The 57,671-nt window shown below is 71.0% G+C and carries 48 protein-coding genes and 1 pseudogene (2 of these 49 cut by a window edge); 22 read left to right on the plus strand and 27 right to left on the minus strand.

The window, feature by feature from the left end; all coding sequences use genetic code 11:
* Both cmdF and E1211_RS01095 read right to left on the minus strand, forming a co-directional pair.
* Positions 1 to 912, minus strand: partial view of a tyrosine 2,3-aminomutase gene (gene cmdF, locus E1211_RS01090; protein ID WP_132344403.1) — the 5' portion only. Its footprint begins 699 nt before the window's first position; only the first 912 of its 1,611 coding nucleotides appear in the window; the start codon lies at positions 910 to 912; its stop codon lies off the left edge, out of view.
* The gene (locus E1211_RS01095; protein WP_165947128.1) at positions 905 to 4,111 is read right to left on the minus strand and encodes an AMP-binding protein; all 3,207 of its coding nucleotides are present in this window, start codon (positions 4,109 to 4,111) and stop codon (positions 905 to 907) included. The genes cmdF and E1211_RS01095 overlap by 8 nt, the downstream gene beginning before the upstream one ends.
* Before the next feature lie 185 nt (positions 4,112 to 4,296).
* Here E1211_RS01095 and E1211_RS01100 point away from each other — a divergent pair, with 185 nt between their 5' ends.
* The 3 genes from E1211_RS01100 to E1211_RS01110 all read left to right on the plus strand — a co-directional run bounded on the left by E1211_RS01100 (position 4,297) and on the right by E1211_RS01110 (position 6,285).
* A complete protein-coding gene (locus E1211_RS01100; protein WP_132344532.1) occupies positions 4,297 to 4,575 on the plus strand; it encodes an acyl carrier protein in 279 nt (92 codons plus the stop codon).
* Between the two features lie 143 nt (positions 4,576 to 4,718).
* Complete coding sequence (locus E1211_RS01105; RefSeq protein ID WP_132344407.1) at positions 4,719 to 4,922, plus strand: hypothetical protein; 204 nt, start codon at positions 4,719 to 4,721, stop codon at positions 4,920 to 4,922.
* A gap of 310 nt (positions 4,923 to 5,232) precedes the next feature.
* Positions 5,233 to 6,285 carry an alpha/beta fold hydrolase gene (locus E1211_RS01110; RefSeq protein ID WP_132344409.1) on the plus strand — a complete coding sequence of 351 codons (1,053 nt, stop codon included), beginning with the start codon at positions 5,233 to 5,235 and terminating at the stop codon, positions 6,283 to 6,285.
* Positions 6,286 to 6,419: 134 nt separating this feature from the next.
* Here the strand turns inward: E1211_RS01110 and E1211_RS01115 are convergent, their stop codons facing one another.
* Entirely contained in the window at positions 6,420 to 8,021 is a 1,602-nt protein-coding gene (locus tag E1211_RS01115) for an FAD-dependent monooxygenase (protein WP_165947129.1), read from the minus strand.
* A gap of 468 nt (positions 8,022 to 8,489) precedes the next feature.
* Between E1211_RS01115 and E1211_RS01120 the strand changes: the two genes are divergently transcribed.
* The 6 genes from E1211_RS01120 (at position 8,490) to E1211_RS01145 (ending at position 19,849) form a co-directional block, all read left to right on the plus strand.
* Positions 8,490 to 9,536 carry a methyltransferase gene (locus E1211_RS01120; protein ID WP_132344413.1) on the plus strand — a complete coding sequence of 349 codons (1,047 nt, stop codon included), beginning with the start codon at positions 8,490 to 8,492 and terminating at the stop codon, positions 9,534 to 9,536.
* 69 nt (positions 9,537 to 9,605) lie between these two features.
* Entirely contained in the window at positions 9,606 to 14,792 is a 5,187-nt protein-coding gene (locus tag E1211_RS01125) for a type I polyketide synthase (RefSeq protein ID WP_132344415.1), read from the plus strand.
* Positions 14,792 to 16,435, plus strand: coding sequence for a (2,3-dihydroxybenzoyl)adenylate synthase (locus E1211_RS01130; RefSeq protein ID WP_132344534.1), 1,644 nt, complete (start codon positions 14,792 to 14,794; stop codon positions 16,433 to 16,435). Before E1211_RS01125 ends, E1211_RS01130 begins: the two co-directional genes overlap by 1 nt.
* A 596-nt stretch (positions 16,436 to 17,031) precedes the next feature.
* The gene (locus E1211_RS01135) at positions 17,032 to 17,490 is read left to right on the plus strand and encodes an enediyne antibiotic chromoprotein (RefSeq protein WP_207915139.1); all 459 of its coding nucleotides are present in this window, start codon (positions 17,032 to 17,034) and stop codon (positions 17,488 to 17,490) included.
* 490 nt (positions 17,491 to 17,980) lie between these two features.
* On the plus strand, positions 17,981 to 18,877 hold the full coding sequence (locus tag E1211_RS01140; protein ID WP_132344417.1) for an alpha/beta fold hydrolase: 897 nt from the start codon (positions 17,981 to 17,983) through the stop codon (positions 18,875 to 18,877).
* Positions 18,878 to 19,087: 210 nt separating this feature from the next.
* Positions 19,088 to 19,849, plus strand: coding sequence for a hypothetical protein (locus E1211_RS01145; RefSeq protein ID WP_132344419.1), 762 nt, complete (start codon positions 19,088 to 19,090; stop codon positions 19,847 to 19,849).
* A 107-nt stretch (positions 19,850 to 19,956) separates the two neighbouring features.
* Here the strand turns inward: E1211_RS01145 and E1211_RS01150 are convergent, their stop codons facing one another.
* Positions 19,957 to 20,358 (minus strand): DUF6069 family protein, encoded by a 402-nt coding sequence (locus E1211_RS01150; protein WP_132344421.1) that lies wholly within the window; start codon positions 20,356 to 20,358, stop codon positions 19,957 to 19,959.
* Between the two features lie 539 nt (positions 20,359 to 20,897).
* Here E1211_RS01150 and E1211_RS01155 point away from each other — a divergent pair.
* On the plus strand, positions 20,898 to 22,109 hold the full coding sequence (locus E1211_RS01155; protein WP_132344423.1) for a cytochrome P450: 1,212 nt from the start codon (positions 20,898 to 20,900) through the stop codon (positions 22,107 to 22,109).
* A gap of 171 nt (positions 22,110 to 22,280) precedes the next feature.
* On the opposite strand, the gene E1211_RS01160 is transcribed toward E1211_RS01155, so the two are convergent.
* Positions 22,281 to 23,417 carry an abortive infection protein gene (locus tag E1211_RS01160; protein WP_243709267.1) on the minus strand — a complete coding sequence of 379 codons (1,137 nt, stop codon included), beginning with the start codon at positions 23,415 to 23,417 and terminating at the stop codon, positions 22,281 to 22,283.
* 253 nt (positions 23,418 to 23,670) lie between these two features.
* Between E1211_RS01160 and E1211_RS01165 the strand changes: the two genes are divergently transcribed.
* Positions 23,671 to 24,423, plus strand: coding sequence for an SDR family NAD(P)-dependent oxidoreductase (locus E1211_RS01165; RefSeq protein ID WP_132344425.1), 753 nt, complete (start codon positions 23,671 to 23,673; stop codon positions 24,421 to 24,423).
* Between the two features lie 155 nt (positions 24,424 to 24,578).
* Here E1211_RS01165 and E1211_RS01170 read toward each other — a convergent pair whose 3' ends face one another.
* Both E1211_RS01170 and E1211_RS01175 read right to left on the minus strand, forming a co-directional pair.
* Complete coding sequence (locus E1211_RS01170) at positions 24,579 to 25,070, minus strand: DUF1579 family protein (protein ID WP_132344427.1); 492 nt, start codon at positions 25,068 to 25,070, stop codon at positions 24,579 to 24,581.
* A gap of 383 nt (positions 25,071 to 25,453) precedes the next feature.
* On the minus strand, positions 25,454 to 26,281 hold the full coding sequence (locus E1211_RS01175; RefSeq protein ID WP_132344429.1) for a cyclopropane-fatty-acyl-phospholipid synthase family protein: 828 nt from the start codon (positions 26,279 to 26,281) through the stop codon (positions 25,454 to 25,456).
* 188 nt (positions 26,282 to 26,469) lie between these two features.
* Between E1211_RS01175 and E1211_RS01180 the strand changes: the two genes are divergently transcribed.
* Positions 26,470 to 27,519 (plus strand): sigma-70 family RNA polymerase sigma factor, encoded by a 1,050-nt coding sequence (locus E1211_RS01180; RefSeq protein ID WP_132344431.1) that lies wholly within the window; start codon positions 26,470 to 26,472, stop codon positions 27,517 to 27,519.
* 48 nt (positions 27,520 to 27,567) lie between these two features.
* On the opposite strand, the gene E1211_RS01185 is transcribed toward E1211_RS01180, so the two are convergent.
* Entirely contained in the window at positions 27,568 to 28,260 is a 693-nt protein-coding gene (locus tag E1211_RS01185; protein ID WP_132344433.1) for an O-methyltransferase, read from the minus strand.
* Positions 28,261 to 28,487: 227 nt separating this feature from the next.
* On the opposite strand from E1211_RS01185, the gene E1211_RS01190 reads away from it, so the two are divergent.
* Positions 28,488 to 29,261: a Ku protein gene (locus E1211_RS01190; RefSeq protein WP_165947130.1), complete on the plus strand. Its 774-nt coding sequence runs from the start codon at positions 28,488 to 28,490 to the stop codon at positions 29,259 to 29,261.
* 72 nt (positions 29,262 to 29,333) lie between these two features.
* Here the strand turns inward: E1211_RS01190 and E1211_RS01195 are convergent, their stop codons facing one another.
* Together E1211_RS01195 and E1211_RS32285 are read right to left on the minus strand one after the other, a co-directional pair.
* Positions 29,334 to 29,876, minus strand: a complete 543-nt coding sequence (locus E1211_RS01195; protein ID WP_132344540.1) for a carboxymuconolactone decarboxylase family protein — start codon at positions 29,874 to 29,876, stop codon at positions 29,334 to 29,336.
* 188 nt (positions 29,877 to 30,064) lie between these two features.
* The gene (locus tag E1211_RS32285; RefSeq protein ID WP_165947131.1) at positions 30,065 to 30,211 is read right to left on the minus strand and encodes a hypothetical protein; all 147 of its coding nucleotides are present in this window, start codon (positions 30,209 to 30,211) and stop codon (positions 30,065 to 30,067) included.
* Between the two features lie 263 nt (positions 30,212 to 30,474).
* On the opposite strand from E1211_RS32285, the gene E1211_RS01200 reads away from it, so the two are divergent.
* Positions 30,475 to 30,885, plus strand: coding sequence for a YciI family protein (locus tag E1211_RS01200; RefSeq protein ID WP_132344437.1), 411 nt, complete (start codon positions 30,475 to 30,477; stop codon positions 30,883 to 30,885).
* A 695-nt stretch (positions 30,886 to 31,580) separates the two neighbouring features.
* Entirely contained in the window at positions 31,581 to 31,730 is a 150-nt protein-coding gene (locus tag E1211_RS33145; protein WP_243709280.1) for a hypothetical protein, read from the plus strand.
* A gap of 102 nt (positions 31,731 to 31,832) precedes the next feature.
* On the opposite strand, the pseudogene E1211_RS33150 reads toward E1211_RS33145, so the two are convergent.
* From E1211_RS33150 to E1211_RS01235, 4 genes and pseudogenes are all read right to left on the minus strand, one after another.
* Positions 31,833 to 32,066: pseudogene (locus E1211_RS33150) on the minus strand (aldo/keto reductase); the annotation flags it as partial.
* A gap of 553 nt (positions 32,067 to 32,619) precedes the next feature.
* Positions 32,620 to 33,207, minus strand: a complete 588-nt coding sequence (locus E1211_RS01225; protein ID WP_132344439.1) for an ABATE domain-containing protein — start codon at positions 33,205 to 33,207, stop codon at positions 32,620 to 32,622.
* Positions 33,208 to 33,564: 357 nt separating this feature from the next.
* Complete coding sequence (locus E1211_RS01230; RefSeq protein WP_132344441.1) at positions 33,565 to 33,927, minus strand: hypothetical protein; 363 nt, start codon at positions 33,925 to 33,927, stop codon at positions 33,565 to 33,567.
* A 255-nt stretch (positions 33,928 to 34,182) separates the two neighbouring features.
* Positions 34,183 to 35,097, minus strand: coding sequence for a LysR family transcriptional regulator (locus tag E1211_RS01235; protein WP_132344443.1), 915 nt, complete (start codon positions 35,095 to 35,097; stop codon positions 34,183 to 34,185).
* A gap of 120 nt (positions 35,098 to 35,217) precedes the next feature.
* Here E1211_RS01235 and E1211_RS01240 point away from each other — a divergent pair, with 120 nt between their 5' ends.
* Positions 35,218 to 36,483, plus strand: coding sequence for an MFS transporter (locus E1211_RS01240; RefSeq protein WP_132344445.1), 1,266 nt, complete (start codon positions 35,218 to 35,220; stop codon positions 36,481 to 36,483).
* 168 nt (positions 36,484 to 36,651) lie between these two features.
* Here the strand turns inward: E1211_RS01240 and E1211_RS01245 are convergent, their stop codons facing one another.
* Both E1211_RS01245 and tnpB read right to left on the minus strand, forming a co-directional pair.
* Positions 36,652 to 37,320, minus strand: a complete 669-nt coding sequence (locus E1211_RS01245) for a maleylpyruvate isomerase N-terminal domain-containing protein (protein WP_243709270.1) — start codon at positions 37,318 to 37,320, stop codon at positions 36,652 to 36,654.
* Between the two features lie 26 nt (positions 37,321 to 37,346).
* A complete protein-coding gene (gene tnpB / locus E1211_RS01250; RefSeq protein WP_207915140.1) occupies positions 37,347 to 38,843 on the minus strand; it encodes an IS607 family element RNA-guided endonuclease TnpB in 1,497 nt (498 codons plus the stop codon).
* Positions 38,844 to 39,045: 202 nt separating this feature from the next.
* On the opposite strand from tnpB, the gene E1211_RS01255 reads away from it, so the two are divergent.
* Positions 39,046 to 39,417 carry a VOC family protein gene (locus E1211_RS01255; protein WP_132344449.1) on the plus strand — a complete coding sequence of 124 codons (372 nt, stop codon included), beginning with the start codon at positions 39,046 to 39,048 and terminating at the stop codon, positions 39,415 to 39,417.
* 41 nt (positions 39,418 to 39,458) lie between these two features.
* Here E1211_RS01255 and E1211_RS01260 read toward each other — a convergent pair whose 3' ends face one another.
* Positions 39,459 to 40,340 carry a phosphatase PAP2 family protein gene (locus E1211_RS01260; RefSeq protein WP_132344451.1) on the minus strand — a complete coding sequence of 294 codons (882 nt, stop codon included), beginning with the start codon at positions 40,338 to 40,340 and terminating at the stop codon, positions 39,459 to 39,461.
* An 89-nt stretch (positions 40,341 to 40,429) separates the two neighbouring features.
* On the opposite strand from E1211_RS01260, the gene E1211_RS01265 reads away from it, so the two are divergent.
* Both E1211_RS01265 and E1211_RS01270 read left to right on the plus strand, forming a co-directional pair.
* The gene (locus E1211_RS01265) at positions 40,430 to 41,146 is read left to right on the plus strand and encodes a DUF3159 domain-containing protein (protein WP_371686105.1); all 717 of its coding nucleotides are present in this window, start codon (positions 40,430 to 40,432) and stop codon (positions 41,144 to 41,146) included.
* Positions 41,147 to 41,387: 241 nt separating this feature from the next.
* Complete coding sequence (locus E1211_RS01270) at positions 41,388 to 42,728, plus strand: GH1 family beta-glucosidase (RefSeq protein WP_132344453.1); 1,341 nt, start codon at positions 41,388 to 41,390, stop codon at positions 42,726 to 42,728.
* Between the two features lie 85 nt (positions 42,729 to 42,813).
* Here the strand turns inward: E1211_RS01270 and E1211_RS01275 are convergent, their stop codons facing one another.
* From E1211_RS01275 to E1211_RS01285, 3 genes are all read right to left on the minus strand, one after another.
* On the minus strand, positions 42,814 to 43,227 hold the full coding sequence (locus tag E1211_RS01275) for a roadblock/LC7 domain-containing protein (RefSeq protein ID WP_207915143.1): 414 nt from the start codon (positions 43,225 to 43,227) through the stop codon (positions 42,814 to 42,816).
* Between the two features lie 5 nt (positions 43,228 to 43,232).
* Positions 43,233 to 45,725 carry a nitrate- and nitrite sensing domain-containing protein gene (locus tag E1211_RS01280; protein ID WP_243709271.1) on the minus strand — a complete coding sequence of 831 codons (2,493 nt, stop codon included), beginning with the start codon at positions 45,723 to 45,725 and terminating at the stop codon, positions 43,233 to 43,235.
* A 97-nt stretch (positions 45,726 to 45,822) separates the two neighbouring features.
* Positions 45,823 to 47,235: an FGGY family carbohydrate kinase gene (locus tag E1211_RS01285; protein WP_132344456.1), complete on the minus strand. Its 1,413-nt coding sequence runs from the start codon at positions 47,233 to 47,235 to the stop codon at positions 45,823 to 45,825.
* Between the two features lie 253 nt (positions 47,236 to 47,488).
* On the opposite strand from E1211_RS01285, the gene E1211_RS01290 reads away from it, so the two are divergent.
* Positions 47,489 to 49,423, plus strand: a complete 1,935-nt coding sequence (locus E1211_RS01290) for an anthranilate synthase family protein (protein ID WP_132344458.1) — start codon at positions 47,489 to 47,491, stop codon at positions 49,421 to 49,423.
* A 63-nt stretch (positions 49,424 to 49,486) separates the two neighbouring features.
* Here E1211_RS01290 and wrbA read toward each other — a convergent pair whose 3' ends face one another.
* A complete protein-coding gene (gene wrbA / locus E1211_RS01295; RefSeq protein ID WP_132344460.1) occupies positions 49,487 to 50,104 on the minus strand; it encodes an NAD(P)H:quinone oxidoreductase in 618 nt (205 codons plus the stop codon).
* A gap of 238 nt (positions 50,105 to 50,342) precedes the next feature.
* Positions 50,343 to 50,726 (minus strand): hypothetical protein, encoded by a 384-nt coding sequence (locus E1211_RS01300; RefSeq protein ID WP_132344462.1) that lies wholly within the window; start codon positions 50,724 to 50,726, stop codon positions 50,343 to 50,345.
* 141 nt (positions 50,727 to 50,867) lie between these two features.
* On the opposite strand from E1211_RS01300, the gene E1211_RS01305 reads away from it, so the two are divergent.
* A complete protein-coding gene (locus E1211_RS01305; protein ID WP_132344464.1) occupies positions 50,868 to 51,962 on the plus strand; it encodes a winged helix DNA-binding domain-containing protein in 1,095 nt (364 codons plus the stop codon).
* Positions 51,963 to 52,140: 178 nt separating this feature from the next.
* Here the strand turns inward: E1211_RS01305 and E1211_RS01310 are convergent, their stop codons facing one another.
* From E1211_RS01310 to E1211_RS01330, 5 genes are all read right to left on the minus strand, one after another.
* Positions 52,141 to 53,349 carry an ABC transporter ATP-binding protein gene (locus E1211_RS01310; protein ID WP_132344466.1) on the minus strand — a complete coding sequence of 403 codons (1,209 nt, stop codon included), beginning with the start codon at positions 53,347 to 53,349 and terminating at the stop codon, positions 52,141 to 52,143.
* Between the two features lie 9 nt (positions 53,350 to 53,358).
* Positions 53,359 to 54,195 carry a carbohydrate ABC transporter permease gene (locus E1211_RS01315; protein WP_132344468.1) on the minus strand — a complete coding sequence of 279 codons (837 nt, stop codon included), beginning with the start codon at positions 54,193 to 54,195 and terminating at the stop codon, positions 53,359 to 53,361.
* A gap of 1 nt (position 54,196) precedes the next feature.
* The gene (locus E1211_RS01320) at positions 54,197 to 55,159 is read right to left on the minus strand and encodes a carbohydrate ABC transporter permease (RefSeq protein WP_132344470.1); all 963 of its coding nucleotides are present in this window, start codon (positions 55,157 to 55,159) and stop codon (positions 54,197 to 54,199) included.
* 147 nt (positions 55,160 to 55,306) lie between these two features.
* Positions 55,307 to 56,593 (minus strand): ABC transporter substrate-binding protein, encoded by a 1,287-nt coding sequence (locus E1211_RS01325; RefSeq protein ID WP_132344472.1) that lies wholly within the window; start codon positions 56,591 to 56,593, stop codon positions 55,307 to 55,309.
* Positions 56,594 to 56,929: 336 nt separating this feature from the next.
* Positions 56,930 to 57,334 (minus strand): RidA family protein, encoded by a 405-nt coding sequence (locus E1211_RS01330; RefSeq protein WP_132344474.1) that lies wholly within the window; start codon positions 57,332 to 57,334, stop codon positions 56,930 to 56,932.
* Positions 57,335 to 57,442: 108 nt separating this feature from the next.
* On the opposite strand from E1211_RS01330, the gene E1211_RS01335 reads away from it, so the two are divergent.
* On the plus strand, positions 57,443 to 57,671 hold the 5' portion of the coding sequence (locus E1211_RS01335; protein WP_132344477.1) for a VOC family protein. It continues 476 nt past the right edge of the window; only the first 229 of its 705 coding nucleotides appear in the window; the start codon lies at positions 57,443 to 57,445; its stop codon lies beyond the right edge, outside the window.

Below are 57,671 nucleotides of genomic sequence, written 5' to 3' on the forward strand. Positions count from 1 at the left end.
CTTCTGCATGTAGATGTTGGTCCGCTGCACCGCCTCGTCGTGCTGCCACTCGTCGGCGAGCTGTTGACGCAAGGTGGAGTGGGTGACGGTGAGCCCGCTGCCGTCGAGCAACGCCCGCATGTTCGCGGCGGAATCGATCTGGCCCGGGTGTGGCCGCGCCAGGTCGTGGCCCTCCACGAGGAACGGACCGGTCGACCCCTGCAGGGTCTCAATCACCAGCGCGGCCACGATCTCGGCCTGGCGGACCTGCTCGTTCGCCCGACTGAGCACCAGCGCGCCGAGCCCGGTCATCGCGGAGGTGCCGTTGATGAGGGCTAGTCCCTCCTTGAACCGCAGCTCCATCGGCTCAATGTCGTGGTCCCACAGAACCTCCCGCGTCGGCACCGGCCGCTCGTCGCGCAGCACGTACCCCTCACCGAGCACGGTGCTAGCGATATGCGACAGGGGCGCCAGGTCGCCGCTGGCGCCGAGCGAACCGATCTCGGGGATGGCCGGGGTGATTCCGCGGTTCAGGTACGTCTCCAGCCGGGTGATCAGCTCGGGACGGACGGCGGAATATCCCTTGGCCAGGGCGTTGAGCCGGGTGGCGAGAACCGCTCGCGCCTCCACCTCGGAGAAGTACGGCCCGACACCGGCGCTGTGGCTGCGGACCAGGTTGGTCTGGAGTTCCACCTCCTTGGACTGGTCCACCAGCATGTAGATCATCTCGCCGTACCCGGTCGTGACCCCGTACACCGGGATGCCTCGCCGGACGATCTCCTCGAACCGCTGGCGGCTGCCAGCCGCCCGAGCCAGGGACTTCGCCGGCACCACACAGGGTGTGCCTCGTTCGGCCACCTGCCGGACCCCGTCGATCGTGAGGCCGGTGCCGTCCAGGACCACCGGTGTCGCCCCGCTATCGATGTCAGCCATGCTCGTCTTCCCATCGTCGTGGTTGACCGGCGGCGCCGGAAACGCCGTCGGCGGTCGGATCGCCGTTCTCGGCGGTCGCCACCCGCACCACCGCCGCCATGCCGGCCACCGTCGGCGCGGCCATGAGGTCCCCCAGCGATACGTCGATACCGAAGCGTTCCGCGAGGCGGTGAGCGAGTCGGACAAGTAGCAGCGAGTGGCCCCCCGCCGCGAAGAAGTCGCACCACCCATCTATCCGGGCGGCCGGAAGCAGCTCAGACCAGATACGACCCACCGCATCCTCGATCAGGCCGTGACCGGCACCTCCAACGCCGTCGATGACGGCACGGGGGTCGGGCAGTCGAGCCCGGTCCACCTTGCCGCCGACGTTGCGCGGAATCCGGTCGAGCAGTGCGAAGGCGGTGCGGTGGCTCACCGGCCCATAGCGTCGGCGCAGGTGTGCCCGCAGCGACGCCACGAGGGCCGGCCAGTCTGCGCCGTCGCGGGGCACCACGAAGGCGACCAACCAGCTCACCAGGCCGTCCGGGTCGATCACCGGCGACACGGCACAGTCGGCGACGAGACCGTGCTCGGCGAGCGCCGCCTCCACCGCCGCGAGTTCGAGCCGGTGTCCGGCGAGCTTGACCTGGTGGTCCCGGCGGCCCACGTGTTCCAGTTCACCGTCGAACCGCCGCCGACCAAGGTCACCCGTGCGGTAGCAGCCAACGCTCGGCGCGGCAGCCGGCGGCAGACCCCGCAGCGGCCGGAACGGCGCATCGTCCGACCGACGGCCGGCCGCGCCGGTCAGGTAGCGCGGCACGGCGTACGGGCTGCGAACGACGATCTCGCCGGTCACGCCGGCGGGGCAGAGACGGTCCCGCCCGTCTACGACCAGGACCTGCCGGCCCGGTATCGACCGGCCAATCGGGACGCGTTCGCCGGACACCGGGCCCACGATCTCGTACGCGCTGGCCGCGACCGTCTCGGTCGGGCCGTACAGGTTCCACAATCGGCTACCGGTGAGCGCACGGTGCAGCCGGTTCGCGAGGTCGGCAGCGAGGGACTCGCCCATCAGGAACAGGTGAGTCAGCCGCGCGGGGACGTCGCCGTCCTGTTCGAGCACCGTCGCCAGCTCGCGGGCGAAGCTGGGTACCGTCTGCAGCATCGTGACACGCTCCCGGTCGAGCCACCTGAGGAAGCGCTCCGGGTGGACACGGACGCGGGACGGCACCGGGACGAGCGTCGCGCCGGAGACAAGGGCCGCGAAGACTTCACACAGGGCAGGGTCGTGCTCGACCGCGGCCCACTGCGCGACGCGGGCCCCGGGACGCAGGTCGCCGGTGTGGGCCAGCCACGTGGCGAACTGCGTAAGCGCCGCGTGGGTCTGCACGATGCCTTTCGGTCTACCCGTGGAGCCCGAGGTGAACGCGACGTAGGCCGCTGTCCCTGCGGCCGGCTCGGGCGGGAGCGGGGCCGGGGCCACCGGCCGCGCGACCGTGTCCACGCTGAGAACCAGACCGCACTGGTCGGAGCGATACCACCTGGCCATCTGATCCTCGGCCCGGTCGTCGGCGATCAGCAGGGCGGCGGGACGCAGGTCGGCCAGCACCGTCCGGGCCCGGTCCCCCACGTCGCCGGGGCTCAGCCAGCTGACGTGACCCCCGGCGCGCAGGACGGCCAGGGACGCAACCACCAACGCCGGCCCCATGGGCAGGCGCAAGGCGACGGCACGGCCAGCGACCGGAATCCGGGCCGCCAGCCACGCCGCCAGGTCCGATGCCCTGGCGACCAGGTCGGCGTACGTGAGACTCTCCTCTTCCCCGCGGACGGCGATCGCCTCCGGGAAGCGCCTTGCACAGTCGCCGATCAGCGCGGTCACCGCTCGGTCGGGCGGCGGCGCGACGGTCGTGGCGTCCGCGGCGCGCACCGCCACGGCCAACTGCCGCGGAGCCTCCAGCGGCAGATCGGCGAGCGCGAGGTCGGGGTCGCGGACGGCTGCGTTCAGCAGGGTACGCAAGTGGGCGAGGACGCCCTCGGCACCTCGGCGCGCCATCCGGTCGGCGCGGACCGCGAGCGTGCCGGCGAGGGTCGTGGTGATCGGTGCAAGCGTGAGCAGCAGGTCGACGGGGAGCACCCAGACGCGGGACGGTAACTCCCGGACGGTCGCGCCGGCCAGCCGGAGCGGCGCGGGCTGGCCGTCGGTGGCGAGCACCGCGTCGCACAGGGGAAGCCTGTCGGGGGGACGGGGCGGGTTGACGGCGCGGACGACCCGTGGGAAGGGCAGGTGTCGCTCAGCGTCCCGCCGGCAGCGGGCCACCCGTCGCAGATGCGCCCGGAACGTCGCGTCGTCGGTCAACCGACCGCCGACCGGTAAAAGGGTGGAGAGCGGGCCGACGGCGCGCTCGCGGCCTGGCCCGCGCAGGTCGTGCGGTAGGGCGACGATCACCTCGTCGTCGCCGCTGTGGCGGGCCAACACGACCTGGAACGCTGCCAGCACAATCGTCGTCACGGCGACGCCCTCCGCCCGGGCGAGGGCCTGGACGGCCGACTGGGTCTGCGGCCCCCAGTCGAAGATCACCTCCTCGGCCGTCATCGACGATTGGGTGGGTGGCGGGTCGGCCGGGATTACGCCGTCGTAGGGTGCCCCGCCGCTAGCGGCGGGGCACGGGGCGGTCGACGCGACATGGAGGGCGGTATCAGAGAACGGGTCGCAGCGGGACAGCAACGGCGCCGTGGCGGCGCTCCGGATGGCGTCGGAGTACGCCGTCGAAAGTTCGGCGGCCACGACCGACATCGAGGCGGGGTCCGCGACAGCCTGGTGGGCGGTGAGCACGACGCGGTGATGTCGGGGGGTGACCCGCAGCACCGTCAGCCGGGCGAGCGGGCCGACGTCGAGGTCGCCGGACGGCGCCGGTGCCGGCACGGCGCGGATGTCAAGCACCGCGAAGGCGTCGGCGCGGGCGGGACCAATCCGTCGGGTGGGCAGGCCGTCCACGGTGGGCATCGTCGTCCGCAGCGCCGCGTGGCGGCCGAGCACGGCGTACCAGGCGGCGCGCAGGGCGTCGGCGTCGAGATCGCCGTCGACCCAGTACGACCGGCGCAGGGTTAACGGCCGCGCGTCCGGGTGCAGCTGGTCGAGGAACCAGACGCCGTCCTGCACCGCTGCGACGTCCGGGGTCAGCTCGGGCGTCGGCGGTGGCGGTGGGGCGTCGGTCGTCACGCAGCAAGTCTCGGCGGGCGCAGGTGGGCGGGCATCTCTCGACGTGCGCGGTGGCAGCCGGCCAGCGCGGGCACCCGGCGGCGGCCGCGGCCAACCTCTCGGAATGGCATCCGCAGAGATGCGGGCCGTTGCCCGCAGCGCCCAGGATGACCGCAGAGCCGAGCGCAAGTTGAGAGAGAGTGACTATGAACGAGGCCTTCGGGACCGTCCCTACCCCGCAGGACCCGCCCGCGCTGGCGTTGCGGATCAGCGCCATCTGGCGGGATGTGCTCCGACTCGGGGGCGACGCGCCCCCGGACGCCACCTTCCTCGAGCTACAGGGGCAGTCGATCTCTGCCGTCCGCATCGCCGGACGGATCGAGGAGGAACTCGGCATCGAGGTCGACGCCGCCGTCCTGTTCGAGGACCCGGATCTGCCGACCTTCATCAATCTGGTGATGACACGCGCCCGGTCCGGGCACTGACCGACCGCCGGGGTCCGGACGTCTCCCGGGCCCCGACGGCCGCGCGGCTGGCATGGCTGCGGCCGCCGGGGACAGTCTCCGCGCCCCGCCGCACGGCGATCAGCTGCTCGGGCGGGCGCCTCGACCGGAGGAGGTTGAACGAGGTGCTGGTCATCAGGCTCTACGACATCGAGACCGGCCATGTCCAGACGCTCACCGAGGTGGCGGACGTGGCGAGCGCCGACCGGTGGTTGGAGCAGTTCGCCGGCGGCGGAATCGGCACCAACGACGTGGTGTACGTGGTGGAGGATGCACCGCGAGTGGCCGCACTCCACCTGCGGGAACCGGAAGCCGGCATGGCGGTGTGAGTAGGCCGCCTCCGCAGCCATTCCACTTCAGACCAGATGACACCCGCGCAGACGTGGCGGCCCACCGAAAGTCATCGGTGGGCCGCTCTTTTCGTTCCCCTGATCACGACTTCGATCCGGTGTGCCACCGCCCGAGGTCCGGTTGGATCATTGACGGCCATCTGGGTCTTACATAGAATCGGCGATATCGGTAAAACTTGTCACATAAGTGGCATTCTGCATATTCGAGTTCCTGCTCCTCTGCAGCGGAGTCAGCAGTGCCACCAGGATCAGCGCGCGCACAGCCCTCAACGATCAGCGAAAGGTAACCATGACACTGTCCGTATTGCGCCATGGGCGGCGGCGGATCGACAGCGGCCCGCCCCGGCGGACGCGCTCGTTCATGCGCAAGGCGATCGCCTCTGTCGCGGCGGCCGCGGCGGTGCTCTTCGTCGGAGCCTCCTCGTCCGCGGCCGCAGACCCGTACGCCGAGCCGCTCGCCGGCAAGGCCAACTTCAGCTCGTCCTTCCAGCACGGCATGGTGCGCGTCGACGGCGGCCAGCTCCACTACGTCAAGGGCGGCTCCGGGCCGGCGCTGGTGCTGCTGCACGGCTGGCCGCAGACCTGGTGGGCATGGCACGACGTCATGCCAGCCCTCGCCCGCAACCACACGGTCATCGCGTTCGACCTGCCGGGCCTCGGCGACTCCAGCTCGTTCGCGACCGGATACGACAAGGTCACCACCGCGCAGCGGATTCGCCAGGCGGTGCACGCCCTCGGACACGAACAGGTGTCGATCCTGGCGCACGACGTCGGGGTACTGGTTGCCTACCCGTACGCGCGGGAGTTCCCGAACGAGGTCACCCGGATCGCGGTGCTCGACTCCACACTGTCGGGGTTCGGGCTTGAGGACGCCTACACCCTGAGCTTCCACTTCCTGTTCAACGCCGCGCCCGCGCCCATCCCCGAGCGGATCCTCGACAACGAGGACGTGCCGACCTACCTCGGAATGATCTTCGACTTCAGCGTCAACCCAGCCGCCATCGACCGCGAGGTCTACTACCGCTTCTACCGGGACCCGGCCGACCGGACCGCAGGCTACAACTACTACCGCGCCTACGCCGGGGACGCAGAGAACAACCGGGCGAACGCTTCGAGCCGGCTGACGATGCCGGTCCTGGCAATGGGCTCGGCGGCGACGTTCGGGCCGGCGGTGGCGGGGTCGTTCCGACAGGTCGCCGACGACGTACGCGAGGTTGTGGTGACCAACTCGGGCCACTTCATCCCAGAGGAAAACCCGGAGTTCCTGATCTCCTGCCTAAACCTCTTCACCGGCGTAACGGCCGCCCCGCCATCCGCGGAGCTCGCCAACTGCGCCGCCTGATCACGCCGCAGCGGAAGGTTTCACCGGCGGGACCCAACCCGGCCGCCACGCGCCAGCCGCGCGTGGCGGCCGTTCGCGTACCCACGCCTTCACAGCACACGCCTACCACCCGGCCGCGCTGTGGCTCACGCCGGTCACCCGGCATCGTCCGGCCGGCCGGGCGGCGCCAGATCCGCCGCCCGACGCGGCCACTGCGCCACTAGGTCCAGGCGGGCCGAGATGAGCGCCAGGTGCAGCCGCGCCGACCAGGCGTCGACGGCTGGATCACGGCACCTGCCGGTCGACCAGTCCATCGGCACGCAGCCGGCCACCACCAGGCCGACCTCCGTCCGTACTCGACCGCCGAACTCGACGAGACGGTCCCACCACCCTGCGGGACCGGGAAGCAGCAGCACACCGTCGATGCCACGGCGGCGCAGCGCAACCACCTCGCGCAGCGCGTCGTCCTCGCCCGCCGGATCCGGCGCCGTCAGGGCCACGAACTGCAGCGCGTGCAGTCCCGGGGCCAGCAACTGCCCCTGCACGCCCGCCACCCAACCGCTGCCGGCCCGCCCGGCGCCGTCCGGCAGCGGTTCAAGCCACGCGCCCGGCACAAGACGTGGTACGACCGCGTCGGAGCCGGGCGGGTCGGACGCTGGTGCGCCGACGCCGACCAGCCGGTGCGGCAAACGCGACCCGCGCGCGGTGAAGGGCTCAGCAACGGCGTGGCGGGCGGGAGCGTCCGGGGCGACGCCTGCGGCCTGCCGGTACGCCGCTTCGGCCTCCGCGACCCGCAGCGGGCAGCGCTGCCGCAAGCTTGGGTAGCTGACCGCCGTCGTGCGGGTGATGAAGTGCATACCGAACTGCGCCGGCGCCAGGTGCATCCGTCGCCCGTACGTCTCCCACCACCGCATGCTCGGCCCAGCCAGGCGTTGCACCCGCGCAACAGCCGGCCGCCGCTCCCGCTCGTAAGCGTCGAACGCGGCGGTGAGGGTGTCGCGCTTGCGCAGCTCGTCCGCCAGGGCCATCGCGTCGGCGAGCGCCATCGTCGTGCCGGACGCCACGGTGAAGTGTGCGGTGTGCGCGGCGTCGCCGATCAGCACCCGGTTGCCTTCCGACCAGCGCCGATTCGTCACAACGTCGAACCGGGACCAACGGCTCCGGTTGCTGACCAGGGTAGCGCCGACGTGGCCGGCGAAGACCTCGTTGAGCAGCGCCAGCTCGGCGTCGCCTATCTCCCCCGGCGTTCCGTCGGCGCGCTGGGGCACGTCGAATCCGGCCCGGCGCCACGTGCCGTTGTCGAGTTCGACCACGACGGTGCTCAGGCCGCCGCCGCAGGAGTACGCGTGGGCGGCCATCGGTCCATGCTCGGTGGGAACGAAGAACATCGTGGCGGCGTCGCCGAGCTCGGCGGCAGTGCCGAGCCAGATGTAGCGGGCGACGCCCGTGGACACGGTAGTGCCGAACGCCGCCGCCCGGGCCGTACGGTGGACCGAGCGCGCGCCGTCCGCGAGGACCACCAGGTCCGCGTCCAGCTCGTCGGCGCGGGCGTCGCATCCGTGGTGGATACGTGCACCGACTGCGCGCGCCTCCTCGGTCAGGACGGCGAGCACGGCACCACGGGAAACGGTCACGACCGGAAAGCCGTCGTAGCGCAGCCGCCCGCCGGGCATCCGCAGTTCGACACCGGACAAGGGCCGGGCGACGCGGCCAATCCGGTCGGCGACGAGGGGGTCGAGGGCGGCCACCTGTCGCATCGTCCGGTCCGACAGCGCGATGCCGAAGCCACTCGCGTCGCCGGGGCCGCTACGCTCATAGACATCGATCTCTGCCCCGTGCCAGGTGCGGCCAAGGAGCCTGGACAGGAAGAGTCCCGCGGGTCCGGCACCGATGATCCCCACCCGTATCGAGCCCATGTTCTCCCGCACCGCCTGTCGCCTGTGATGGATCGATGCCGTCCCGTCTCCACAACGGACGCGGCCCGGCTCGCTTGGAAATCGTGGCAGCCGTTCGACGCTGGCCGCATCTCATGTCGTGCGCAAACTGGCCGGCGCACCGACCACCCTGGCACCGGCTGGGACGCCGGCATTGAGGCAACCACCGGCGCGGCGCACTCACGGAGGTGAGCGGCACCGGCCGCCCCGACCACGATCGGTTCGTCCCCGCAGCCCACCGGGTCGCCGGCGCGTGCGGCCGGACTCCCTGAGCCGGGCAGAAGGAGAACCATGGGCACCGATCGGCACGTGGCGGTGACGGAGGCCGACTACCTCCGTCTGTTGGTGCACGGCACAACCGCCTTCGAACTGCTCCGCACCGCTCTGGAACTCGAGGTGTTCGAACGCCTAGAGCACGCGGGTGGAATGACGGTGCGGCGGCTGTCGGAGACGCTCGGCGTCGAGGAGCAGCCGGCCCGTGTCGTGCTACTCGGGCTCTGCGCGCTGCGGCTGATCGACAAGCGCGGCGACATGTACGTCAACGCCGATATGACCCGACGGAAGCTGCTGCGATCGAGCCCTCGCTTCCTCGGTCCGCTGGTCGACGTGCAGGCGAAGGTAATCAACCAGGCGCTGCCCGATCTGGCCGAGGCTGTACGCCGCAACACCAACGTCGGCCTGCGGCACCTGTCCGGCCCTGGGACCACCCTGTACGAACGACTCACCGCCCAGCCGGAGTTGCAGCACGTCTTCTATGCAAACATGGGCGACGCCTCGCGCAAGGCCCTCGTTCCTCTGCTGGACAGCTACGACTTCAGCGGCATCCGGCACGCGATCGACGTGGGTGGCGGTGACGGCACGAACGCCGTCCACCTCGCCCGGCGCTACCCGCATCTCAGGGTCACCGTCTTCGACCAGGAGAGCGTCACCCGGCTGGCCGCTGACCGCATCGACGATCCGGACCTGCGTCGGCGCGTCCGATTTCACGCCGGGGACATCATGACCGAGCCGCTGCCGGACGGCGCCGACGCCGTGCTCGTCTTCCACATCTTCGAGATCTGGTCCCTTGAGCGGAACACGGAGCTGCTGCGCCGGTGCCGGGCAGCGCTGCCAGACGACGGAGTCTGCTTGATCTACAACTTCGTCTCGAACGACGAGGGCACCGGTTCGATGAGTGCCGGGCTGGTGTCCCCCTACTTCCTCACCCTCGCCTCCGGAGAGGGCATGGCGTACTCGGCCGGGGACATGGAGCGGGCCGCCCTCGACGCCGGCTTCTCCCACGTCGAGCGGTACGAGGGCTTGGGATTTAGTCACGCACTCGTCGTCGGCCGCCGATAGGGCGCCGCCCCCGGCCGCGCACCGACAACCGCGTCCGGTGCGCTCGCGACGTGTCAAGGAGAGCCCCTCATGACCTCATCCGAACCCATCGCCATCGTGGGCATGGCCTGCCGGTTCGCCGGTGGCGTCGACTCGCCCGACAGGTTCTGGGCGCTGCTGCGCGACGGCCGGGACACCGTCGGAGAGATTCCCGACCACCGCTGGAGCTGGTACGCCAGCCAGAGCCTGGAGCACGCGGATGCGGTGGCGGCGGCGACCCGACGAGGTTCCTTCCTGACCGACATCGCCGGCTTCGACGCCGACTTCTTCGAGATCACGCCGCGGGAGGCGGCGCTGATGGACCCGCAGCAGCGCATCGTGCTGGAACTGGCCTGGGAGGCGCTGGAGCACGCCGGGATCCCGCCGAGAGGGCTGGCGGGCAGCGACACCGGGGTGTTCATGGGGGTCGGCACCGACGACTACGGGCGGCGGCTGCTGGAGGACCTGCCTCGCGTCGAGGCGTGGACGGGCATCGGGGGCGCCTACTGCGCCGTCGCGAACCGGGTGTCGTACGTGCTGGACCTGCACGGGCCGAGCATGAGCGTGGACACCGCCTGCTCGTCGTCGCTGGTCGCCATCCACCTGGCCGCCCAGGCATTGCGCGCCAGCGAGTGCGACCTCGCCCTCGCCGGGGGCGTACTGGTGATGGCGGCCCCCGGCCTGACCCTCGTCCTCGACGCGGCAGGAGCCACCGCACCGGACGGCCGCTGCAAGTCCTTCGACGCTGCCGCCGACGGTTACGGCCGCGGCGAGGGCGGCGGCGTAGTGGTGCTCAAGCGCCTCGCCGACGCCCGCCGCGACAACGATCGAATCCTGGCCGTCGTCCGCGGCAGCGCCATACGACAGGACGGGCGCACCAACGGCATCATGGCGCCGAACGGGCAGGCGCAAGCGGAGCTGATGCGCCGGGCATGCCGAGACGCCGGCATCGACCCGCGAACCGTCGACTACGTCGAGGCACACGGCACCGGCACCCCTATCGGCGACCCGCTGGAGGCAGGAGCGCTGGCCTCGGTGTTCGGCGTCCAGCGGCCCGCCGGCCGTCCGCTGCTGATCGGCTCGGTCAAACCGAACATCGGTCATCTGGAGGCCGGCGCGGGCGTGGCCGGCGTGATCAAGACGGTGCTTGCACTAGGGCACGGCGAGCTGCCGCCGAGCCTGCACGTCTCCCGCCCCAACCCCGCCATCGACTGGGAGACCGCCGGGCTGCGCGTGGTGACCGACGTGACCCCGTGGCCCCAGGGGGACGCGCCGCGGCGGGCAGCCGTGTCCGGCTACGGGTACGGCGGCACCATCGCGCACCTAATCATCGACGGCCCCGAGCCGCCGCCGGACCAGATCCAAGGACCCGAACCCACCGGCCCGCGCCTCTACCCACTGTCGGGGGCGACCCCCACCGCCCTTCGGCAGTACGCAGACCGCCTCGCCGACCGCCTCGCCGCCGACGCGGGGCCGGACAGCATTGACGTGGGCCACACCCTCGCCCGCCGGCGCAGCCACCTGCCCCACCGCTGCGCCGTCGTCGCAAACGGACGAGCCGACCTGGTCGACCGGCTGCGCGCATACGCGGCCACCGGGCGCGGTGCCGTTTCCGGCGTGGCCCCGTCCGGCGGCGACCGGGGCATCGCCTGGGTCTTCTCCGGACACGGCTCGCACTGGACAGGCATGGGACGGGACCTGATCGCCGACACCCCGGCCTTCGCCGCAGTGTTCGACCAGCTCGACCCCGTCTTCCGCGTAGAACTCGGACTGTCGCCGCGCGCGGTGCTGTTCGACGACCAGCCACAACCGGTGGACCTAGTCCAACCGATGATCTTCGCGGTCCAGGTGGCGCTCGCGGCGACCTGGCGGTCACTCGGGTTGCGCCCCGCCGCCGTCATCGGCCACTCCGTCGGCGAGATCGCCGCAGCGGTGACCGCCGGGATACTCACCCTGGAACAAGGCGCACGGCTCGTCTGCCGACGCTCCCTGCTGCTGCGCCAGGTCGCTGGCGCGGGCGCGATGGCCATGGTCGGCCTCGACCCAGACGAGACAGCGCGGCGGCTGGCCGGGCGGGGCGACGTGGTGGTGGCCATCAACGCCTCACCCAGCTCGTGCGTGCTCTCCGGCGACGCCACCGCGGTCACCGAGCTCACCGCCCAGTGGCGCGAAGAGGGCGTGCAGGTGCGGACCGTCAACTCCGACGTCGCGTTCCACAGCCCGCACATGGACCCACTGCTGGACGCGTTACGGGCCGCTGTAGCCGACCTCCCCCCCACCGACGCGCGACTGCCGGTCTACTCGACGGCGCTCGCCGATCCCCGCTCGACCGCACCCCGCGACGGGGCCTACTGGGCGACGAACCTGCGCGGTACAGTCCGCTTCACGGAGGCGATCACGGCCGCCGCCGAGGACGGCCACCAACTTTTCCTGGAGGTCTCCGCCCACCCGGTGGTCGCCCACTCAATCAGCGCGACCCTGGACAGCCTGCCGGTCGGCGACACTCTGGTGGCGTACTCGCTGCGTCGCGACCAACCCGGACCCGAGGTCCTGCTGGCCAACCTCGGTGAGCTGCACTGCCACGGCGCGGCGATGAACTGGCCAGCCCTGTGGCCCGACGGCAACCTCGTAGAACTGCCCACCGTGGCCTGGCAGCGCCGACGGCACTGGGCGGCGGAGCCGCCCGCCCCGGCCACGGTGACGCAACGACACGACCGAGCTGCCCACACCCTGCTCGGCGGCCGCAACGTCGTACACGGGACCACGCCCGCAGACGTCTGGTCCACCCGCCTCGACCGCGCCTCGCGACCCTACCCCGGCGAGCACCCTGTCCGGGGCGTAGAGATCATCCCCGCCGCGGTGCTGCTGAACACCTTCCTCGCCGCCGCGTCCACCGGGCGGGGCTGGGTCGACCTGACGGACATAGCCCTGCGGGTGCCGGTCAGCGTGACCCGCCCACGGGAGATCCAGGTGGTCCGGCAGGGCGAGACGCTGAGCCTCAATTCCCGCATCCTCGGCACCGCCGGTAGCGACGAAGAGGGTTGGCTGACACACACCGCCGCCACCACCGACACTCACACGGGCCTGCCCGCCCGCGCAGACGTGTCGACCGAGATGACGGAACCGCTGGACGAAAGCTTCGTAGTCGACCGGCTGGACAGGCTCGGCGTCGCCGCGATGGGCTTCCCGTGGACCGTCCGTCACCTCGGCCGCACCGCCGACGGCCTCGTGGCGGACGTCGACACCCAGGACGCCGAGACGACCGCACGCGGCTGGGCGCCCGTGCTCGACGCCGCGCTATCGATCGCGTCCGTGGTCTTCCCCGGCCGGCCGGTCCTACGCATGCCAGCGCGCATCGAACGGGTCACGCTTTCACCGGCGGCGGTGAGTCGAGCCCGGATCGCCGTCCGCCGTCGCGGCGACGATGTCGTCGACTTGGAGATCCTCAACTCCTACGGCGAGGTGGTCGGTCGGCTCACAGGCCTGCGGTACGGCCTGCTCGACCTCAACGTCGAGCACCTCGGCGACGCGGCCGGCCTCGTGCACGTCATCACCTGGCGACCCGCGCCACAACTGGCCCGTCACCCACCGGACGCGGTGATACTGGTCGGCCCGGTCACCGCGCTGAGCAACGGGCTGGCCGCGCGCCTGGACCGCATCGGGGTGCCCTGCCGACGCGTACCCGACCCAGACCGCCTCACCGACGGCGAGCTAACCGACACCCACACGATCGTGGTGGTGCCCGCCGACGCGCACTCGGGCGACCTGGCCGCGGAGGTCGCCGCGAACGCATGGCTGGTAGCCCGGACCGCGCGACGGCTCGCGGCGGTCCGGTCGGCGAGGCCGCCGCGGCTGTGGTGCGTGACCCGGGGCGTCCTCGTCTGCGCGGACCACGAGTCCCTGGGGCACGCGGCCCTGTGGGGGCTGGGCCGGATCGTCGGCGGCGAGTGCCCCGACATCTGGGGCGGCGTCGTCGACATCGGCGCCGCCCCGGACGACCTGTCCACACTCGTCGCGCTCGTCGGGACGAGCCACGGCGAAGACGTGGTCGCAGTACGGGACGGGGAGGTGTTGGTGCCGCGCCTGCGGATCGCCACCGCCGACGGGACCGACGCGCCGTCGCAGCTCTGCCGGCCCGACGGCACGTACTTGATCACCGGTGGGCTGGGCGCGCTCGGCCTGGAGGCGGCGTCCTGGCTTGCGTCGCGCGGTGCCCGCCGGATCGTCCTGGCCGGTCGCCGCGGCCTGCCCGACCGCAACGCGTGGGACCGGGTCACCGATCCAGGGCAGCGGGCCGCCGTCGAGGCGGTCCGGGCGCTGGAGCGGACGGGAGTGACCGTCGTCGTGGTGGCGGTCGACGTCGCCGATCCGAATCAGGCCGCGCGGCTGCTGCGGCCCGCCGCCCTCGGGCTGCCGCCGGTACGCGGGATCGTGCACGCCGCCGGGGTGCTGGACGACCGGACGGTCGATGCGCTCGACGAAGACTCGCTGCGACGCGTGCTGCGGCCCAAGGTGGCGGGCGCGCTGACGCTACACACGCTGTTTCCGCCGGGCAGCACCGACTTCTTCGTCCTCTTCTCCTCCGCCGGCCAACTGCTCGGCCTGCCCGGGCAGGCCAGCTACGCGGCGGGCAACGCATTCCTCGACGGCCTTGCCCGGCACCGTCGCGCGGCCGGTGACGCCGGGGCCAGGAGCATCCTGTGGACGTCCTGGCGCGGGCTCGGGATGTCCACCTCCACCTCGGTCATCGACGCCGAGCTGACCGCCCGAGGCACCGCCGACGTCAGCGCCGCCGAGGCACTCGCTTCCTGGGAACAGGTGCAGCGACACGACCTGGGCGAGGCGGTGGTGCTGCGAGTGCTGCCGGAGTCGTCGGGCGGCCGTCGCCCGCCGCTGCTCAGCGATTTGACCACCGACACCCACACGGACCGCGCCCCCGAAGCCTCAGCCCCTTCCTGGGCGGGTCTGGACGGGGCAGCGCTGCACGCGCACCTGCGTCAACGGATCAGCGAGCAGGTCGCCGACGAGACGCGGTTGCCAACCACCGACATTGATCCGCACCGTCCGCTGTCGGAGATGGGCCTGGACTCGGTGATGACAACGCGCATCCGGGCGGCCCTGGAGCAGGAGTTCCAGCTCGCGCTGCCGGCGACGTTGCTGTGGGACCAACCGACGGTCAGCTCGATCGCCGAGTACATCGCCACCCGGCTGAACACCGGCACGGATGGGGCCGAATGATGATCGACGACGGACTCGTGCCCTGGCCGGAGGACCTGACGTACGCCTATCGCACGGCGGAGTGCTGGCGTGGCCGTCCGCTGGGGGCATACCTGTGGGAGTGGGCGGACCGGTGGGGTCGGCACGTCGCGGTGGTCGACGGCGACCGGCGACTGACCTACCGGGAGCTGGCCGAGCTGGCCGACGGCCTGGCCGAACGCCTGCGAGAGCACGGGCTGCGACGTGGCGACAGCGTTATGGTGCAGCTGCCGAACTGCTGGGAGTTCGTGGTCGTCATGTTCGCCTGCTTCCGTCTGGGCGTGGTGCCGGTGCTGATGCTGCCGCAGCACCGCGAGCACGAGCTGTCCGCGATCGCCACGCACGTGGGCATCCGGGGGTTGGTCGTACCGGACACGTGGCGCGGCTACGACCACCAGGCGCTGGCGCACCGAGTGGCGGACGGCCTACCGGGGCGGACGGAGGTCTTCGTGGTCGGCGCCGCGTCACAGGCCCCCAGCGTGGACGTGCGGCGCCTCATCCACACTGAGGGCGACGTCGAGGCGCGACGTCAACGCCTGGACAGTATCGCCCCGTCCGGGGCCGACGTAGCGCTATTCCTACTCTCCGGCGGCACCACCGCCGTGCCGAAGGTCATCGCCCGTACCCACGACGACTACGAATACAACATTCGGCGGTGCGCCGACGTCTGCCGGTTCGGCCGGGACACGGTGTACCTCGCGGTGCTGCCCGTCGGGCATAACTTCCCACTCGCGAACCCCGGAGTGCTGGGGACGTTGTACAGCGGCGGCCGGGTCGTGCTGCTTCCCTCACCTCGCCCGGACCTGGCGCTCGCCGCCATCGAGGCGGAGCGGGTAACGGCCACCTCCGTGGTACCGGCGGCGGCGATCAGGTGGATGGCAGCAGCCGCCGACTGCGACCGGGACCTGTCGACCCTCCGGCACATCCACGTCGGAGGCTCCATGCTCTCCCCGCAACTCGCCACGGCCATCGGTGCCGCCCTCGGCTGCGACCTGCAACAGGTCTACGGAATGGCCGAGGGCTTGGTCTGCTACACACCGGTCGACGCACCCCCGGACGTCAGGCGCGGTACGCAAGGGCGACCCATCAGCCCCTTCGACGAGTTGATCGTGGTCGAGCCCGGGACAGAACGGCCGGTGGCGGCTGGGGCCGTCGGCGAGTTGCTCACCCGAGGTCCGTACACACCGCGCGGCTACTACCGCGCCCCTGAGCAGAATGCCGTCTCCTACACCGCCGCGGGCTGGTACCGCACCGGTGACCTCGTCCGTATCACGCCAGCAGGGGACGTGGTGGTCTGCGGACGAATCAAGGACGTGATCAACCGGGCGGGTGAGAAGATCTCCGCCGGCGAGGTCGAGACACTCGCGCAGGAACTTCCGGAGATCGCTGAGGCGGCGGCGGTTCCCGTGCCCGACCCCGTGGTCGGGGAACGGGTCTGCCTCGTTGTCCGGCTGCAACCCCGCCGGAGGCTGACCCTGGACCGGCTGGCCGCGGCGCTGACAGCGCGAGGCCTCGCGGCGTTCAAGGTGCCGGAGCGTCTCGTCGTACTGGACGCCCTGCCGCACACTCCGGTCGGCAAGCCGGATAAGAAGGCGCTGCGGCTGATGCTGAGCAGGGAGGCTTGACTTCCTCCACCGCCATGAACGGCGGGGATCCCCTCCACGCTGCTCGCGGAACACGTAACGCCTGGGTGGGTTCATGCATCACCGCGATCCACCCAGGTTGCTCCGGCCTTACGTCCACTCCACACGCGGTCATCGTCTTCACAAGCCCTATGGCGACGGTGGTGCGTTGCGCCCCGGCTTGGTTATCGCCGGAGCCGACGGGACGTTGCACGGTCAGAGGCACGCTCAGGCCCGGCGGTCCTCCCGCGCGGGCCTTCACCCCCACCCTGATGGGCGTGAGCACTGGACCGCATCTCGGCAGCCGCACGCACCGCCGGCCGTCGGCCCAGGTCACCTCGCAGCGGCCGCCGGGCGGGCGACCGGCAGCCGCTGCCACCGGTCGGGAGATCGCTTGAGATTTTTCCCGGACACCGCTCATTAGCGGTCCGCCCAGTCGTCATAACTGTTAGAGCGCTCTTGATGCGACTCGATGGGCTTCAATACACCATGACACGGGTGCGCCTTGCGGTCCCATCGCGTCGCGTCACATCGCTCCCACGGGAGCGAAACGACCGGTCCTACCAGTAATGTGTCTCGCCAGGGAAATGGAGTACGACGTGTCCGTCAGAAACTGGAAGATCACCATGCCCGCTATCGGCATCGCTGCCGTGGCGACCCTCGGCCTCACCGCCGCCGCCTCGGCACCGGCCGCCGCCGGTCCGGAGATGGGCCTCGGTGCCGCTCCCTCGGTCACCGTCACCCCGTCAGCCGACCTGGTCGACGGACAGGTAGTGACCGTGCGGGCCAGCGGCCTCCGGCCGAGCACCGTCTACCACATCGGCGAGTGCGCCATCGTCGGCGCTGACCTCCCCTGCAACGGCGCCGAGACCGTCCACGTCGAGGCGACCGCCAGCGGCACGCTGTCCACCAACCTGACCGTGCGGCTCGTTTACCAGGGGACGCTCGGCCCTGATGGGACGCCGTGGGGCACTGTCGACTGCGGCAAGGTGCCGTGCGGCATCGGCATGTTCAACGACCTCGGTGAAGGTGCCGGCACCGACATCTTCTTCAAGTAGGTCCGCGCCAAACGCTGTTCCGGGTCGCATCTGCGCGGCCCGGAACAGCTGTTTATGAACGATTGACGAGGCGGACGGAAAAAGTAAGAGGCGTCGCCATAATTCGACCGACGCCAAGTAGCAAACGGAGACGAAAGCCGGTCGAGCCGACCTGGGCGCAGATCCTGCACCCATTCCCTTTCACCACCAGCGACCGGCCACCTCCTCGACCCGAACCACGCTAATTGCCGTACGCATATCTCTCGCTGCGCATCCACAGAGATGCTCGCCTGCACTCCTGGTTCTACGGTCGATTGACGGCTCGTCAACCTCGCACCGGTGCAGCCCGCCTGGGGCCGCGCCCGACCGCAGATCACCCGGCGGCGCCCTCATCACCTCCTGTGACCACGATCAGTCGATCTCTCGCCTCTGCCGTCCGACGGGATCACGGGGCATCGCGCCACGGGATGGGCTGGACCGGTCCGTCCATCGCCCGATCCAGGAGGTTCAGATGCGCCCACCACGACACGGCACCCTCGACGTACCAGGTGCCCGGCTGTACTACGAGGTCCGCGGATATGGGCCGCCGATGCTGTGCATCCCCACCGGCAACGGCGACGCCACTCCGCTCGGCCCCCTGGCGGACAGCCTGGCCAAGCACTACACGGTGATCACCTACGACCGTCGTGGTTTCTCCCGAAGTCCGGTCTTCGAGCCGACGGAAGACCACCGGCGGGTCGACGTCGACGCCCATGATGCGCGCCTGCTGGTCGACCACCTCTGCGACAAGCCGGCGGAGGTGTTCGGCACCTGCTCGGGTGGCATCGTGGCGCTTGCCCTCTTGCAGGCCCACCCGCACCGCCTGCATACCGTGGTCGTCCACGAACCGCCCCTGGCGTCGATCCTGCCCGACGCCGAGCAATGGTTGGCGTTCTACGACAACCTGTACCTGACCTACCGGGAGCGCGGCATCGACGCCGCCCGGGAAGTGTTCCGCGATCACGTGGGCCTGGAGGGCGAGACCCGGCCACCGAAGGACGTTCAGCTCCCGCCAGACCAGCTCGAGCAGCTGCTGGCCCGCCTCCGCCGCAACCAGGTCTTCTGGTACGAGCACGAGACCCGCAGCTTTCCCGCGTACCGCCCGGACCTCACCACGCTACGGCGGCACTCCGACCAGTTGGTACTGGCCGGTGGCACCACCTCTAGGGAGCAGTACGCGTACCGCCCCAACATGGAACTGGCTCGGCTGCTCGGCCTGACGATGGTCGACCTCCCGGGTGGACACGTCGGGCATGTCACCCACCCGTACGAGTTCGCCGATCGGCTCGTCGACACCCTGCGCGGAAAACAACGCACAACTCAGCCGTCGCGCAATGATCTGCACTGCCCCCACCCCGGATATAAATAGCGTGTTAATTGTTCCGTACGGAAGATAACCGCCCCGACATGCACTTAATCCCACCGGGCACCTGTTCAGCAATACGAGAGGCGGCATCACCCCGACCGTCCGACATACTGATTCCACGAGGCGACCAGGAACGGGAGGGCGACCAGACGCCTCAGTGATCGTGGAGGATTTCCGCAATCACCGAAACATTATTTCGACATGGAGAAAAACATGCGCAACAAGCGAACCGTCGTCACCCTCGCCGCGGTGGCGCTGGCCGCCCTGACCACGCTGTTCCTCGCGGGGAACGGGGCGGCCTCCGCCGAGGACCACAACACCGCAGCGCCCGGCCCGATGCACTTCACCACCGAGGAGCTCCGGCAGCTGCTGGACCCGACCGACGCGCAGCGGAAGACCGCCTCGGCGGTCGAACCCGTCATCACCATCGAGGAGGCGCTCAAGACCGGCCAGTTCGAGTCCGGCCCCGGCCTCACCTCCGAGCCCAAGGGCTGCCTGAACATGACGGACGCCCTGGGCGACCTGCGCTCGATCGAGGGCTTCATGCAGTCCGGTGAGCGGTCGATGGAGATGGCTCCGGACAGCCTCCAGCGGTACTTCATGACCGCGGTGTTCCAGATCCCTGGTGGTGCGGACGCCGCGATCGACAAGGTGACCGAGGTGCTGCGCACCTGCAGCGCGGGCACCGTTCTGGTCGACACCGGCAGCGGTGAGCCGCTGCGGGGCAGCATCTCCTACGCCGAGCACCCGGCGCCGTCGCTGGACGGCGCCCGTACTTTCGCATCGACCCTCACGACCATCCTGCCCGTGCCCGACGCGTCCCGGACGACCGACGCGCCGATCGTCGCGGAGTGCGACGCTCAGCTGACCCTGACCGCCAACGGTGACCTGCTCATCTGGTCCGTCGAACCGACGGAGCGGCTGGCGACCGAATCGGTCAGCACCGTCTACGCCCGAGCCGTAGCCCTGAGCTGATCCGCCATCGCCCTCCCAGGTCGTGCCTGCGCCAGCCGGCGCAGGCACGACCGTCTCGCGTGCATCGCCACGACCCCCGGAACGGTTCGCCCCGGGAGTCGTGCAGTTCAGCGTCGGGCGCTGCGGATCATCGCCGCGATCAGCACACCGCCAACAGCGAGGTGCATCAACGCGAGGGCAACCATCGCGCCACCCGTCTCCGCCATGGTCGGTCCGGCGAGGGAGAGCAGCAAGAAGACCACCGCCACGATGACCCAGATGCGCAGGCCATGGCGGGAGACTCGCTCCAGGAGCGCGAGGAGCGCCCAACCGAGCAGGGAGATGATCAGCGCCGCGGCGACCACCATCCCAAGGTTGATCCTCGTGGGGGCCTGCCCCTCGGCCATCGTGGCGTCCAGGTCCACACCGGCGAGAGGCACCGCCACCACCCAGATGAGGACGGCCGCCAGCGCCGCAAGCAGGACACCGAGGGCGCGCTGCCGCCACCTCGGGCCACGGTTTTCGTTCAAATTAGCGACGGTTGGTGAGACCGCAGAATCCATGACACATCCTTAGCTCGCATGAGCGGTTTCGCGACACGGGTGCGGGGCACGCAAAAACGCCCTGCATCGAATGCTACAGCGCGTTCGGTAACAGGGGGAGACCCTAACGAGTCCCTTTCGGACAGCCATTGCCGTCAACCGGTCAGACGGTAATCAGCTCCGCTCGAATTTCGCGCGACGCGACTCGCCCGGGCCCGCCCACCGGTCCTTCCGCATGCGTTGCGCGCCGCAGTCGCGATGCCGCACGTGACGAGAAGACACCCAGGGGTCACACGGGCAGGCTGATGTGCGTCAGCGCACCTGACACCAGGTGGTGCGCCGGCATCGAACGAACGGGCGGCGCCCCCGGAGGCCCGGGTCGGACCTCGGTCGGCGGGCATGGCTGCCGTGCGGTTCGGCGACAACGCTCTGCGCCGCCGTGGCGCCAGCGGACCCGACGGGTCACGGCCGCGGACCCGACGCGCGGGGGCAGCCGCACCCCAGAGTTGCGAGCATGAGGAGAACGCATGTCGACCCCAGCAGCGGCACCCGACGAAAGTCGGTCCTTCCCGATCGGGCGGCAGTGCCCCTACCGGCCGTCCACCGGCTACGACGCCTTCCGCGCCGAGGGCCCGCTCTCCCGGGTACGGCTCTACGACGGACGCGAGGTGTGGATGGTCACCGGGTACGCCGAGGCGAGGGCACTGCTCGCCGACCGCCGCGTGTCGATCAACCCCCGCCTTGACGGCTTCCCCGCGCTCAGCGCGGAGATGGCGGAGCTGGAGAGCACCGGCTACACCGACGTGCTCATCGGCGTCGACCCACCGCTGCACACCCGGCAACGCGCGATGCTGATCCCCAGCTTCTCGGTACGCCGGATGAACGCGCTGCGGCCGGCCATCCAAGACATCATCGACCAGCGCGTGGACGCGATGCTCGCCGCCGGACCGCCGGCGGAACTCGTCGCCGACTTCGCGCTGCCAGTGCCGTCGATGGCAGTCTGTGTGCTGCTCGGTGTCCCATACGAGGACCGCGCGGCATTCGAGGGTCCGGCCCGGGGCCTCTTCGACCCCGACCCGGACCGAGCCAGCGAGGCGATGACGTCGCTGACCGAGTACTTCGGACAGCTCGTCAGGGCCAAGGAGCGCAGCCCGGGCACGGGGCTGCTCGACGACCTCATCGCCGAGCAGGTACGCAAGGGGACACTGTCCCGCGACGAATTGGTCCTGTACGCGATGCTCATGCTGATCGCCGGACAGGACACCACCGCCAACGTCATCTCGTTGGGGACCCTGGCGCTGTTGGAGCACCCAGACCAGTTCGCCAAACTGTGCGCCGACCCGGACCTCGCCACCGGCGCGGTGGAGGAGATCATGCGCTACGTCTCACTCATCGAGGCGATTTCCCGGGTGGCGTTGGAGGACATCGACATCTCGGGCTACCACATCAAGGCGGGTGAGGGTGTGTTGATCGGCGCCGCCGCCGCCAACTTCTCGCCGGCGCTGGTGCCGACACCGGACGAGCTCGACGTGACCCGGTCGCCGCGGCACCATCTCGGCTTCGGCTTCGGCGTCCATCAGTGCATCGGGCAGAACCTCGCCCGAATCGAGCTGGAGCTGGCCTTCCGCACACTGCCCCAGCGGATGCCCAACCTGCGGCTCGCCGTGCCGGCAGATGAGATCCGCACCAGCGTCACCGGTCCAATGGAGCGGCTGACGACCCTTCCAGTGACCTGGTAAACCACGTCGGCCGGTCAGATCGCAACTGACACGACGCCGGTTCCGTGACAGCACCCTGTCACGGAACCGGCGTCGCGTTGTGGCCCGGATCCGTCCGACGGTCACCGTCGGGCCGAGCGGTATGGCGGCGACCCGCCGCCCGCTTCGGCGCAGCGGGCAGCGGGTCCGAGGTCACCGACGAGGGCCGCCGTCCGACTCGTCCACGCGAAGCCGCGCGTACCGCGCGGCGAGGGCGTGAAAGGACTGCTTGGGCTCCCATCGGTAGGCGGACGCCGGATCGCGGTGGTCCTCACGGATGGTCTTGACCAGCGCCATGCTCGCCACGTCGAGGTCCAAGCGCGGATCCGTGGAGTGCGGGTGGGTCGGATGAATGAACTCGCTCACCGACACACCCTGCACCCCGGCCCGGGCAAACACGTCCAGCGACCGCTGGTGGAAGGCGGCCTGGGCGGACTCGTCGCGAAGCACCCCCTCATGGACGGTCGGCTCCGGTCCCTGACGGTCGACGACGTCGAAGGAGAGAAAGGCCATCTCGGCGGCGCGCGGGTGTGTCGCCGTCCCGAACTCCGCGATCATCACCGGTTTGCCCCATCGGTGGTACCGCGCGATCTCGGTGATCTGGTCCTCATCCCGAGGCGGGTAGCCGAGCGTGTAGTAGTGCATGAGCCGAACCGTGTCGAACAGCCGCCAGTCGACATCCTCGAACGGGGCGGCGGCGTAGCTCACCTCGCCACCGAAGATCGACCGCACGGCCCGCACCGACTGGTCGAGGAACTGGTTGAGGCGTTCGTTGGCACCGACCAGGTCGACCGTGCCGGTCGACGTCAGGACATGATGCTCGGCGTCGGCGAAGATGTTCGCCATACGCTGGTGGTAGCGTTCGCCGGCGACCAGGCCCGGCGTGAAGACCAGGTGGACGCAGCCGGCGGAGAAGCTGACATCGGCCCCGTCGCGCCTCATCCCCTCGGCGAACCGCGCCGCCTCGGCCAGGTGGTCGACGATCTCGGATTGCGGCCGGTCCACGAGGCGGGGCTGCAGCCACACGTGCAGCCCGGCATCTACCGCCGCCCGCGTAGCATCCTCCAGCCGCCGCAGGTCGCTGCCGTAGACGGTGACCGAATTGCAGTGCAACTGCCGGCGGATCGCCCCGATCTCCTCGGCCATGCGATCGTCGCTCCAGACCACCCGCGACAACTCCCCCTGGCCGGTGGCAAAGTTGGTGCCCGTGTCGTAGGCGACACCTACCGAGCGCAGGACTCTGTGCTGGGTGGTGTCGTGCGAGGTGGCGGGCTGCGAACTGCCTGTCATTGCGATCCCCCTGGTGAGCTGATTGCGGGTGAGCCCTTGGGCAGGTCACGTCGGATTCGCACACCCGGGCGCGGTGCCCGCCCACAGTGGGACTCCAGGACGGATCCCACGTCGCCAACCGACCTGCCCGCGCTCGACCCTCGCAATCGGCGTACCACCGGCGCATCTCCAGGCGTGCGGCCCCGCGGCGTCGTGGGCCGGGGACCGCACATAGGAAGGTGTCCGGCGCTGCCGTCCCTGACACGCTGGGCACATGGCGGAATTCGACGGCAAGACGGTCCTGATCACTGGGGGTGGCAGCGGCATCGGCCTGGCCACCGCGCGCAGGCTGTTGGACGTCGGCGCCCGAGTGGTCATTGCAGGCCGCAGCGAGACCCGGCTGCACCGGGCGCTCGAGGCGCTCGACGCGCCCGACCGCGTCGCCGCCGTACCGGTCGACGTGTCGGTGCGCGCGGACATCGACCGGTTGATGACCGTGGTGGAACATCGCGTCGGCCGTCTGCACGGGGTATTCGCCAATGCCGGCATCGCGCGGTTCAACCCATGCGCGGCGGTAACCGATGAGGAGTACGCCGACCTCCTCGACACCAACCTCCGGGGGGTCTTCTACACGATCCAGAAGGCGCTGCCACTGCTAGTCGACGGCGCGGCGGTGGTGGTGAACGGGAGCTGGCTGGTGCACCGCGGCCTGGCGACGACTCCCCTGTACGCGGCCGGCAAGGCGGCCGTCGTGAACCTCGCCCGTTCCCTCGCCGCCGATCTCGGCGCCCGCAGTACCCGGATCAACGCAGTGAGCCCCGGCTACATCGTGACGGATATGTTCCTCGGCATCGCCGACAACGAGGAGGCCCAGGAGGCAGCGCGCTGCCAGGTCCCTCTGGGACGGTTAGGCCGCCCGGAGGACGTGGCGGAGGCGGTGATCTTCCTGCTCTCGGACCGATCGTCCTACATCACCGGTCAGGAGCTGCTCGTCGACGGTGGCCTGATCACATCAGTGCCGAAGTGATGCCTGGTGACGGGTCCTACGGGATCCAGGTCACCCGCGCCGGCCGGGTCGGCGTATCCCAGGCGTGGTGGGCCCGGTACCCCACGCAGGGCGGGCACCACGCGATCCCCTCGGGGTGTGGTCGATCGCGTGGTGCCCGCCTCGCCGCCTTACGGTCAGGAGACCTTGGTCAGCGTGGCGTGCATGAACGGCACCCAGTTGCCGTCCGGCGCCGGGAAGTCGCAGTCGTAGCTGACGGACCCGTCGTTGTTGAGCTTGCGGACGTACTTCGCCGGGCCAACCAGGACGAGCTTGTCGTCCTCGAAGTCGCCGGTGTAGCGGCTCTGCTCCTCGTTGAAGGGCCCGAAGCTGCTGAAGTAGTGCGAGCGGAACTTCTGGGTCTCGGGATCGAAGTCAAAAAACTCGTAGCCGACGTCCGGCATCTTGCCGGCCGGACCCATGTCAATCGCGCAGTTCCAGCGGTGAACCAGGAAGAAGCCCCCTTCGAGCCACTCAAAGGTCTCCGTGCCCGAGAGCGCAGCCGCGGGGCCCATCGGACCGGCCTCCGTCTTGCCGCCGAGCTTCCAAGTTCCGACGAGGAAGTCGAGGCGGCGCAGCTCCGGAGACGGCTGCGGCGGCGGGGGCATCTGCTGGGTGTTGTCGGACATCTTTGCTCCTTCTAGCTGTTCCGGTTGCCGGAAGTCAGTGCCTGTGGCGCGTCGAACCGAGGTTCGGTGGCTGTCCATACGCGCCGGACCACGAAGGCGCCGCCCGCAGTCGTCGGCGGAGCCGCCAACGGCAGGTGCGATGGATCCATCGCCCGGCGCGACAGCCACGTCTCTTATGACGCGGCCGCTGCGGGCAACTCATCGGCCTCACCGCCGAGCCGCTCGGAGCTACGCCAACCATGACCTTACGGTTGATGGTCGATCATCCGGATGGACTATGGCAGGCCGGCCGTCGGATGCCGACGCGCCAACCGAAACAGACGGGCGTGCGGCGCTCTCGGCAGAGCTGGGGACCGCACGCCCGGTGGGAAACGGCTTAAAGATCAGAGGTATGGCTTGCGCGCGGCGATGATCGCGTAGCCGATGTCGGCGCTCCAGGCGAAATAGTCCCGGTACGACTGCTTGAGTTGGTGCACCGTGTCCTCGCCGAACCGGGCGGTCAGCTCGCCGTGCAGCTCATCGGCACGATCCAGATAGCGCAGCCCCATGCCGTACACCCGCGGCCCGCACTGGGTGTACTCCTCCACCTCGAGCCCTGCCTCCCGCAGCCGCGAGATCCACTCCGGCACGGACAGCAGCTGGCCGATCTGGAAGGCCGCCATGAACTCGGCAGCCCGGTCCGCGCTCACGTGCGCCTCTCGGGTGCAGTCCGCGATGGCCAGCCGACCGCCGGGACGCAGGACGCGGAGGAACTCGGCGAGCGGTGCCGCCAGGTCACCGGCGTGCATGAGCGATTCGATCGCCACGACCGCGTCGAACGACCTGTCGGGAAAGGCGAGATCGTGGTAGTCGCCGTGCGCGAACGCGACGCGGGTGGCTGCCTCGCTGTGCTCACGGCGGCGCTGCGCCTCCACCGCCTGGACGGGGCTGATGGTGACGCCGGTGACCCGGACCGCATACTCCTCCGCCAGTTGCACCGCGGGCGCGCCGACACCACAGCCGGCATCAAGGACTTCCTCATCCGGCCGCAGGTTGATCGCCTCGGCAACCTTCCGGGTGATCCGCTTGGCCGCCTCGATCACCGGGGTGGCGTCGCGGTCGTCGTACCAGTAGGGCAGGTGCTCCTGGCCGTCGATGAACAGCTGCGACAGCGCCGCTGTCTCGTCGTACATCCGGCCGATGTCTTCCCTGGTGGGTGTCGTCGCGTCCATCGCCCCTCGCTCGGTGTCGTCGCCGCAGACTGATCGCGACACCACCCTCGCATCCGCCATCGGCGCGCTCACCTCTGGAATTGCCCGGTCCGTCACGATCGCGTCACGCGTGTCAGGCGGGTCCGGAGGGCGCGGTCGGTATAGTGAGACGTGCATATTTGTTCCACGAGCGGCTGAAAGAGGAATAGATGGCGAACCTTGGCGCGAATGCGTCGCAACACGACGCCGAGCAGACGACCGCCATCACCATCGACGAGGACAATTTCGCGGCTCTCGCCGACCGGCACCGCCGCGAGTTGCAGGTCCACTGCTATCGGATGCTGGGGTCCTTCGAGGACGCGGAGGACCTTGTCCAGGAGACCTACCTGCGGGCGTGGCGCAAGCGGGAGACGTTCGAGGGGCGATCGACCGCCCGGTCCTGGCTGTACCGCATCGCGACGAACGCCTGTCTGGACTTCCTGCGGCGCAACGCCCGCGTTCCGGTCCCGCACCGGCAGGCGGCGCTGGGAGCGGGGCCGACCACGCCGCCGCCGGCGACGGACGAGGTGCCCTGGCTCCAGCCCTACCCCGACTATCTGCTCGACCCCGTGGCGCCTCCCGACAGCCAGCCGGATTCACAGATCATGGCGCGTGAGTCGATCGAGCTGGCGTTCCTCGTGGCGATCCAGCACCTGCCGCCCCAGCAGCGGGCGGTGCTGATCCTGCGCGACGTGCTCGGTTGGTCGGCGAACGAGACTGCCACGATGCTGGACATCAGCCTTGCCTCCGCCAACAGCGCCCTGCAGCGGGCGCGCGCCACGCTGAAGGATCGGTTGCCTCCTCGCCCCATCGACTGGGGTCCGACGGCGGATCCGGCCGAGGCCGAGCGTGCCCTCGTGCAGCGGTGCATCGAGGCGCTGGAGAAAGCCGACGCGGCGAACTTCGCGAAGCTCCTCCGCGAGGACGTACGAGTGACGATGCCGCCAGACTCGTTCTGGATCATCGGTCGGGAGACGTTCGTCGCCGGCCTCGTCGCGCAGTTCGACCCGACCTCACCGGCATACTTCGGCGAATGGAAGGCGCTCGGAACGCACGCGAACATGCAGCCCGCTGTCGCGGGGTACGTCCGCCGGCCGGGCGAGTCGTTGTATCGACCGCAGGTGCTCAACGTCTTCCGTATCGAAGACGGCATGATCGCGGAGATCACGGCGTTCTCTCCGGAGGTCTTCCCGACGTTCGACCTGCCCGCCTCCCTGTGAAGTCCCCGAGGGGCGCCCGCGTGGACGGGTGCCCCTCGGGACCTACCGTCACCGTTTCCTGGCGATGGTGAGCCCATCGGCGACCGGGAGCATGACCACCTCCAGCCGGTCGTCCGCGGCCACAGCCGCGTTGACCTCGCGCATCACCCCGGCACACTTTCGCCGCAACGAGTCGCCGGCCAGGTCCGGCGCGGTCACGAAGCCGTCGAGCAGCACATTGTCCAGCAGCAGCAGACCACCGGGGCGAAGTAGCGGAACCGCGAGGTCGTAGTACGTCGGGTAGTTCAGCTTATCGGCGTCGACGAAGACGATGTCGACGACCTGCTCCTCAGGCAACGCCCGAAGGGTCCGCGCGGCCGGGCCGAGCCGGAAGTCGATGCGGTCGGCGACGCCCGCCCCCTGCCAGTGCGCGCGAGCGACGGCAAGCCAGCGGTCGCTGTTGTCACAGGTGATCACCTTGCCGTCCGCGGACAGGCCGCGTGCGAAGGCCAGGGCTGACAGCCCGGTGAGGGTGCCGATGTCGATCACGGTACGGGCGCCGGCGATCCGGGTCAGCAGGGTCAACAGCGCGAGCTGCTCCGCCGGCACCATCATCCCCGCCACCTCGCCGAGTCCCTCGGTGGCGGCGATCAGACCGCGCACGGCCGGATCGGGCGGCGTCGTCGACGCGAGCAAATACTCCCGTAGCATCTGATTGACAGGCACATGCTTGGCGATTCCGCCACCCGCCGCCCCGCTCATACGTTCGCCCTCCCACCTCGATCCGCCCTACCGACGGCGCCGACCGGTGCGCTCGGGCCGTGGGGCGGGCCAGCCTGATCGTCTACGGGATGTCCCGCTAGCCGCATCCTCGACAGTGCGCTGCTCGCGGGCCGGTAGGACGACCTCGCACGCAGGAGGAAGAGATCGGCACGCCCCCCATGCGAGCCTGGCCGCAGGGTACGGATCACAACCAGCCGGGAGCGCAAATGCGGGCAATGTGGAAGGGCGCGATCTCCTTCGGCCTCGTGTCGATCGCCGTCAAGCTGTATGCCGCCACCGAGGAGAAGACCGTCCGGTTTCGTCAGGTGCACCGTGATGACAACGGCCGGATCGGCCTACGACGTTTCTGCGACGACTGCGGCGGCGAAGTGGCTTACGAGGACGTCGCCAAAGCGTACGAGCTCGACGACGGGCGTGTGATCGCTATCAGTGACGAGGACCTGGCCGGTTTGCCGCCGCCGCCGATGCGCACCATCGAGGTGCTCAAGTTCGTCCGCACCGAGGACGTTGATCCCATTCTCTACAACCGGACGTACTTCCTGGAACCGGACGACGTCGCCATCCTGCCGTACACGTTGCTGCGCGACGCGCTGCGCGACAGCAGTCGGGTCGCGATCGCCAAGGTAGCGCTTCGTCAGGTGGAGCGGCTGGCAGCGATTCGGGTACGCCACGACATGCTCCTGCTGCACACGATGATGTGGCCGGACGAGCTCAGGGAACCGGAGTTCCCCTTCCTCGACACCCCATTGACGGTGCCGGCTTCGGAATTGGCCCGGACCACCTCCCTCCTCGACGCGATGACCGAGCGATTCGATGCCAACGGTCTTCGGGACGAGTTCCGCGCTGCCCTACTGGCGCTGATCGCGACCAAGGCCGCCGCCGCACGGGATGGTGGGGCGGCCACGACGGACGTGACACCGAACGACGCGGCAGACTCTCGCGACGCGCAGCAACGCGGACAAGTCGCGAAGACAGCGTAAGCGGCACGATGCACGGGACACCACAGGCAGCGTCGGGAGGGCATCGCCGCCACTGTCGGTCCCGTGCTCCGATCAGACGCCGTACCCGTGCTCGATGATTCGCTGCACCGAGTTCCCGTATTCGTCCAGGCTGTCGGGCACCCACGTGCCCAGACCGTCTACGTACCGGTTGAACATGCAGAATGCCGCGGCTATGAGAATCGTGTCATGGATCTCGATATCGGTTGCGCCCTGCTCGCGCGCGCCCTCCACCAGCTCGGCGGTCACCGCGCGGCCCGACTGCTGCACCGCTCCCGCGACGCGCAACAGGGCCCTCAGCTTCGACGAGATGGGGGCCGACTCAGGGTCGGCGCGCACCTGTTGCACCAGCGTCATACCCTGGTCCAGCTGAGCCGCAGCGATGAGGGAGTGCGACGTGCAGCAAAACTCGCACTCGTTTCGGCCCGAAACGTACGCCGCGATAAGCTCCCGCTCGCCCCTACTCATCGAGTGTGAGGCACGTAGCAACACCTGCGCCAACGCGGTGAGGGGCTCAGCTGTCTCCGGCCGAAACCGCAGGAGCCCGGTAATGCCGGGGGTCTGCGCCTCGTCAAGCCCCAGGTCTATGTAAGCCATGACGTAACCTCCTGTATTGATGGTGTGCCCCCGGCCCGTGTTCAACGAGCCCCATTCGGGTAAGCGAATGGTTACACTCAGTCGCGGTTCGAGGCCTCTTCCCAAGTGCTCGATCTCGACCACCGGCTCACCTCCGGCGGCCCGTGAGACTGCCTGGCAGGCGGCATTCTCCGCTATGGCTGGCACCGTCACCGGCGTATCGGCGCCGGCCGCGCGACCGCGGCTGGCGGGACCGCCATAGCCCGCAAGCTGATCTTGTTCAACGCCTCCAGGGCCTGCATCCGCATCGCGATCGGCAGCACGTCACGCACTCCGGCTCGCATGCCCTTGCGCATGCTGCGAGAAGAACCTCTAGAGCTCTGCCGATACCGTTTCCGTCAACGGCCCGGCCGCAAGTCGCTGCTCGCGATGCCGCTCATGATGACCCGGTGCTACGCCTGGGCGCCGATGAGCGCGATGTTGTTCCGGACCGACCGCTGCTCTGCCGGCCCAACCCCATCCGCCGCTCGCCACCGATGCCCCAGATGTCGAGGGACCGGCCACGTGCTTCGACCTATCTATGAGCGCCAGTCGCGCTCTTCCGCTAAAGGAGGTCTCCGTGAGGTTCATACTGCTCAAGTGGCTTGACGGCAGCGGCCTGCCGGACATCAGCGGCTGGAGCGTCGCGGATATCCAGCGTCACTCCAGCTACATGGACGACGTCAACCGCACCATCGAGGCGACGGGCGAACTGGTAAGTGCCCATGAACTGGCACATCCTCAGCAGGCGATCGTCGTTCGCGCCGACGGCTCGGCGCCCGAGGTCGACGCCCTCCCCGCGCCGGGCAGGCACGCGCTCGCCGCCTATTGGCTGATCGACTGCACGGACCACCAGCGGGCCACTGAGATCGCGACCATCATCTCTGCCGCTCCTGGAGCCTCGGCGCTGCCGCTTAACCATCCGATCGAGGTACGGCCGATCATGTCATGGTCGACCCCGATGGTAGACGCCCTTCCCGACTGGTTTTAGTACCACAACAACGCTTCGTTGCGAAGCCTCCAGGTGTACTGAACAGGGACGTTGGTCGAGGTTGTGAGACGACACGACGTAGATAGACGTGATGACGAAGGCCTCCGGCTGTCGAGGGAGCTGTCTAGGAACCGCTCCGCCAACCAGGAGGCCTTCGTTTCACACGCTAACGCCGCATTGATTCCTCGCCCACGTCTTCGCCTGGCGGTTCTAATCGTGGAGCAGGGGTGGCCCGGTCGCCGGGCAGCCGGTGCGGGACGTCTTCACCGACGCTGGGTCGTACCGGTCGGCCAGCACGTCGGTCTGGCCCCGCCTGCTCACCACCCCGCTCGCCACAGGTGTCGCCGTACCGCTCGGCGCCCGGTGGGCGGCCCCGGCGCAGGCCGCTTCCGGTACGGCACGGCCCACACTGCCCGCACCCACCGGGCCGCACCGGATCGTAACCGTGCCGCTGCACCTGGTCGACAGATCCCGCCCGGACCCGGTCGCCGGCCCGGGACACCACCGCGAACTCATGGTCAACATCTGGTATCCCGCCGCCGGGACGCCTGGCGTCATCCGCTGGCACCGTGGCTGCCCGCCGCGCCGATGGCCGCGCTGCTCGTGGCCAACGGGTTCGACGCCGACGTCGTGACGGCACCCCTCACCGCCGGCCGCGAAGGCGCTCCGGTGCTTAAGGCAGCCGACCGGCACCCGTGGTCGTCTTCTCCCACGGCGCCGGCGGACACCGCTCCGAAACCACCAGCGTCGTGCAGGAACTCGTCAGCCACGGCTACGTGGCCGTCACGGCCGACCACCCGTACGACTCGTTCGGCGAGTCTCCCGACGCCCCCCACGGTCCCTGACGACGACGTGTCGGTACCCCGTGGGACCACGCCGGGAGCGACGATCGTGTCGAGCACGTCGGCGGGGAGCACGGTGTCCGCGGCGGCCAGCTGGGAGTGCAGGTGCTCCAGCGTGCGCGGGCCGATGATCGCGCTGGTCACGATGGGATGTGCGGTGACGAATCCGAGCGCGAGCTGGATCATGGTGAGGCCGGCTTCGTCGGCGACCGTGGCGAGCTGCTCGACCGCGTCGAGTTCGCCCGGTTGGCCGGGACCGAGATGTCGAAGCGCTGCCGCATGAAGCCCGAGCGGTTCGTGCTGATCTCCTGTCCGGCACGGATGTCGCCGGAGAGCCACCCCGACGCCAACGGGCTCCAGGCGAGCACGCCCATGCCGTACTCCTGGGTCACGGGCAGCACGTGGGTCTCAGTCCCTGTCTGCAGAATCGAGTAGGCAGGAGCACCCGATCCGGCAGGTCGAGGGCCCACTGCCTCCCGGGTCGCCCGTCGCTGACGGCGTCACCGTGGCCGTCGGCGACCAGGCGTACGAGCCGGCGGAACCGAGTGGGGTGCAACCCGGTGAACGGAAAGATCCATCCCGGGCGGGCTGAGGTGATCACCTGCACCCGACGATCAGTCGCGGCCGTCCACATCGGATGCCAGTTGAGTTACGAGACGCTCGCCCGATCGGACCCGACAGCGGACGCCGAGCGGCCGCCTTCCTCTTGACGCTCCAAGGAGGCCGTTCCCGCAGGTGATGGCCTGCGTCCCCGACGCGACCGCGGGCTGGCCGGAGAATCGGCGCGACCGGCCCGGGCATGACTGTGTTCCTGGCCGTAGGCGGGCCGCGCGCTTCAGCTCTACCGACGCGACGCCGTGACCTTCGTCGGCCGCGGCGTTCGGCTCAGGCGTCAGTTGGCTGGGGCGGGACCGTCGGTGGGCGCCTGCCGTCTGCGGTCGGACCGTGCGGCGTACGCCCGGCGCATCTTGACGTAGTTGCCGCAGCCGGCCATCGAACACCAACGGCGCGCCTGGTTGCGGGAGGCGTCGTAGTAGGCCCAGCGACAGGTGTCCCGGTCGCACACCTTGAGCCGGGCCCACGTCTGGTCCTGCGCGCACTGCCGGATCGCGTCGACCACCTGCGCCAACGCGCGAGCGGCGGCGGTGTCGTCGGCGGCGTGGAGGTGAGGTCCGCCGCCGGCCAGGGTCACCCGCACCGGGACGGCGGCGAGCGCCTCGTCCAACCGGGCCACCGCCGTCGGGTCGGCGCGGTGGCCGGCGTGGCCGAGGAGCACCGCGCGTAGGCCTTCCCGGATCGTGACGGCCAGCGCCAGGTCCGCCGGGCCGAGTCGCGTGTCGGTCGGGATCAGCTGCCGCTCGGCGAACCAGTCCCGCAGCCGGTCGGGCGTGGTCAGCGACTCCTCGTCGACCTGCGGCTCGTAGGTGTTCACGAAGTCACGCACCAGTCGCACGGCGGGCGGTACCGCTTCGTCGCTCACCGGCACCCCTTTCGACAGGTACACCACCGTAATGCCTTGACAGGTGTGGCAGCCACCTGGGAACGTCCGATGTATACACCGGTGAATGCGGTTTGCCGGTGTAGAGAACCTGCGGATCTCGTCGGCGAGGTCCCACGGGCGGACGGGGGGGTGCGGTGGCCGCCACGCTCAAGGACGTCGCCCAGCTCGCGCGCGTGTCGGTGAAGAGCACGCTGCGGGCCCGGGAGAGTACCGCCGCCGGATGACCGGCCGTCCGCCCCGGGCGGGGTGGCCGCCCGACACCCACGTCGAACCGTCGATCGACCGGGACCAGTCGTTCGTCGCGGCTGCGAGCCCTGGTCCCGGCCGATCGGCCGATCAGCAGTTCTCGGTGGTGTACTGGACCCACGGGTTGAGGTACGCCCCGCTGATGAAGCCGGACCCACCGGTGCTGAAGCGTGCGTGCCACCAGACGGCGATGCCGTTGACCGTGTCGCCGCGCGTGGCGCAGTCCAGGTACGCCGTCACGCCGCGATTCACCTGGCCATAGGCGGTGCAGGACGTGTGCGGCCCGGTGCGGTAGCGGACACCGTCTGCCGTCACCACGGCTGTACGGCTGCTCCGGTCGGACCAGCCCTGCCCGCAGGCCGCCGACGCCGGTGTCGCGGGCACAACGTAGGTCACCGCCGCCGCGAGCAGCGCGATACCTGCCAGCCGAGCGCTCATTCGTCGCGTGGTCATCCGTTTCCCTCCACAAAGGTGACTTCCAGCCACACTATATCGATAGATGCGCCTAAACCTATTGCTTCTCGTAGACATCGGGCCGCTGCGGACAGCGTCGGGCCCACCATCAACAGCCTCGAGATCCGCGCGCCGGCCGCGACATGCTGCCCAGCGGGGCAGACCGTGCACGTGGACCAGACGACAGATCACCGACGGCATACGGTGGCGTCATCTCGCCCATCGACCGGGACCTGCGGGCCTTGGAAACGCAGGCTAGGCGACAGCCGCGGGTGGGGCCGGCCGCGGTGGGATGCGGCGTTGGACGGTGGCGAGCAGCGCGCGGGCGGGGGCGCCGAGTTGGCGGTCGGCCGGCGCCGCGAGCGAGACCCCGAAGACCGGCGCAGGCTGGCGGATCGGGATCAGCCGCACGTTGCCGCCCGGCTCCACGACCAGTGGTGGCGCGATCAGGACGGCCAGCCGGTGACGCACGAGGTCGAGCAGGCCGCCGACGTCGGCGACCTCGTACCGGACGACCCGCTCGATCCCGGCGGCTGCGAACGCCCGGTCCGTCGCGATCCGGCTCCCCCAGGTCTCCGGTCCGTCGGCGAAGACCTCGCCGGTCAACGCGCTCAGCTCGACGTCGGCGCGCTCGGCCAGCGGGTGGTCCGGCGCGCAGCAGAAGCGCATGACCTGGGTGTCGATCGGAGTCAGCTGCAGCCCTTTGGCGTCCGGCCGGGGCAGTGCGACGAAGGCCAGGTCCAGCCGGCCACCGCGCAGGTCGGCCGAGTGTTGCCGGCTCGACCCGACCCGCAGCTCGACGTCGACCCCGGGGTGTTCCTTCCCGAAGTCGGCGAGGAGGCGGGCCACGTTGACCGGCGCGGCGCAGCCCGACTGCAGCATTCCCAGGCGCACGGTTCCGCGTAGGCCGCCGCGCAGCTGGTCGACCACCTCGCGTACGCCGTCGGCGGCGGCGAGCGTACGCCGTGCCTGCGGGAGCAGCATCCGCCCGGCGTCGGTCAGCTCGACCCGGTGCGTCGTCCGCTCGAAGAGGGTGACGCCCAGCTCACGTTCGAGGTTGCGCATCGTCGCCGAGACCGCGGACTGCACCACCCGCAGCCGGTCGGCGGCACGGGTGAAGCTGCCCTCCTCGGCCACCGCGGTGAAGGTGGCCAAATGCCGGAGTTCCATGCCGCCTGTTTATCACTCACGTAGATGATCACTAGCAGTAAGTTTCGTCGCCGATGACGACCACCACAGGACAGGCTCGGTCCGACGCTTACGACCGAGTTGATCAGGTGGTCCACCGACATGTCCTCCATCACGTGGCACCCGAAGGCGACGGCCTCCCCCAGGCGGCACGGCTTCGGCTTCTGGGCCATCGCGTTCGCCTATCTGGCCGTGATGGCGCTGGGCACCGTGCCGTCGCCGCTGTACCCGATCTACCAGCAGCGCGACGGCTTCTCGACCTTCACGATCACGATCGTCTTCGGCGCGTACGCGGCCGGCGTGGTGGTCAGCCTCTTCCTCGCCGGGCACGTCTCCGACTGGCACGGCCGGCGCAGGATCCTCGCGCCCGCGCTACTGCTCAGCCTGGCCGGCGCGACCGTCTTCCTGCTCTGGCCGGAGCTGCCGGGCCTGCTCGTGGCCCGGGTGCTCAACGGGCTCTCCGTCGGTGTGGTGACCGCCACCGCGACCGCCTGGCTGGTCGAGCTGCACGCCGCACACCGGCCACACGCCGGCCCGCGCCGGGCGCAGACGGTGGCCGTCGCCGTGAACCTGGGCGGGCTCGGCAGCGGCACGCTGCTCGCCGGCCTGCTCGCCGAGTGGGCGCCCGCCCCGCTGCGGCTGCCGTACGTGGTCATCCTGGTGGCGCTCGCGTTGGCGCTGGTCGGCGTGCTGCTCGCACCGGACCTGCGGGCGCTGCCCGAGCCGCGACCCCGTTACCGCCCGCAGCGGGTGGCGGTGCCCGCCGCCGCCCGCCCGCGCTACTACGCCGCCGCGTTCAGCGCCTTCCTCGGCTTCGGCGGCCTGGGCCTGTTCACCGGCCTGACCAGCACCTTCCTGGCCGTGATCATGCACCACCCGTCCCGCGCGCTGGCCGGCGCGAGCCTCTTCCTGATCTGCGCGGCCGGCGTGCTCGTGCAGATCACCACGCCGGGCTGGCCGCTGCGCCGCAGCCTCGCGGTCGGCACGGTGCTGCTGGTCGCCGGCATCGGTCTCGCCGTCGTCGCCGCCTGGCTCGGCACGCCGAGCCTCACCCTGTTCGTCATCGGTGCGGTGCTCAGCGGGGCCGGCGCCGGCGCGATGTTCCGGGGTGTGCTCGGCACCACCGCCGCCATCTCCACCCCCGAGGGACGGGCCGAGGCGCTCGCCGGCATCTTCCTCGCCGGTTACCTGGGCATGTCCGTGCCGGTGATCGGCGTCGGGATCGCCCTGCGTCACGTGAGCCCGCGGGTGGCGCTGCTCGGCTTCGCCGTCTTCGTCACCCTCGGCGTCATCGGCGCCGCCCGCTGGCTGCTCGCGGACCCGGCCCGGTCCCCGTCGGCGGCGCCGGTGGCCGCCGTGCGCCGCTGACCACCGGCTCGCCGCGACGTCCGGGCGGCTCCGCGGCCCGTAGCCACGGATGTCGGACAGCCTGATCATCGGCGAGCTGCTCGCTGTCGCCGGCTGTGGTCGGACCTGTCGACCGGTGCGGATACCCCGACCTCGTCGACCTCGCGTGAATCAGGCGTAGGGGGCGGGTCAGCCACCGAAGGAGAGCCGGCGGAGACCGGCCGCGTCGACGGCCGCCCGCTCCCGGTCGCCGAGCGGCGCCCGCCCGGTGGCCTTGCGGATCAGCGTCAGCCGGTCCCAGCCCAGCTCGGCGGGGATCGGCCGCCCACCGGCCAGCAGGTCGGCGATCACCTGCGCGGCGGTCGGGGTGAGCCACGGCTCGCGGGCGAGCGCGGCGGCGAGGTCCAGGCCGTGCACACCGACCTCCACCACCCGGGTGCGCAGGAACTCGGTGAGGCTCATCGCGTCGCCGTGCCGGGTGCGCACCACCCGGTCGGCGGGTGCGGCCGCGACCGCGACGTCGGTCGCCCGCCAGGCCCGGTCGAAGTCCGCCACCAGCGCCGCGCCGTCGAGTTCGCGGGCCTCCCGCCGGCCGCTGTCGACGCGCGCGGCGTCGACCTCCGGAGTGAACTTCGGCGCCCCGAAGTAGCCGGCGGCGTCCACCTCCGCCCGTGGCGGGGCGGGCGCGGCGAGCATGTCGGCGGGGCGGCCCACGCCGCTGCGTACGTGCGCGAGCAGCTCGCGGACGGTCCAGGGCGGGCAGTCGGTCGGCCGGTCGAGGTCCGCCTCGGAGAGGCCGTGCAGCGCCTCGCCCAGCCGGGCGCACTCGTCCCGGAATGCCGCTCGTACCGTCTGCACGGCTGCTCCTTCCACCGCCGGTACCGTTACCTTTCAGTGCGCTCTAGTGAGCGTCTGTTGGGTAGTCCCGCCTTGCGGTGGGACGGTCCCGGTCTGATCCGCGGGGGTGCGGCGCCGGGTTGACGTTTCACGGCCACCAGCCCCGCAAGCGGGGTCTTATGGTTGGCTCCACGTCCTGCCACCGGGCCACTCCCGGCGGTATCGTAGTCGGCCGCGAGGGCGGCCAGGTTGTATGCGGCGTTCAGGTCCCGGTTCAGGGTCAGGCCGCAGACGCTGCAGTGGTAGGTCCGCTCGGACAGGGCGAGTTTGGTTTTCACCGCGCCACAGCCCGAGCAGGTCTTGCTCGACGGATACCAACGATCGGCGACGACCAACCGCCCACCGTTCCACTCCGTCTTGTACGCCAACTGCCGACGCAACTCGGCGAACCCGGCATCCGCGACCCGCCGCGCCAACCGCCGGTTACGCAGCATCCCGGCGACGTGCAGGTCTTCGACCACAATCGTGCCGTGTTCGCGGGTCAGCCTTGTGGTGATCTGGTGCAGCCCGTCGCAGCGTAGGTTCGCCACCCGGCCATGCGCCCGACCCAGCCGGGCTCGGGCACGCTGCCACCGGTTCGAGGGGCGTTGACCGGTTCGCCGGTCGGGGCCTTGCCGGCGGGACAGGCGCCGCCCCAGGATCCGCAACCTGCGCTGCGCCTCGTCCAGGTGACGCGGGTTGGGTACCTGTTCACCGGTGGACAACACGGCCAGATGCGTGATCCCGAGATCCACCCCGACCGTCGAGCCGGGCCGGGCCGGCGTTCGTTCGGCGCGGTCGACTTCGACGGTGAACGACACGTGCCAGCGTGTGCGGTCTCGGCGCACGGTGGCGGACATGATCCAGGCGGTGCCGTTGTCGAGGCGGCGGGCCAGTTTCCGCGCCGACTCGTGCAGCTTCAGCCGACCCAACCTCGGCAACACCACATGCTTACGATCCGGCTCGACACGGATAGTGCCGGTGGTGAACCGCACCGACGGGGTCGTGTGGCGGCGGGACTTGAAGCGCGGGAAGCCGACCGGCCGTCCAGCCCGCTTCCCTGACCGAGAATCAGCCCACGCCTTCAGCCCACGTGCGAGCGCGTCCAGACCGGTGTTGAACGCCTCCTTCGAACACTCCCGCCACCACGGCGCCACACCCTCCTTCGCCGCATTCCAACCCCGGCGAAGCGCCGGCAACGTCCAACCAATGGCCGGAGTCAGCTCGGCATCCGCGATGCCGTAGGAGCGTTCGGCTGCGCGTTGGTCCATGATCGCTTTCACCTGGGCGAGCGCCCAATTGTGGGCGACCCGCGCCGCCCCGGCATGCGCCAGCACCGCCCGCTGCTGCACCGGCGTCAGGTCAAGAGCGAACCGGTACGCCTGGACCACCTGCACGGCCGTCACCATAACGACGACCACCGACAGGAACCATCCGCGCAAACAGGCCAACGACCACGTCTTCGTTTGCACCCTGCCCGACCGCTTCCGCAACGAGATCGTCACCCAGCCGTCACCGAGCAGCTCGAAACCCCCATCTCACCCGCTACTGGACACCAGAGTCCACCACCGATCGCTAAAGACCGCCAGGAAGACACCAGCTGGCAACCCTCTCACGTCGCCTGTCCGGTCGGCCGGCCCGGGACTCGACGGGCGGGTGCCCGCGCTGCGACCGGGAATTGTCGTATCCACGCCCTACGGTGGACCGATGGACTGGAAGATCGAGCTCATCCCCGTACCGGTGACCGATGTCGACCGGGCCAAGGCGTTCTACCAGAAGGTCGGCTTCAACGCCGACCACGACCACCGGGTGCACGAGAGCCTGCGGTTCGTTCAGCTGACCCCGCCCGGCTCGGCGTGCTCCATCGTGATCGGCGACGGCATCACCGACAAGACCCCTGGCACGCAGGAGATCCAGGTGGTGGTCGCCGACGCCGCGGCGGCGCGCCGGCAGCTGCTCGACGCGGGCGTCGAGGCGAGCGAGGTCGACCCGCAGCCCTGGGGCACCTTCGTCTACTTCCGCGATCCCGACGGGAACTCGTGGTCCCTCCAGGCGATCGAGTCGCGCCCGAACGGCTGATCGACGCGGCTCCCTCCCACACCGGCCCGGCCGGTGCCGCCTCAGCCCTGGTGACGCGGCACCAGCCGGTGCACCACGGCGAGGACCAGCGCCATCACCACCGCCATCGTTCCGGCGATGCCGGCCGCGCTCCCGGCGTACGCGACGAAGAGCGCCCGCCGCGAGAGCGCGTCCGGCGCGACGGCACGCAGGTCCGTCAGCCAGCCCAGAGCCAGCCCCGAGAGGACCAGGGCGATCACCCCGCCGACGCCGAGCACCACGGTGGCGACCCGGTGCGCGTCGGCGGTGGAGATCTGCGCCTGCTCGCGCTGGGTCACCAGCAGGACCAGCCCGGCCAGCGCCGCCCAGACCCCCACCACGAGGAACGCGGTCAGCGCGTCGCTGGGCCGGTGCCAGCCGGCGGAGAGGGTCGCCACGCCGGCGGCGGCCGCGTAGCCGGCGCCGACGAACGCGCCGAGCGCGCGCACCTTGGCCGGCAGGACGAGCACCAGCGCCACCGCCACCGACGCCGCCACGGCGGTGTGCCCGCTCGGCAGGCTGTTGCCGGCGTAGATGCGTTCGAGGTCGATGCCGAGGTCGGGACGGGAGAGCCCGTGTTTGAGCAGCTGGGTGGTGACGTTGGCGCCGGCGATCAGCAGGGTCGCGGTGATCGCCAGCGCGATCCGGCCCCGCATCAGGGCGATGAACCCGATCACGACGGTCGCGGCCAGCAGGGAGACCACCGACATGGCGTTGAGGATCCGGTCGACCGGTTCGTCGATACGATCCTGCCCGATCCGGTTGCCCGTGAGCGCCACCGTGTCGATCCACTGGCCGAGCCCGGTGTGCAGGGCCACCCGCCAGGCCACGATGAACGCGGCCACCTGCACCAGAACGAGCAGGACAAGCCAGGCCGCCGTCCAACCCCTCGCCGTCGCCCGCACGCGCCAACGGTAGCGAGCGCGCGAACGTGGGCGGCGGGTGGGCCGACCTCTTCCTACGGTTAGGTTTGGACCGAGGTCAGGAGGTGACGGTGACGGGAGGACCGCAGCACGAGGCCCCGCCCCCGGAGCGCGTGCCGCAGCGACCCGCGGGCGCCGCGACCAGCGATCAGGGTCGCCCGGAGTCCCTCGCCGACCTGCTCGGCGGCCGCGGGGGCGCGATCGACGCGACCCTGCCGCCGGTGGCGTTCGCCGCGGGCTGGCTGCTGGCCGGCGAGTCGATCTGGGCCGGCGTCGGTGCCGCGGTGGTGACCGGCGCCGGGGTGGCGGTCTGGCGGCTGCGCCGGGGTGACCGGCCGCGTTCGGTGCTCATCGGGCTGCTGGCGGTCTGCGTGGCCGCGTTGATCGCGCTGCGCACCGGTCGGGCCGAGGATTTCTTCCTGCTCCAACTGCTCTCCAACGCGGCGAGCGCGTTGGCCTGGGCGGTGAGCATCCTGCTGCGCTGGCCGCTGCTGGGCGTGGTGGTCGGCGCCGCGCTCGGCCAACGCACCCGGTGGCGGCGGGACGCGGCGCTGGTGCGGGCGTACGGGCGGGGCAGTTGGATCTGGACCGCCACCTACCTGCTGCGGGTCGCGGTGTTCGTCCCGCTCTATCTCGGCGGGCAGGTGGTGGCGCTGGTGGCGACGCGGGTCGCGCTCACCTGGCCGCTGGTGGCGGCGGCGTTGGCGGTGAGCTGGGTGGTGGTGCGTCGATCGCTGCCGGCCGGTCACCCCGGGCTGCGCCATCCGGTCGAGCCGGCGGAAGGCTGACCCGCGACGGCGGGGACGGGCGCTCCACAAAGTAGGAGAGAGGCCGCCACGGGGGGAGCGGCCTCTCCAGTGATGTACGTTACTCCGTCAAACTCCCGCGCGTGATCCCGCGTCGGCCTCTTTTTTCCGCGCTTCGTCCAACGAACGGTCTCCGTCCGGTGGTCGGTGCGCGTCGAGAGGCGTACTGCCATAATCATGGGAGCGCTCCCGCACGTGGGCGCCCGGCCCACGAGGAGAACCGATGTCGATGCCCACCCCACGGCGAACGCCGCTGCGTTTCCCGGCCGGCTTCGGCTGGGGCGCCTCCACCTCCGCCTACCAGATCGAGGGGGCGACGAAGGAGGACGGCCGGGGCGAGTCGGTCTGGGACACCTTCAGCCGCACTCCGGGACGTACCCGCAACGGCGACACCGGCGACGTCGCCGCCGACCACTACCACCGGTACCGCGAGGACCTCGACCTCATGCGCGACCTCGGGCTGCGCAGCTACCGGTTCTCCATCGCCTGGCCGCGAATCCAACCCGACGGCACCGGCGCGCCCAACCAGCGCGGCCTCGACTTCTACCGCCGCCTCCTCGACGGCCTGCACGAACGCGGGATCACCCCGATGGCGACCCTGTTCCACTGGGACCTGCCGCAGGCGCTCCAGGACGCCGGCGGCTGGGAGTCGCGGGACACCGCGTACCGCTTCGCCGAGTACGCCGAGACGCTGTTCCGCGCGCTCGGCGACCGGGTACCGACCTGGCTCACCATCAACGAGCCGAAGACCGTCGTACAGAACGGCTACCTCTCCGGGCACCACGCGCCCGGCCGGCAGGACCGGGAGGCCGCCTACCTGGTCGCCCACCATCTGCAACTCGCGCACGGTCTGGCCGTCCGGGCGCTGCGCGCCACCGGCCCCGGCCGGATCGGACCGGCGCTCAACCTGCACCCCTGCTACCCGGCCGACGACTCGCCGGAGGCGGCGGCCGCCGCCCGGCTCTACGACGGCTACGAGAACCGCCTCTACCTCGACTCCGCCCTCACCGGCCGCTACCCGCAGGACGTGCTGGCGGACCTCGGGCCGGAGAGCCGGATGGTGCGCGGCATCGCCGACGGCGACCTGGAGGTCATCTCCGCGCCGATCGACATCCTGGCCGTGCAGTACTACACCCCGATCTACGTGACCGCCCAGGGCGGCACCGCCCGACGCCGGCCGGTGTCCCAGGCCGAGTGGCAGCAGATCTACCCCGAGGGCCTGTACGACATCCTGACCCGGGTCACCCGCGACTACGGGCCGGTCCCGATCATGGTGACGGAGAACGGACTGCCCGCCGCGGACACCCTGGGTTCCGACGACACCGTCGACGACGCGGCACGGGTCGCCTTCCTCCGCGACCACCTGACCGCCGCGCACCGGGCGCTGACCGACGGGGTGCCGCTGGAGAGCTTCCACGTCTGGTCCCTGCTCGACAACTTCGAGTGGGACGAGGGGTACGACCAGCGCTGGGGCCTGGTGTACGTGGACTACCCCACCCAGCGGCGCATCCCCAAGCGCAGCGCACACTGGTACCGCACGGTCATCGCCGACAACGGCCTCTGAGCCACGGACTCACCGCCCCGGGCCCGGCACCCCGGGTCCGGGGCACCGGACCCGGGGAGAGCCGACCGTACGGCGGTGGCGTCGCTCAACGCGGCAACGCCTGCTGCAACTCGGCCCGCAGCGCCGGGGTGAGCATCTCCCCCGCCTGCTTGGCGAGCCGGGCCATCTCGTAGCCCACCACGCCGATGTCGGCGTCCGCGGCCGCGAGGGTGGCGAGGATCGAGCCGTCACGCACCTGCATGACCAGGAAGTAGCCGCGGCCCATCTCGACGACCGTCTGCTTGACGACGTCCCCGTCGAACATCTGCGCGGCACCCGAGGTGATGCTCATCAACCCGGAGGTCACCGCCGCCAACTTGTCCGCGTTGTCGCGGGGAAGGTGGTCGGAGATCGCCACCAGAAGCCCGTCCGAGGAGACCACCGCCGCGTGGGCGACACCGGGCACCCGCTCGGCGAAGCCACTGACCAGCCAGCTGAGGTCACGCGCCTCCTGACTCAACGTCGTCACTGTCGTCCTCCCTCCCCGCGCCCGCCGGGCGGCGGCACAGGTATCTCGGTGGTGTCCTCCGCCTCGGCCCGCCGTACTCCGCTGTAGAGGCGGGAGAGCATTCCGCCGACCGCGTCCGGGTCCGGGTCGTGCGCCGACGGCCCCGGCTGCGGTCGTACCGACCCGTTCAGCGCCGCGAGCTGCGCCATGGGCACGCGCGTCGGCAGGCCCCGCGCGTTCACGCCCCCGGTGACCGGGGTCGCGGACGAGGGAGCCGGTCCGGGGACCGGCGACGCCGGCGACGCCGGCCGTGACCACCAGCCGCCGGCGGGGTCGGTGGTGGTGGGGACGAGCACGTCCTCGGCGCGTACCGGCAGCGGTCGGCGCTGGCGCGGCACCGCGACCGGTCGGCGTCCCGCCACCGGCAGGTCGACCGCGCCGGCCGCCGGTGCCGCGGCGTAACCGGGCGGCAGCATCCGCGCCGGGAGCGCCGCGTCGAGCTGTTCCGTCGGCGCCGGGGCGAGCAGCGTGCCCGGCAACCGGAGCACGGCCACCAGGCCCCCCTGCCCGCCGTGCAACCCCACCCGGACGCCGAGCCGGGCCGCCAGGTGGCTGACCACGAAGAGACCCATCCGCTCGACGGTCGCCACGTCGGCGGCGGGCGGCGTGGCGAGCACGGCGTTCGCCTCGGCCAGCGCGGTCGGGCTCATGCCCAGGCCCCGGTCGGTGATCTCGATGACGGCGTCCGCTCCGTCGGCGCGGGCGGTCACCGAGACCACGGTGTCGGGCCGGGAGAAGGCGGTGGCGTTCTCCAACAGCTCGGCGAGCAGGTGCACCAGCTCCCCGACGGCGTGACCGACGACGTGCAGGTCGGCCACCGACTCGTGCCGGACGCGCTGGTACTGCTCGATCTCCGCGGCGGCGGCGAGCAGGACGGCACCGAGCCCGACGGGCCGCTGCCACCGGCGGGTGGACTCGCTGCCGGCGAGCACCAGCAGACTCTCGTCGTTACGCCGCATGCGGGCGGCCAGGTGGTCCAGCTTGAACAGGTTCTCCAGCTGATCCGGGTCGTTCTCCTCGCGCTCCAGGTCGTCGAGGAGCTCGAGCTGCCGCTCCACCAGCACCTGGCTACGGCGGGCCAGGTTCACGAACATGGCGTTGACGTTGCGCCGCATCGACGCCTGCTCGACGGCGACGCTCACCGCGCTGCGGTGCACCGCCACGAAGGCCTCCGCGAGCTCGCCGATCTCGTCCAGCGAGCGGACCACCGCCGGCGCGACCTCGATGTGCGGCACCCCACCGCCGACGGTCCGCAGCCGGTCCAGAGCGTCCGGCAGCTCCACCTGCGCGATCCGCAGGGCCTGGCTACGCAGCAGGCGCATGGACCTGGCGATCGACCGGCCGATGAGCAGCGAGATGAGCACCGCGACCAGGAGCACCGCGACGATCCCGCCGGCCACCAGCAGCGTCGTCCGCAGCTGCCCGGTCGCGGCGTCGTCCGCCTGTCGGACCGCGTCGGCCAGCACGCTCTCCTCGGCCTGCCGCAGCAGCTCCTGCCGCCGCTCGCTCGCCGCCCACCACTGCGACGCGGGCAGCACGGCGGGCGTCACCCCGCCGGTGGGCAGGCTGCGCTCCTCCAGCCCGGCGGCCGTGGCGAACGCCGGGTCGACCGACATCCGGTCGTACCGGCGGACCTGTTCGGTGGTGGCCGCGACCCGGAACGCGCCGAGCGCGGTGAGCTGCTGTGCTCGAAGATCGGAGAGGACGACCTGGTCCTCCGAGCCGTACCGGCCGGCCCGGGCCGCCGCGTAGAGCTCGGCGCGGATCCGGGAGGCGAGCTCCTTGACGCGAGCGAACTGCACGTACCGCAGCACGGCGTCGCTGAGCGCCGGACGGCCCTGTCCCGGGTTCGGCTCGGCGAGCAGGTCGAGCAGCGCGCTGACCGCCCGGTGGTAGTTGCTCAGGATGGTGTCGCTGCTGAGCACCGCGGCCGGCACGGCGGGGCGGATGTAGACGACCCGGTCGTACGCCTCCAGCACCTCGGAGTACGCCACCCGCCAGGACGCGTCCGCGTCGGCCAGCGGCTCCGCCGCCCGGCGCAGGTCCGCGACGGCCTGGTCGGTGGCCGCCCGCGACGGCTCCAACTCCTCGATCGCGGCGGTACGGTCGGCCGAGCCCGCCGCCCGGCGAAGCTCGGCGAGCTCACCGGCCGTGCGGTCGCGCTCCTGCTGGATGCGGTGCACCGCCGTGGTGATCTGCCGACCGATGCCGACCTGCTCGGCGAAGTCGCTGAGCACCGTGGTCTGCCCGACCAGGGCGCTGGTCTGCACACCGGCCAGGACCAGGAAGGCCACCGACGGGACCACCAGCACGGTGGCGAGCTTGGTCCGCATCCGCCAGTCGCGCAGCCGCATCGGCGAGCGCCGTCGGTGCGGCACGACCCGTTCGTCGAATCGACGTCGGTGCTGACCGGCCACCGAGCCGAGCGACGGGCCCGCACCTACGCGCACGCTGCCTCCTCCTCCCCTCGCGTCCACCGCGACCGGGGAGCGGAGTCCATCCAACCAGGCGCGGGAGCGGTGTCAACGGCTCGAGCGCCACGGAGGTTCAGGAAGAATACGGTGGGCGGGACCGACCTGTCGTGGTCGGTGAGATCAATTCATCCGTCCGGCCGATGTCGGCCAACTCGACGGCCACCTCGAACCGTCCCAATGCGACAAGCGCCGCTCCCGTCGCCCCGATCTCCGGATTCCGCTGGTGGGACACGGCTCGCGGGGCGAGCGCGGCGGCGAACGCCTGCCGCCACCAGACCGACGCGGCCATCGCCCCGCCGCCCAGCACCACCGCCACCTGCCTGTCGACAGTGGACTCCAGCACGTCGAGGTCCCGCGCCACCAGCTCGCAGAGGCCCTGCATGAGCCCGGCCAGGATGTCCACCGCCGTGGTGCCGAAGCTCAACCCGCGCAGTTCGCCGCTGCCGGCCGGCGCCAGCCCCGGCGGCCGGTCGCCGCCGTAGCGGGGGTCGGCCGGACGGCCCCCGCCGGGCGGTATCAGCGCCAACGCCGCGTCCAGCTCCGCCCCGCCGGGCAACCGCAGCTCCCGGTTGGCCCAGGCGAAGAGGTTCCCACCGGAGGAGTACGCGGCCCCGGTCACCACGTGGTCGTGGTCGACGCGGTAGCGCCAGAGCCGCTCCGGCAGCCGGGGCAGCTCCTGCCCGGCCGGCACCCGTTGCATCAACCGCACGGCCGCGGAGGTGCCGACGGTCACCGCCGCCCGGCTCGGTTCGACACACCCCGAGCCGACGTTCGACGCCCCGCCGTCACCCACCACCGCCGTCCAGCCGACCCCGGCCAACGCCGGCCACCGCTTCGCCCGGTCGGGTCGGAGCCGCCCGCGCCACTGCATCGGGGCGAGCTCCGGCAGTTCGCCGGGGCGCGCGCCGGCCAGCCCGAGCGCCTCGTCGTCCCAGGTGAGCGTCCGCAGGTCGAGCAGCCCGGTGCCGGACGCCTGGGAGATCGACATCGGCGCCGCTTCGAGCAGCTGACCCAGTACGTACTCGACCAGCCCGGCGAAGCGCGCCACCCGGCTGCCGGTCCGCTCGCGCAGCCACGGCAACCGCATCGACCAGTAGCCGCGGTGCCACCAGGTGCCGGTGCGCTGGTGGTAGTCGTCGGGGTCGGCCGGACCCGTCATCGACGCCGGCGCCATCGGCCGGGTGTCGAGCCAGGTGAGCGCCGGCCCGAGCGGGTCGCCGGCGGCGTCCAGCGGGACCACCGAGTGCCACTGCCCGGAGACCGCCACCAGCTCGACGTCGCGCAGGTGCCCCAACCCGGCGAGCTCGTCGAGGCACTCGACCAGGCAGGCGACGTAGTCCGGCCCTTCCAGCGTCCCGGTGCCGTCGTCGCCGACGGCCAGGCTGACCTTGCGCCGCGCCAGGGCGCCGGGCACGGGCTGCGTCTCGTCGTCGAGCACCAGCCCGCGAACCGACGAGGTGCCCAGGTCGAGCGCGAGAATGTTCATCGCCGGTCAAATTACCCGCTGTACGTCCGGCGCAGGCATCGGTCGGGTGAGGCGTACGCGGATCGGCTTCCGCGCGGGCCCGGCAACCCGTAGGGTGGGCCCATGCTCGCGCACCTCACCTGCTGGTGGCCCGCCGACCCGGCGGCCATCCTCCGCGCGTAGCTTCCCACGCGGCCGCCTGTCGAGGCGGTCGCCGGATCTCCCAGAGCCCCCGGTCCGCCCGCACCGGGCGACCCCGGCCCAGGAGAATCCGATGACCCACCTGCACGACCTGCTCGCCGCGGTCTCCGCCGGCGCCGACCCGGGCCCGTTCGCGCTGGTCCGCCGCGCCGATGCCGACCGGTTGGAGCTGTTCACCGGCCCGGTCCGCACGGTCGACCGGCTCGCCGACATCCCCCTGCCCGAGGGTGCGCCCGGCCCGCGCACCCTGGCGCTGGTGCCCTACCGGCAGATCACCGAACGCGGCTTCGCCTGCGTCGACGATGGGATGCCGCTGGAGTGCCTGGAGATCTCACGGCACGAGCGGATCGGCCTGACCGAGGCCCTGGCGGCCCTCCCCGACCGCCCGGTGCGCACCAGCGGCGCGGCCTTCGACATCACCGACGAGGCATACGCCGCCGCGGTCGAGCGGGTGCTCGCCGAGGAGATCGGCCGGGGCGAGGGCGCCAACTTCGTCATCCACCGCACGCTGACCGCCACCGTGCAGGATCCGCCCCTGGTGGCCGCGTTCGCGGCGCTGCGCCGGCTGCTGCTGGCCGAGCGCGGCGCCTACTGGACCTTCGTGGTGTACACCGGCGACCGGGTGCTGGTGGGCGTGAGCCCGGAACGGCACGTCAGCGTCGACGACGGCCTGGTGATGATGAACCCGATCAGCGGCACGTTCCGGCACGGCGGCGCCGAACCGGACCCCGCCGCGCTGCTGCGCTTCCTCGCCGACCGGAAGGAGATCGAGGAGCTCTACATGGTTCTCGACGAGGAGCTGAAGATGATGGCCTCCGTCGCCGAGGACGGCGGGCAGGTGGTCGGCCCGTACCTGAAGGAGATGTCCCACCTGGCGCACACCGAGTACCTGCTCGCCGGCCGGAGCACCCGTGACGTGCGGGACGTGCTGCGGGAGACGATGTTCGCGCCGACGGTCACCGGCAGCCCGATGGAGAACGCCTGCCGGGTGATCGCCCGGCACGAGCGCACCGGGCGGCGCTACTACGCCGGAGTGCTGGCCCTGCTCGGCCACGACGACGCCGGCCGGCAGACCCTGGACGCGCCGATCCTGATCCGCACCGCCGAGATCTCCCCCGACGGGGCGCTGCGGGTCCCGGTCGGCGCCACGCTCGTCCGGCACTCCTCCGCGGCCGGCGAGGTGGCGGAGACGCACGCGAAGGCCGCCGGTGTGCTGGCCGCGCTCGGACTCGGCCCGCAGGCGGCCCGGACCGCCCGGGGGCCGGTGCCGCGGCTGGCCGACGACCCGCGGGTACGCGCCGCGCTCGCCGCGCGAAACGCGCCGCTGGCCCGGTTCTGGCTGGACCAGCGGGCCCCGGGTGCCGGTGCGCTGCCGGCGTTGGCCGGGCGCTCGGCGCTGATCGTCGACGGTGAGGACACCTTCACGGGCATGCTGGCCCACCAGTTGCGGGCGCTCGGCCTGGCCGTGACCGTACGGCCGTGGCACGCGCCCGGCCCGCCGGACGGGTACGACGTGGTGGTGGTCGGCCCGGGCCCGGGTGACCCGGGCAGCACGACCGAGCCGAAGATGCTGGCCCTGCGCGGGCTGCTGGCCGGGCTGCTGGCCGCCGGACGACCGACCCTCGCGGTCTGCCTGGGGCACCAGTTGCTGGCCGGGCTGCTGGGGCTGCCGCTGCACCAGCGGATCGCCCCCTACCAGGGGCTTCAGCAGGAGGTCGACGTCTTCGGCACGCCCCGCCGGGTGGGTTTCTACGCCACCTTCACCGCACGCGCCGGGGCCGACGATCTGCACACCCCGTACGGCCGGGTGGAGCTGGCGCGCGACCAGTCGGACGGCGCGGTGCACGCGCTGCGCGGGCCGGGCTTCGCCGGGGTGCAGTTCCACCCGGAGTCGGTGCTCAGCCCGGACGGGCTGACGGTGCTGGCCGAACTGCTGCCGGCGCTGCTGCCGGCCGCCGGTCGGCTCGGACCGACGGGCGTGACCCGATCCGCGGCCGAGCCGGCCTAGCGGTGGTGCCGGCGGCCGGGCGGTGGCTTCCGCCGGGCCGACCGCCGGGTCACCGGTGACGACTCAACCGGCGAGGCCCTTCTTCACGGCGGCGCCGATCTGGACCGCGCGCCGGGCGGTCAGCGCGGTCGCGGTCAGGGCGATGTCGTCCGGTGCGGTCTCGCCGTTGTTGCTGGTGTGCGAGGCGCCGTAGGGGTTTCCCGCGATGAACTGGCTGGTGTCGGTGTAACCGGGGGTCACCACGATGCCGCCCCAGTGGTAGAAGACCGAGAAGAGCGACGTCAGCGTGGTCTCCTGGCCGCCGTGGCTGGTCCCCGTCGTGCAGAACGCCGAGCAGACCTTGTTGACCAGACCGCCCTGCGACCAGAGCGGGCCGGTGGTGTCGATGAACTGTTTGAGCTGCGCGGCGACCACGCCGTACCGGGTCGGCGACCCGAAGATCAACACGTCTGCCCAGGAGAGGTCGTCGACCATCGCCTCGGGGACGTCCTGGGTCTCGAGGTGGTGGGCGTGCCAGCCGGAGTTGGAGCGGATCGCCTCGTCGGGCGCGAGCTCGCGCACCTTGCGCAGACGCACCTCGGCGCCCGCATCGCCGGCGGCCTCGCAGGCGGCCTGCGCCATCTGATAGGTGGTGCCGGTGGCGCTGTAGTAGATCACCGCTACCTTGACCCGGTCAGCCATCGGAACGTCCCCTTCCCTGTGTCAGCTCCGGCGACTACCCGTCACCTTCTGCGACAAACGTCCCCGAGCGGCTCCGATCCGCCGGGGTCCGCGCGCGGCGCGGGAAGTGGATTCGGGTCTCGCTCGGGGCGAGCGACGGGGGATCGCGCTCCGCCGGCCCGGAGGCCGGCGGAGCGCGATCGGGGCGGCCGGCGTCACCGTACGGCGGCGCCGGCCGCCCGCCCGTCCCCGTTCCGGGTCACGAGACCCGATTACGCAGGTCGTCGACCTGCTCCTGCAGTCGGTCCGCCGCTCCCTGGTTGTTGAGGAACGTCGCGACCCCCGCGATGAACACCAGACCGAGGATCAACGCGATGATGCTGAGTGTGAGGCCGCCGATGGTCACACCCCGACCGGTCACGCCCGGCCGCTTGGCCATCTGGAGCCCGAAGACGCCGACGATGATCCCGATGATGCCGAGAATGATCCCGGCCCAGGCGAGGATTGCCGTCAGCGTGCACACCAGGGCGGACACGCCGAACACCAGCGCGAAGGTCGCGGCGGTGCTGGTCTTGGCTGGGGTGCGATCGGCCCGGGACCGGGCCGGCGCGCCGCCCCGCATCGGCTCGCTGGACGCAGTCATGGCTCTCCCTTCCGCACGCGCGGCGCGCGTACTTGCGCCGTCGCATCCCCGCTCCCCGGACCGTTATGCCTGGCCGTGCCGACGGCGCGAAGCTGTCGGTGGCCGCGCCTAGACTGACGCGCGACCGGTGGAGGGGATCCGATGCGGCTGACCACGAGCGAGGCGCTGGCCCGGCGGATGGCCAGTCTCCTGCTGCCCCCACGGCTCGGCGGGCGGCCGGGCACGGTGGCCGAGGTGGTCGAGTGGTTCGGGGCCATGCAAGCGCAGGATGTGGCCAGTGGGCTCTGGTCGCTCGGGGCCCGGCTGCCCACCCACACCCTGGCCGACGTGCAGGCCGCGCTGGAACGGCGGGAAGCGCTGCGCACCTGGCCCATGCGGGGCACGGTCCATCTCGTCCCGTCCCGCGACGCCCGCTGGATGCTGGAACTCACCGGCGTCCGCTCCTTGTCAGGCGCGGCGACGCGACGGGCCGCCCTCGGCATCGACGAGACCGACGCGGAGCGGGCGGTGGAGGTGCTCGGCACCGCGCTGGCCGGCGGCGGGCGGCTCACCCGGGCCCGCTGCCTGGAGACGTTGAACGCCGCCGGCATCGGCACCGACGGCCAGCGCGGCTACCACCTGCTCTGGTATGCGAGCGTGCGTGGCGTGACCTGCGTCGCGCCGAACGTCGGCACGGAGCAGACCTTCGCGCTGCTGGACGAGTGGGCGCCCGACCCGCGCCGGCCCGAACGGGACGAGGCGCTCGCGATCCTCGCCCACCGCTACGTCCGCTCACACGGCCCGGTGACCGCCCGCGAGTTCGCGGGCTGGACGGGGCTGACCCTCACCGACGCCCGACGCGGGTTCGCGGCTGCCGGTGACGCCCTGACCGCCGTGACCGTCGACGGGGAGGAGATGCTTGTCGACGCGGCGCTGCCGGACACCGCCCCGGCTCCGGTCGACGACGTGCTGGCGCTGCCCGGCTTCGACGAGTACCTGCTGGGCTACAAGGACCGCTCGCTCATGCTCGATCCGGCCCACCGCGCCGCGATCATCCCCGGCAACAACGGCGTCTTCCAGCCCACGATCGTGTCCGGCGGGCGCGTGGTGGGCACGTGGCGGCGAACAATCGGCAAGACCCAGGTGAAGATCGGCGTGACGCCGCTGGCGACGGTGGACCGCCCCCGGGCGGAACAGGCGCTCACCCGCTACGCCGAGTTCCTCGGCCTGCCGCTGCGGGTCGACTGGCTCGCCTGACGCTGTCGACGGCTCGAACCCGCCCACGCTCGGCGCTCGGCGCTCGGAAACATGCCGGCCCCCGAGCGCGGGCTGCTCGACCGGCCCGGAGAGCACCGCCCCAGCCCGCTGCCGGGCCGAGAGGACCGGCGGGCCGGCGAGGTGGACTCCCCCGCCGGCCCGTGTCACGCGACCACGCTCAGCCGGCCAGCGCGCCGGCGGCACGACCCTCGTGCAGGGTCAGGTTCCGGCCGTTCGCCGGATCGAAGAGGTGGATCTTCTCCAGGTTGAACCAGACCCGCCGGGTCTCCCCCTCGGTCACCGACGACTCCGCCGACAGCCGGGTGACCAGGTTGGCCCCGCCACCGGTGAGGTCGGCCGCGCCCGCGTCGGCGGCCAGCTCCTCCAGCTCGGCGGCGCTCGCCCGCTCCCCCTCCACCGTGAGGTAGACGTACTTGTCCGAGCCCATCGACTCGACGATCTCCACCGGCGCCTCGAACTCCAGGCCCCGTCGCCCGGTCTCCGCGTCGACCAGCTCGGCGTCCTCGAAATGCTCCGGCCGGACCCCGAGAATCAGCTCCCGGGGCGCATCGGCCGCCTCCAACTCGCGGCGCAACCGGTCACCGATCGGTACGTCCCCGAGCGCGGTACGCAGCGCGCCCTCCTCGACGGCGGCGTGCAGGAAATTCATCGACGGCGAGCCGATGAAGCCCGCCACGAAGAGGTTGCGCGGATGGTCGTACAGCTCCTGCGGCGGTCCGACCTGCTGCACCTGACCGCCCCGCATGATCACCACCCGGTCGCCGAGGGTCATCGCCTCGGTCTGGTCGTGGGTGACGTAGACGGTGGTGGTGCCGAGCTGTTTCTGCAGCCGGGACACCACCGTCCGCATCTGCACCCGCAGCTTCGCGTCCAGGTTGGAGAGCGGCTCGTCCATCAGGAAGGCCTTCGGCTGGCGTACGATCGCCCGGCCCATCGCCACCCGCTGCCGCTGACCGCCGGAGAGGTTGGCCGGCCTGCGGTCCAGCAGCGCGGTCAGCTCCAGGACCTTCGCCGCCTCCTCGACCTTGGAGTTGATGGTCTCCCGGTCCAACTTCTGCAGGCGCAGCGGGAAGGCCATGTTCTCCCGGACCGTCATGTTCGGGTAGAGCGCGTAGGACTGGAAGACCATGGCGATGTCGCGGTCCCGGGGCGCCTTGTCGTTGACCCGCTCACCACCGATGCGCAGCTCGCCGGAGCTGATGTCCTCCAACCCGGCGATCATGTTCAGGGTGGTCGACTTGCCGCAGCCGGACGGGCCGACCAGGATCACGAACTCGCCGTCGGCGATCTCCAGGTCGACGTCCCGCACCGCGTCGGTCCCGTCCGGGAACCGCTTGCTCACCTTGTCGAGCACGATGTCAGCCACGACTACCACCTATCCCTTTACTGCGCCGGAGGTCAGGCCGGAGACGATGCGGCGCTGGAAGAAGAGCACGAAGAGGATGATCGGAACCGTGATCACCACGGCGGCGGCGCAGATCGCGCCGGTGGGATCCTCGAACTGGGACGCGCCGGTGAAGAACGACAACGCCACCGGCACCGTACGGGCCCGCTCCGTCGAGGTGAGCGTGATGGCGAAGAGGAAGTCGTTCCAGCAGAAGATGAAGACCAGGATCGCCGTGGTGAACAGGCCCGGCGCGGCCAGCGGGGCGATGACCCGCCGGAACGCCTGCCCCTGGGTGGCGCCGTCCATCTTCGCCGCCTTCTCCAGGTCCCACGGGATCTGCTTGAAGAACGCCGACAACGTGTAGATCGCCAGCGGCAACGCGAAGGTGATGTACGGCAGGATCAGCCCCGGCCAGGTGTCGAAGAGCCCGATCTGCCGCTCGATCTCGAACAGCGGGGAGACCAGCGACACCTGCGGGAACATCGCGATCAGCAGGGAGACCCCGACCAGCAGCTTCTTGCCGGGGAAGTCCAGCCGGGCGATCGCGTACGCGGCCATCGCGCCGAGCACCACCGCGATCAGCGTGGCGATCAACGCGATACCTATCGAGTTGACCAGGGCGCGTACGAACTGGTCGGTGGCGAAGATCGTCCGGTAGTTCTCCAGCGTCCACTCACGGGGGAGGAACTTCCCGTCCGTCAGGGTGGCCGGGGTCTTGAACGACAGCGACGCGATCCACAGCACGGGGACCAGCGCGAAGACGACCACGATGACGTCCAGCAGGCCCCACCGCAGCTTCGCCCGGGTGGTGGTTTCGACAGCCATCTCAACGCCTCTCGTCGTCCGAGCTGCCGGGGGCAGCGGTGCCGAAGAGCTTCACGAAGACGAACGCGATGATCGCCACGGCGATGAAGATCAGCACCGACATGGTCGAGCCGATGCCGAGGTTCAAGCCCCGGATCAGGTTGTTGTAGGCGAGCATCGACACCGACGAGGTCTCGTTGCCGCCGGCGGTGAGCACGAAGATGTTGTCGAAGACCCGGAACGCGTCCAGCGTGCGGAAGAGGAGCGCGACCAGGATCGCCGGCTTCATCACCGGCAGCATCACCTTCGTGAACCGCTGCCAGGCGGTCGCCCCGTCGGTGGAGGCCGCCTTGAGCAGGTCCTCGGGCACCAGCGCCAGACCGGCCATCAGCAGCAGCGCCATGAACGGGGTGGTCTTCCAGATCTCGGCGAGCATGATGATCGCCAGCGAGCTGGCCCGCTCGGTCAGCGGCGCACCGTCGCTGAACAGATTGGCCAGGTAGCCGGTGCCGGGCGTCCACGCATACCGCCAGGAGAAGGCCGCGACCACCGTCACGATGCCGTACGGGATCAGCGCGGCGGTCCGCACGACGCCCCGGCCGACCAGCGTCCGGTGCATGATCAGCGCCAGCCCCATGCCGAGCACCAACTCGACCGCGACGGTGACCACGGTGATCAGGGCGGTCACCCCGAACGCCGTCCACCAGAACTCGTTGGTCAGCACCGTGACGTAGTTCTCCAGCCCCACGAACCGACGCTCGTCGGGGAAGCGCAGGTCGAAGCGCTGCAGGGAGAGCCAGACCGAGTAGATGATCGGGTACGCCGTCACGGCGAGCATCACCAGCGCGGCGGGCGCGCAGAGCAGCCAGCCGAGCCGGCGCTCGGACTTCTTGTTCTCACTCAACGGCGCCCGGCCCCGCCCCGACCGCTGGGCCGGAACAGCCGCGTGCCGACCGGTGCTCCGGGTGGCGGTCTGCTCGCTCATGCCGTCGCCTCCCTTCGGTCGACGACACCACGAGACTCCACCGCGCTGAACCGCCTGATTCGCTCGCTGTGCTCGCTCATGCCGTCGCCTCCCTTCGGTCGACGACACCACGAGACTGCACCGCACTGAACCGCCTGATCCGCTCGCTCATGGCAGCACCCCCTTCGACTCGAGCGCGTCGGCGATGGCCTCGCGCAGTTCGTCCGCGGTCTGCTGGGGCCGGATCTGTGACGGCGGCGAGAGCACCGCCGACATCACCGTCGAGATGCTCTGGTAGGCCGGGGTCAGCGGGCGCACCGCCGGCTCCTTCAGCTCCTCGACGATGGTGTCCCGCATCGGGTACGCCTCGGCCATCTCCGGGTCGGCGTAGACCTTCTCGATGGTCGGCGGAACCCCGTCGTTGATCGCGGAGAACTTCTGGTTCTGCTCGTCACGCAGGCACTTGGCCGCCGCGAAGGAGAGTTCGGGGTGCTTCGAGTACGCGCTGACCGCCAGGTTGACCCCGCCGATGGTGACCTTGCTCGGGGTGTTCTCGTCGATGCCGGGCACCCGCGCCCAGGCGACCTGCTTGGCGAGGTCCGGGTTGGCCTCCTGCATCGCCGGGTAGACGAACGGCCAGTTCACCTGGAACGCGCCCGCGCCGGACTGGAACTCCAGCCGCACCGGGTCCTCGGTGGCGTTGCTGAACGACGGCGAGGTCACGCCCGACGTGGCCAGCTTCCGCAACTGCTCCAGCGCCCGTACCGTGCCCTCGTCCATCACCGCCTTGCCGCCGTCGTCGCTGAGGATCCGCCCGCCGGCGCTCTCCGCGAGGGTGTTGTAGAGGACGACCAGACCCTCGTACTGGGCGCCCATGGTGAGGATCTGGTACGGCTTGCCCTGCCGCTTCAGCTCCTGCGCCGCGGAGATCATCTGGTCCCAGCTCTTCGGCGGCTCGGGCACCAGGTCCTTGCGGTACCAGAGCAGCTGCACGTTGGTGTTCTTCGGCGCTCCGTAGAGCCGGCCCTGGTAGCGGGCGGTCTCCAGCGGACCGGCGAGCGTGCCCTGCTCCACCTCGGCCTTGTCCTGGCCGGTCCACTCCAGGATCCAGTCGGCGCTGGCGAACTCCTGAGTCCAGGTCACGTCCAGCCCCAGCACGTCCATGCCGCTGTCCTCGGCGGCGAGCCGGCGGACCAGCTGCACCCGCTGGTCGTCGGCCTGCCGCGGCAGCACCCGGTAGACAATCTTGTATCGGCCGCCGGCTGCGGTGTTGCAGGTGTCGACCACCTTCTGGAGGTTCTGCTCCGGCGGGTAGTACAGGTTGATCGTGGGTGTGCCGCCGTCCCCACCGGAACCGCAGGCCGCCAACGGCGCCGCCAGCGCCACCGCGGCGGCCGCCGCCACCGCACGCACCCGTGGTCGGCGTCGACGTACGGCCTCGTCGGGCTCGTTCATCTCCCCTCCCCCCTCTGCTCGGCCACGTGCCGGGGAAGGCCACCGTGCCCCGGCACGGCGAGACGGCCGGTGCTCCGACCAGCGGATGATCGACCCCGGACGTTTCGTGGCCCCAACACTGCCCGACCTGCGAAGTCGCGAAACATCACGATCACGCACACCCCGCGTGGCGATGACCACTCACGGTGATGCTCAGGCCCCGGCAACATCAGGGAAGTTGTCGCCTCCGGCACGCCCGAGACGACAACTTCGGGGAAGGTGCGCGGACGCTGACCGGATACGGCGGGCAGGTGCGGCCGCCCGACGGCGGAGGATCGGCCTCGACCGGGCAGCGATTCAGTCCTCGGCGACGGCAGCGACCGCTTCGATCTCGATCAAGAGGTCGGGCCGGAAGAGTCCGGCGACCTGAACGAGGGTGCTGGTCGGCGGTCGGTCGACATCGACGAACTCGTCGCGCACGGCCCTGACCGTGGGCAGCGCCGACGTGTCGACGACGTAGAAGGTCAGCTTGAACACGTCGGCCCAGGTCGCGCCCGCCGCGGCCAGGGCGGCCCCGACGTTCTGCATGGCCTGGCGGGTCTGGGCAGCCCAGTCCCCGGCGGGCGCCGGCTCGCCGTTCCCCGCGATCGGGACCTGACCGGACGTCCACACCAACCGGCTGCCCGCGGCGACACGAGCCACCTGGCTGTATCCGTTGGTGGGCGGCAGCGTCCGGGGCGTGGTCAACTCGATGTGCGTCACACCAGGAGCCTACGAAGCGGGCATCGAACCCCGCGCCCCCGACCCAGCCACGGCAGGCTGCCCCAATTAGTTTGCGGGGACGTCACATCCCTGCCGGATGATGGCACCGTGATCGCGCACTTCAAGGACCTCTGCCTCGACGCGGCCGACGCCCACCGGCTCGGCGCCTTCTGGGCCGGCCTCCTCGACGGGAAGCTGGTGGACCTCGGCGACGGCGACACCCGCGTCGACCCACGGGCCGCCCGGTCCGACGCCGAGTCGATCTGGATGAACACGGTGCCCGAACCGCGTACCGGCAAGACCCGCGTCCACCTCGACCTGCGGATGGCCGAGGCCG

Source organism: Micromonospora sp. 15K316, from assembly GCF_004348525.1.
Classification (GTDB): Bacteria; Actinomycetota; Actinomycetes; order Mycobacteriales; family Micromonosporaceae; genus Micromonospora.

What these genes read in the sequence shown, in the direction of transcription:
- E1211_RS01100 (WP_132344532.1), top strand. Translation starts at nt 4,297, where the DNA reads ATGAACGAGGCCTTCGGGACCGTCCCTACCCCGCAGGACCCGCCCGCG.
- E1211_RS01235 (WP_132344443.1), bottom strand. Translation starts at nt 35,097, where the DNA reads ATGGAACTCCGGCATTTGGCCACCTTCACCGCGGTGGCCGAGGAGGGC.
- E1211_RS01315 (WP_132344468.1), bottom strand. Translation starts at nt 54,195, where the DNA reads ATGGCTGTCGAAACCACCACCCGGGCGAAGCTGCGGTGGGGCCTGCTG.
- E1211_RS01130 (WP_132344534.1), top strand. Translation starts at nt 14,792, where the DNA reads ATGATCGACGACGGACTCGTGCCCTGGCCGGAGGACCTGACGTACGCC.
- E1211_RS01230 (WP_132344441.1), bottom strand. Translation starts at nt 33,927, where the DNA reads ATGACCACGCGACGAATGAGCGCTCGGCTGGCAGGTATCGCGCTGCTC.
- E1211_RS01305 (WP_132344464.1), top strand. Translation starts at nt 50,868, where the DNA reads ATGCGGCTGACCACGAGCGAGGCGCTGGCCCGGCGGATGGCCAGTCTC.
- E1211_RS01270 (WP_132344453.1), top strand. Translation starts at nt 41,388, where the DNA reads ATGTCGATGCCCACCCCACGGCGAACGCCGCTGCGTTTCCCGGCCGGC.
- E1211_RS01165 (WP_132344425.1), top strand. Translation starts at nt 23,671, where the DNA reads ATGGCGGAATTCGACGGCAAGACGGTCCTGATCACTGGGGGTGGCAGC.
- E1211_RS01155 (WP_132344423.1), top strand. Translation starts at nt 20,898, where the DNA reads ATGTCGACCCCAGCAGCGGCACCCGACGAAAGTCGGTCCTTCCCGATC.
- E1211_RS01300 (WP_132344462.1), bottom strand. Translation starts at nt 50,726, where the DNA reads ATGACTGCGTCCAGCGAGCCGATGCGGGGCGGCGCGCCGGCCCGGTCC.
- E1211_RS01325 (WP_132344472.1), bottom strand. Translation starts at nt 56,593, where the DNA reads ATGAACGAGCCCGACGAGGCCGTACGTCGACGCCGACCACGGGTGCGT.
- E1211_RS01160 (WP_243709267.1), bottom strand. Translation starts at nt 23,417, where the DNA reads ATGACAGGCAGTTCGCAGCCCGCCACCTCGCACGACACCACCCAGCAC.
- E1211_RS01175 (WP_132344429.1), bottom strand. Translation starts at nt 26,281, where the DNA reads ATGGACGCGACGACACCCACCAGGGAAGACATCGGCCGGATGTACGAC.
- wrbA (WP_132344460.1), bottom strand. Translation starts at nt 50,104, where the DNA reads ATGGCTGACCGGGTCAAGGTAGCGGTGATCTACTACAGCGCCACCGGC.
- E1211_RS01320 (WP_132344470.1), bottom strand. Translation starts at nt 55,159, where the DNA reads ATGAGCGAGCAGACCGCCACCCGGAGCACCGGTCGGCACGCGGCTGTT.
- E1211_RS01290 (WP_132344458.1), top strand. Translation starts at nt 47,489, where the DNA reads ATGACCCACCTGCACGACCTGCTCGCCGCGGTCTCCGCCGGCGCCGAC.
- E1211_RS32285 (WP_165947131.1), bottom strand. Translation starts at nt 30,211, where the DNA reads ATGCGCAAGGGCATGCGAGCCGGAGTGCGTGACGTGCTGCCGATCGCG.
- E1211_RS01120 (WP_132344413.1), top strand. Translation starts at nt 8,490, where the DNA reads ATGGGCACCGATCGGCACGTGGCGGTGACGGAGGCCGACTACCTCCGT.
- E1211_RS01115 (WP_165947129.1), bottom strand. Translation starts at nt 8,021, where the DNA reads ATGCGACAGGTGGCCGCCCTCGACCCCCTCGTCGCCGACCGGATTGGC.
- E1211_RS01170 (WP_132344427.1), bottom strand. Translation starts at nt 25,070, where the DNA reads ATGTCCGACAACACCCAGCAGATGCCCCCGCCGCCGCAGCCGTCTCCG.
- E1211_RS01285 (WP_132344456.1), bottom strand. Translation starts at nt 47,235, where the DNA reads ATGAACATTCTCGCGCTCGACCTGGGCACCTCGTCGGTTCGCGGGCTG.
- E1211_RS01125 (WP_132344415.1), top strand. Translation starts at nt 9,606, where the DNA reads ATGACCTCATCCGAACCCATCGCCATCGTGGGCATGGCCTGCCGGTTC.
- E1211_RS01110 (WP_132344409.1), top strand. Translation starts at nt 5,233, where the DNA reads ATGACACTGTCCGTATTGCGCCATGGGCGGCGGCGGATCGACAGCGGC.
- E1211_RS01240 (WP_132344445.1), top strand. Translation starts at nt 35,218, where the DNA reads ATGTCCTCCATCACGTGGCACCCGAAGGCGACGGCCTCCCCCAGGCGG.
- E1211_RS01145 (WP_132344419.1), top strand. Translation starts at nt 19,088, where the DNA reads ATGCGCAACAAGCGAACCGTCGTCACCCTCGCCGCGGTGGCGCTGGCC.
- E1211_RS01195 (WP_132344540.1), bottom strand. Translation starts at nt 29,876, where the DNA reads ATGGCTTACATAGACCTGGGGCTTGACGAGGCGCAGACCCCCGGCATT.
- E1211_RS01185 (WP_132344433.1), bottom strand. Translation starts at nt 28,260, where the DNA reads ATGAGCGGGGCGGCGGGTGGCGGAATCGCCAAGCATGTGCCTGTCAAT.
- E1211_RS01180 (WP_132344431.1), top strand. Translation starts at nt 26,470, where the DNA reads ATGGCGAACCTTGGCGCGAATGCGTCGCAACACGACGCCGAGCAGACG.
- E1211_RS01255 (WP_132344449.1), top strand. Translation starts at nt 39,046, where the DNA reads ATGGACTGGAAGATCGAGCTCATCCCCGTACCGGTGACCGATGTCGAC.
- E1211_RS01140 (WP_132344417.1), top strand. Translation starts at nt 17,981, where the DNA reads ATGCGCCCACCACGACACGGCACCCTCGACGTACCAGGTGCCCGGCTG.
- E1211_RS01190 (WP_165947130.1), top strand. Translation starts at nt 28,488, where the DNA reads ATGCGGGCAATGTGGAAGGGCGCGATCTCCTTCGGCCTCGTGTCGATC.